52 protein-coding genes and 1 pseudogene (1 of these 53 running past the window's edge) are annotated in these 57,671 nt (G+C 44.8%); 20 read left to right on the top strand and 33 right to left on the bottom strand.

The genetic code is table 11. The features are described 5' to 3' along the window. On the top strand, positions 1-11 hold the 3' portion of the coding sequence (locus J2T20_RS16845) for an aldo/keto reductase (RefSeq protein WP_307590293.1). 970 nt of this gene lie to the left of the window's left edge; only the last 11 of its 981 coding nucleotides appear in the window; the start codon falls outside the window, past its left edge; its stop codon occupies positions 9-11. Positions 12-82: 71 nt separating this feature from the next. On the opposite strand, the gene J2T20_RS16840 is transcribed toward J2T20_RS16845, so the two are convergent. From J2T20_RS16840 to ilvB, 8 genes are all read right to left on the bottom strand, one after another. Next, positions 83-1,174, bottom strand: coding sequence for a DUF4097 family beta strand repeat-containing protein (locus J2T20_RS16840; RefSeq protein WP_307590291.1), 1,092 nt, complete (start codon positions 1,172-1,174; stop codon positions 83-85). A 16-nt stretch (positions 1,175-1,190) separates the two neighbouring features. After that, the gene (locus J2T20_RS16835; RefSeq protein ID WP_307590290.1) at positions 1,191-1,688 is read right to left on the bottom strand and encodes a hypothetical protein; all 498 of its coding nucleotides are present in this window, start codon (positions 1,686-1,688) and stop codon (positions 1,191-1,193) included. Positions 1,689-1,713: 25 nt separating this feature from the next. After that, a complete protein-coding gene (locus J2T20_RS16830) occupies positions 1,714-2,178 on the bottom strand; it encodes an anti-sigma factor (RefSeq protein WP_307590288.1) in 465 nt (154 codons plus the stop codon). Continuing rightward, positions 2,175-2,756 carry an RNA polymerase sigma factor gene (locus tag J2T20_RS16825; RefSeq protein ID WP_307590286.1) on the bottom strand — a complete coding sequence of 194 codons (582 nt, stop codon included), beginning with the start codon at positions 2,754-2,756 and terminating at the stop codon, positions 2,175-2,177. The genes J2T20_RS16830 and J2T20_RS16825 overlap by 4 nt, the downstream gene beginning before the upstream one ends. 178 nt (positions 2,757-2,934) lie before the next feature. Next, on the bottom strand, positions 2,935-4,476 hold the full coding sequence (locus J2T20_RS16820; RefSeq protein ID WP_307590284.1) for a 2-isopropylmalate synthase: 1,542 nt from the start codon (positions 4,474-4,476) through the stop codon (positions 2,935-2,937). Positions 4,477-4,598: 122 nt separating this feature from the next. Next, positions 4,599-5,591 carry a ketol-acid reductoisomerase gene (ilvC, locus tag J2T20_RS16815; RefSeq protein WP_036649356.1) on the bottom strand — a complete coding sequence of 331 codons (993 nt, stop codon included), beginning with the start codon at positions 5,589-5,591 and terminating at the stop codon, positions 4,599-4,601. A 177-nt stretch (positions 5,592-5,768) separates the two neighbouring features. Next, positions 5,769-6,254, bottom strand: a complete 486-nt coding sequence (gene ilvN / locus J2T20_RS16810) for an acetolactate synthase small subunit (RefSeq protein ID WP_307590352.1) — start codon at positions 6,252-6,254, stop codon at positions 5,769-5,771. Further along, on the bottom strand, positions 6,251-7,999 hold the full coding sequence (gene ilvB, locus J2T20_RS16805) for a biosynthetic-type acetolactate synthase large subunit (protein WP_307590281.1): 1,749 nt from the start codon (positions 7,997-7,999) through the stop codon (positions 6,251-6,253). Before ilvB ends, ilvN begins: the two co-directional genes overlap by 4 nt. Before the next feature lie 608 nt (positions 8,000-8,607). Here ilvB and J2T20_RS16800 point away from each other — a divergent pair. Further along, positions 8,608-9,054, top strand: coding sequence for a GNAT family N-acetyltransferase (locus J2T20_RS16800; protein WP_307590279.1), 447 nt, complete (start codon positions 8,608-8,610; stop codon positions 9,052-9,054). A gap of 12 nt (positions 9,055-9,066) precedes the next feature. On the opposite strand, the gene J2T20_RS16795 is transcribed toward J2T20_RS16800, so the two are convergent. From J2T20_RS16795 to J2T20_RS16775, 5 genes are all read right to left on the bottom strand, one after another. Beyond that, positions 9,067-9,414 carry a hypothetical protein gene (locus tag J2T20_RS16795; protein WP_307590277.1) on the bottom strand — a complete coding sequence of 116 codons (348 nt, stop codon included), beginning with the start codon at positions 9,412-9,414 and terminating at the stop codon, positions 9,067-9,069. 229 nt (positions 9,415-9,643) lie between these two features. After that, complete coding sequence (locus J2T20_RS16790) at positions 9,644-10,603, bottom strand: ABC transporter permease (RefSeq protein ID WP_307590275.1); 960 nt, start codon at positions 10,601-10,603, stop codon at positions 9,644-9,646. Further along, positions 10,604-11,677: an ABC transporter permease gene (locus tag J2T20_RS16785; protein WP_307590273.1), complete on the bottom strand. Its 1,074-nt coding sequence runs from the start codon at positions 11,675-11,677 to the stop codon at positions 10,604-10,606. Then, the gene (locus tag J2T20_RS16780) at positions 11,664-13,208 is read right to left on the bottom strand and encodes an ABC transporter ATP-binding protein (RefSeq protein ID WP_307590350.1); all 1,545 of its coding nucleotides are present in this window, start codon (positions 13,206-13,208) and stop codon (positions 11,664-11,666) included. The genes J2T20_RS16785 and J2T20_RS16780 overlap by 14 nt, the downstream gene beginning before the upstream one ends. Before the next feature lie 185 nt (positions 13,209-13,393). Continuing rightward, the gene (locus J2T20_RS16775; RefSeq protein ID WP_307590271.1) at positions 13,394-14,434 is read right to left on the bottom strand and encodes a BMP family lipoprotein; all 1,041 of its coding nucleotides are present in this window, start codon (positions 14,432-14,434) and stop codon (positions 13,394-13,396) included. A gap of 308 nt (positions 14,435-14,742) precedes the next feature. On the opposite strand from J2T20_RS16775, the gene J2T20_RS16770 reads away from it, so the two are divergent. Next, positions 14,743-15,303 carry an acyl-CoA thioesterase gene (locus J2T20_RS16770; protein WP_307590269.1) on the top strand — a complete coding sequence of 187 codons (561 nt, stop codon included), beginning with the start codon at positions 14,743-14,745 and terminating at the stop codon, positions 15,301-15,303. Between the two features lie 91 nt (positions 15,304-15,394). Here the strand turns inward: J2T20_RS16770 and rplT are convergent, their stop codons facing one another. From rplT to J2T20_RS16750, 4 genes are all read right to left on the bottom strand, one after another. After that, positions 15,395-15,754, bottom strand: coding sequence for a 50S ribosomal protein L20 (rplT, locus tag J2T20_RS16765; protein ID WP_036649386.1), 360 nt, complete (start codon positions 15,752-15,754; stop codon positions 15,395-15,397). 31 nt (positions 15,755-15,785) lie between these two features. Next, a complete protein-coding gene (gene rpmI, locus J2T20_RS16760; protein WP_036649388.1) occupies positions 15,786-15,986 on the bottom strand; it encodes a 50S ribosomal protein L35 in 201 nt (66 codons plus the stop codon). Between the two features lie 59 nt (positions 15,987-16,045). Beyond that, entirely contained in the window at positions 16,046-16,543 is a 498-nt protein-coding gene (gene infC, locus J2T20_RS16755) for a translation initiation factor IF-3 (protein WP_307590256.1), read from the bottom strand. A 315-nt stretch (positions 16,544-16,858) separates the two neighbouring features. After that, a complete protein-coding gene (locus J2T20_RS16750; RefSeq protein ID WP_307590254.1) occupies positions 16,859-18,097 on the bottom strand; it encodes a glycosyltransferase family 2 protein in 1,239 nt (412 codons plus the stop codon). 407 nt (positions 18,098-18,504) lie between these two features. On the opposite strand from J2T20_RS16750, the gene J2T20_RS16745 reads away from it, so the two are divergent. Continuing rightward, positions 18,505-19,032: a phosphatase PAP2 family protein gene (locus tag J2T20_RS16745; RefSeq protein ID WP_307590252.1), complete on the top strand. Its 528-nt coding sequence runs from the start codon at positions 18,505-18,507 to the stop codon at positions 19,030-19,032. Between the two features lie 135 nt (positions 19,033-19,167). On the opposite strand, the gene trmB is transcribed toward J2T20_RS16745, so the two are convergent. Further along, positions 19,168-19,881: a tRNA (guanosine(46)-N7)-methyltransferase TrmB gene (gene trmB, locus J2T20_RS16740; protein ID WP_307590251.1), complete on the bottom strand. Its 714-nt coding sequence runs from the start codon at positions 19,879-19,881 to the stop codon at positions 19,168-19,170. Between the two features lie 193 nt (positions 19,882-20,074). Then, a complete protein-coding gene (locus J2T20_RS16735; RefSeq protein ID WP_307590249.1) occupies positions 20,075-20,251 on the bottom strand; it encodes a hypothetical protein in 177 nt (58 codons plus the stop codon). 241 nt (positions 20,252-20,492) lie between these two features. Between J2T20_RS16735 and J2T20_RS16730 the strand changes: the two genes are divergently transcribed. The 6 genes from J2T20_RS16730 to J2T20_RS16705 all read left to right on the top strand — a co-directional run bounded on the left by J2T20_RS16730 (position 20,493) and on the right by J2T20_RS16705 (position 25,707). Continuing rightward, the gene (locus J2T20_RS16730; protein WP_307590247.1) at positions 20,493-21,449 is read left to right on the top strand and encodes a TIGR01212 family radical SAM protein; all 957 of its coding nucleotides are present in this window, start codon (positions 20,493-20,495) and stop codon (positions 21,447-21,449) included. Beyond that, positions 21,449-22,045 (top strand): class I SAM-dependent methyltransferase, encoded by a 597-nt coding sequence (locus tag J2T20_RS16725; protein WP_307590245.1) that lies wholly within the window; start codon positions 21,449-21,451, stop codon positions 22,043-22,045. Before J2T20_RS16730 ends, J2T20_RS16725 begins: the two co-directional genes overlap by 1 nt. A gap of 349 nt (positions 22,046-22,394) precedes the next feature. After that, positions 22,395-23,363, top strand: a complete 969-nt coding sequence (locus J2T20_RS16720) for a type I phosphomannose isomerase catalytic subunit (protein ID WP_307590243.1) — start codon at positions 22,395-22,397, stop codon at positions 23,361-23,363. A gap of 68 nt (positions 23,364-23,431) precedes the next feature. Beyond that, positions 23,432-24,394: an alpha/beta fold hydrolase gene (locus tag J2T20_RS16715; RefSeq protein WP_307590241.1), complete on the top strand. Its 963-nt coding sequence runs from the start codon at positions 23,432-23,434 to the stop codon at positions 24,392-24,394. A gap of 183 nt (positions 24,395-24,577) precedes the next feature. Further along, complete coding sequence (locus J2T20_RS16710; protein WP_276203419.1) at positions 24,578-24,661, top strand: putative holin-like toxin; 84 nt, start codon at positions 24,578-24,580, stop codon at positions 24,659-24,661. A gap of 194 nt (positions 24,662-24,855) precedes the next feature. Further along, positions 24,856-25,707: a class I SAM-dependent methyltransferase gene (locus tag J2T20_RS16705; protein WP_307590239.1), complete on the top strand. Its 852-nt coding sequence runs from the start codon at positions 24,856-24,858 to the stop codon at positions 25,705-25,707. Between the two features lie 406 nt (positions 25,708-26,113). On the opposite strand, the gene J2T20_RS16700 is transcribed toward J2T20_RS16705, so the two are convergent. Genes J2T20_RS16700 through recQ form a run of 3 tightly spaced genes read right to left on the bottom strand, consistent with a single transcriptional unit; the run spans position 26,114 to position 31,009 of the window. Next, on the bottom strand, positions 26,114-27,202 hold the full coding sequence (locus J2T20_RS16700; protein WP_307590237.1) for a nucleotidyltransferase family protein: 1,089 nt from the start codon (positions 27,200-27,202) through the stop codon (positions 26,114-26,116). 30 nt (positions 27,203-27,232) lie between these two features. Next, complete coding sequence (locus J2T20_RS16695) at positions 27,233-29,158, bottom strand: B12-binding domain-containing radical SAM protein (RefSeq protein WP_307590235.1); 1,926 nt, start codon at positions 29,156-29,158, stop codon at positions 27,233-27,235. A 15-nt stretch (positions 29,159-29,173) separates the two neighbouring features. Then, the gene (recQ, locus tag J2T20_RS16690; protein ID WP_307590234.1) at positions 29,174-31,009 is read right to left on the bottom strand and encodes a DNA helicase RecQ; all 1,836 of its coding nucleotides are present in this window, start codon (positions 31,007-31,009) and stop codon (positions 29,174-29,176) included. Positions 31,010-31,251: 242 nt separating this feature from the next. On the opposite strand from recQ, the gene J2T20_RS16685 reads away from it, so the two are divergent. The 3 genes from J2T20_RS16685 (at position 31,252) to J2T20_RS16675 (ending at position 33,326) form a co-directional block, all read left to right on the top strand. Further along, positions 31,252-31,926, top strand: a complete 675-nt coding sequence (locus tag J2T20_RS16685; protein WP_307590232.1) for a spore germination protein — start codon at positions 31,252-31,254, stop codon at positions 31,924-31,926. Positions 31,927-32,027: 101 nt separating this feature from the next. Then, positions 32,028-32,216, top strand: coding sequence for a CLC_0170 family protein (locus tag J2T20_RS16680; protein WP_307590230.1), 189 nt, complete (start codon positions 32,028-32,030; stop codon positions 32,214-32,216). 90 nt (positions 32,217-32,306) lie between these two features. After that, the gene (locus tag J2T20_RS16675) at positions 32,307-33,326 is read left to right on the top strand and encodes an RluA family pseudouridine synthase (protein ID WP_307590228.1); all 1,020 of its coding nucleotides are present in this window, start codon (positions 32,307-32,309) and stop codon (positions 33,324-33,326) included. An 82-nt stretch (positions 33,327-33,408) separates the two neighbouring features. On the opposite strand, the gene J2T20_RS16670 is transcribed toward J2T20_RS16675, so the two are convergent. After that, the gene (locus J2T20_RS16670) at positions 33,409-39,318 is read right to left on the bottom strand and encodes a GH32 C-terminal domain-containing protein (protein WP_307590226.1); all 5,910 of its coding nucleotides are present in this window, start codon (positions 39,316-39,318) and stop codon (positions 33,409-33,411) included. Positions 39,319-39,578: 260 nt separating this feature from the next. Between J2T20_RS16670 and J2T20_RS16665 the strand changes: the two genes are divergently transcribed. Further along, entirely contained in the window at positions 39,579-39,701 is a 123-nt protein-coding gene (locus J2T20_RS16665) for a hypothetical protein (RefSeq protein WP_307590358.1), read from the top strand. A gap of 41 nt (positions 39,702-39,742) precedes the next feature. Here the strand turns inward: J2T20_RS16665 and J2T20_RS16660 are convergent. The 8 genes and pseudogenes from J2T20_RS16660 to J2T20_RS16625 all read right to left on the bottom strand — a co-directional run. After that, positions 39,743-39,793 (bottom strand): annotated as a pseudogene (locus J2T20_RS16660) (hypothetical protein); the annotation flags it as partial. Positions 39,794-39,868: 75 nt separating this feature from the next. Continuing rightward, complete coding sequence (locus J2T20_RS16655) at positions 39,869-40,114, bottom strand: hypothetical protein (RefSeq protein ID WP_036649429.1); 246 nt, start codon at positions 40,112-40,114, stop codon at positions 39,869-39,871. Between the two features lie 126 nt (positions 40,115-40,240). Beyond that, positions 40,241-41,248 (bottom strand): LacI family DNA-binding transcriptional regulator, encoded by a 1,008-nt coding sequence (locus J2T20_RS16650; RefSeq protein WP_307590223.1) that lies wholly within the window; start codon positions 41,246-41,248, stop codon positions 40,241-40,243. Between the two features lie 70 nt (positions 41,249-41,318). Then, positions 41,319-43,376, bottom strand: a complete 2,058-nt coding sequence (locus tag J2T20_RS16645) for a methyl-accepting chemotaxis protein (RefSeq protein ID WP_307590221.1) — start codon at positions 43,374-43,376, stop codon at positions 41,319-41,321. A 140-nt stretch (positions 43,377-43,516) separates the two neighbouring features. Continuing rightward, entirely contained in the window at positions 43,517-44,515 is a 999-nt protein-coding gene (locus J2T20_RS16640; protein ID WP_307590219.1) for a LacI family DNA-binding transcriptional regulator, read from the bottom strand. 112 nt (positions 44,516-44,627) lie between these two features. Beyond that, the gene (locus J2T20_RS16635) at positions 44,628-45,599 is read right to left on the bottom strand and encodes an ABC transporter permease (RefSeq protein WP_307590217.1); all 972 of its coding nucleotides are present in this window, start codon (positions 45,597-45,599) and stop codon (positions 44,628-44,630) included. Next, positions 45,596-47,158, bottom strand: coding sequence for a sugar ABC transporter ATP-binding protein (locus J2T20_RS16630; protein ID WP_307590215.1), 1,563 nt, complete (start codon positions 47,156-47,158; stop codon positions 45,596-45,598). The genes J2T20_RS16635 and J2T20_RS16630 overlap by 4 nt, the downstream gene beginning before the upstream one ends. A gap of 103 nt (positions 47,159-47,261) precedes the next feature. Then, positions 47,262-48,269, bottom strand: coding sequence for an ABC transporter substrate-binding protein (locus J2T20_RS16625; RefSeq protein ID WP_307590213.1), 1,008 nt, complete (start codon positions 48,267-48,269; stop codon positions 47,262-47,264). 658 nt (positions 48,270-48,927) lie between these two features. On the opposite strand from J2T20_RS16625, the gene J2T20_RS16620 reads away from it, so the two are divergent. The 4 genes from J2T20_RS16620 to J2T20_RS16605 all read left to right on the top strand — a co-directional run bounded on the left by J2T20_RS16620 (position 48,928) and on the right by J2T20_RS16605 (position 52,666). Continuing rightward, complete coding sequence (locus J2T20_RS16620; protein ID WP_307590211.1) at positions 48,928-49,443, top strand: hypothetical protein; 516 nt, start codon at positions 48,928-48,930, stop codon at positions 49,441-49,443. A gap of 47 nt (positions 49,444-49,490) precedes the next feature. Then, positions 49,491-49,889 carry a hypothetical protein gene (locus J2T20_RS16615; RefSeq protein ID WP_307590209.1) on the top strand — a complete coding sequence of 133 codons (399 nt, stop codon included), beginning with the start codon at positions 49,491-49,493 and terminating at the stop codon, positions 49,887-49,889. A gap of 51 nt (positions 49,890-49,940) precedes the next feature. After that, positions 49,941-50,510 carry a dihydroxyacetone kinase transcriptional activator DhaS gene (gene dhaS / locus J2T20_RS16610; protein WP_307590208.1) on the top strand — a complete coding sequence of 190 codons (570 nt, stop codon included), beginning with the start codon at positions 49,941-49,943 and terminating at the stop codon, positions 50,508-50,510. A gap of 575 nt (positions 50,511-51,085) precedes the next feature. Continuing rightward, positions 51,086-52,666 (top strand): oleate hydratase, encoded by a 1,581-nt coding sequence (locus J2T20_RS16605; protein ID WP_307590206.1) that lies wholly within the window; start codon positions 51,086-51,088, stop codon positions 52,664-52,666. A gap of 71 nt (positions 52,667-52,737) precedes the next feature. Here the strand turns inward: J2T20_RS16605 and J2T20_RS16600 are convergent, their stop codons facing one another. Next, positions 52,738-53,460: a DsbA family oxidoreductase gene (locus J2T20_RS16600; protein ID WP_307590205.1), complete on the bottom strand. Its 723-nt coding sequence runs from the start codon at positions 53,458-53,460 to the stop codon at positions 52,738-52,740. Between the two features lie 187 nt (positions 53,461-53,647). Between J2T20_RS16600 and J2T20_RS16595 the strand changes: the two genes are divergently transcribed. Beyond that, entirely contained in the window at positions 53,648-54,823 is a 1,176-nt protein-coding gene (locus J2T20_RS16595) for an MFS transporter (RefSeq protein ID WP_307590204.1), read from the top strand. Between the two features lie 428 nt (positions 54,824-55,251). On the opposite strand, the gene J2T20_RS16590 is transcribed toward J2T20_RS16595, so the two are convergent. Beyond that, positions 55,252-56,568, bottom strand: a complete 1,317-nt coding sequence (locus tag J2T20_RS16590) for a glycosyltransferase family 4 protein (protein WP_307590202.1) — start codon at positions 56,566-56,568, stop codon at positions 55,252-55,254. A 382-nt stretch (positions 56,569-56,950) separates the two neighbouring features. Between J2T20_RS16590 and J2T20_RS16585 the strand changes: the two genes are divergently transcribed. Further along, the coding region (locus J2T20_RS16585) for an RRXRR domain-containing protein (RefSeq protein ID WP_307590201.1) at positions 56,951-57,671 on the top strand (721 nt) is incomplete at its 3' end.

Below are 57,671 nucleotides of genomic sequence, written 5' to 3'. Positions count from 1 at the left end.
ACGCCTGGTAAGATCGCCACTATAATAATCAAAGGGATATCCTAGTGCCTTTTAATGGCCTGGGATATCCCTTTTCTTTTAGTTATTCCATTACATCCACTGTCACACTACCGTTGCTGGTAGATAAGTCAACCTTATGAGATCCGTCACCCAGGGCAGCTGTTCCATGATTATCCCCGTCACGATCCCAAGGCACATTGCCTTTTAGTGATCCATTGCTTGTATCCCCAGTAATCGTTGCATTTACGCCTGAAGGCAAATCCAGCTGGATCTTTCCATTGCTTGAAGTGCATTTCCAGTCGCCGGTTATATCTGAATTAATCATTATTTTGCCATTGCTGCTCTTTGCAGTAAGCGAACCTTCGATATGATCTAGCGAGATTGCTCCGTTGGAGCTGACCAGTTCAACTTTACCTTGTATATTTTTGGCAGTCAGAGAACCGTTGCTGGAATGTGCTTGAACATCACCCACTATATCATGAAGATCCATAGTTCCATTTGACGTTTCTGCGATTAAGCCCGACTCAAGCTCCATAGCTTCGATTGAGCCGTCGCTTGTGTCAATTTCCACGGCCAGATTCTGAGGAATATTAACGTTCAGATAAGGATTTTTAGAATTGAAGCCAAATTGAATGAGATTGAACCATTCCGTCTTTTCGTCCAGTTTCAACACCAAAGTATCTCCTTCTGTCGTTACTAGCCACTTCTTCTCAAGCGCACTTAATGCTTCACTCTCAGAATCTCCTGGAACGAGCAGACTTCCTTCATAATCCAATAAACTCCCCGTTACACCATTTATTTTCACCTTACCATTAGGAATAGATATCTTTACTGCCTTGATTTCGGATTTCACCTCTATGGCCCCATTAAGCGGAGTGAGCTTCATATTGCCAAACAGAGTATTAAACGAACCCCCAGACAATGCCGATTGTCCTGCACTTGCTCCTATTAACAGAATGATAAGAAGGATAGCCCAGCCGCTTACACGGCTTTTGACTTCTGAACGAATCATAAGACGGCCCAGCATTTCCAGACCTAAGGCTATAAGCAATACCGGCCATAAATAGCCAAGCGCTGCATAGGTTAGCTCACCATACTGAACAAGTCCAATAATAACTCCCAAAGCAATACAACCTATAGCTGCTGTTAAACTGCCGATTTTCCATCTCCCCATGTTACTTCCAACTCCCTTAAGCCCTTGTATTGTTTTTCAGCATCCGCAGACCGTAGCCGATAAGTCCGACTGACAACAGAATGGTGCCGATATTAATTTCAGTAAGAATGCTCCATAATGTCGGAAATGCTGTAATGATCAGAAGCAACACTCCGGCAACTACACAAGCACCACCTACCCAGGCTGGGTCGACATCATCCTGGGGGAAACCCGGGAGCGAATGCATATCGAATGTCCAGGGAGCGCCAAAGCTATCGGGATGGAACATCAGCCGCTCATGCTCTGCTATTGATATTTTCATCCAGGTGGCCTTTTGCAAAGCATCAAATAATTGATAGAACCATAAAGCAGCTAAAGCGAATGGAAAGACTGTCGGCATTGACGGGATAAAGATAATACAGACGAAAGCTCCGATCATAAACTGCAGGCCTAATTTCTTGAATCCCAGATACATATGGCCGAGTCCCGGTACCATAGCCAGCATAAATGTAAGCCAGCGCTTCTTCTTAATCATGAAATACCCTCCTAATAATATCTAATTATTTATTTATGGGTGGATTGGCCTGTGGACCGAACAAAGCGGTAACGGAGTTCGACATGTGACCATTAATTTCGGTAATCTGATAGGCCAACCCCTCAAACACACCGAACTGAAATAATAAAAAGGTCAGACATGCAGCCACGCTATAATGCATCCACGAGGTCCGTGGTGTATAACGACGTCTTGAAGTAGTTGGAACAGGAACCCGCTGAATGCGCTCGGCTTCGATAAGTTCAATCTTAGCCATAACCGCACCTGTTAGATCAGGGATATCCAGGTCTACCTGCAACCCCATGTTCCCCTCCATCTCTCTCCAGAGTGCAGCCATATCACGAGCTACCTCCAGACTTTGTACGCAAGCAGGACAGGTATCTATATGAAGACGAATGCTTCGTTCTCTCTCGAGGGACAACAAGCCATCCAGATAATGAGGCATCCATTCTTTGATCTGTTCACAATTCATCGCCATTCCTCCCCACTCTTACGCATCATTTGTCTGGCACGATATAACTGTGACTCCACAGTTTTGACAGAAACACCTTTTTGCTCTGCAATTTCCTGATAGGAATGACGCTGAAAATAATACAGCTGTACGACCGACCGGTACGGTTCCGCAAGACTGTTAAGATTCTCATCCAGTTCAGCCGACGCTTCTTTACGAAGGGCTGCATGCTCTGGGGTTTGCGACGTAATCCAATCATTCTCGGTATAAGTGGCCGTACTTCGGTGACGCCATTCCCTGTCATTGGCCCGTTTCCAGTCCAGACAGGTACGATAAGCGATCCTATATAGCCAGGTAGAGAAGGAAGATTGCCCCCTGAAGGAGGGGAGTGCTTTATAGGCTTTTATAAAAACCTCCTGGGCCATGTCTTTGGCTGACTCGGCTTCTCCTGTAATCTTTAAGCATACTCTATAAACCAAGCCCTGATAACGTGTCACCAAATGCCCAAAGGCTTCATGTTGACCATTAAGCACGGCAGAAATCCACTCCGCCTCTTCCAGTTTTCTCCCCTCCTCCAGCTTCTTTAAGTTAGACGACACTCATTCTGATATCCCTGCAACTAATTGCAAATTATTATAAATATTAAGGCTCTAGGCCTATTATTTATATCCTACAACAAAAAATGATAAAAAAAATATAACCATTATCTGATCAAAAAAACCGTTCCTCAGCAAAATTCACTGTGGAACGGTTTTAATTTTGTCGAATTAAGAAAGGTTATAAACTGGCATGATCACGCTTCGTGAACGTCCGCCGTTTTTCCAAAAGTTTATTAAGTGCATTAAGATAGGCTCTGGCACTCGCTTCGAGAATATCTGTGCTTAAACCTCGGCCCTGCGCGGCTACATCACCCTGCGTGAGAACAACATGAACTTCACCCTGTGCGTCTTTGCCTCGGCTTACGGATTTGATGGAATAGTCACCCAGGGTAACTTCCTCTCCTGTTGCCCTATCAATAGCATTATATATAGCATCAACAGATCCGTTACCCTCTGCTACAGCAGTGATAAGCTGTTCATCGGGACCGCTAATAATAACCTTTGCATTAGGAGTAGCTTCATTGCCGTAAGTGACGTAAATCGTCTTAAGACTAAAAATTTCCGGTGTATCAATCAATTTCTCTTCAATTAACGCAAGGATATCCTCATCAGATACCTCTTTCTTCTTATCCGCCAAATCCTTGAACTTGGCAAAGGTTGTATTCAGCTCCGCTTCCGGAAGATCATATCCCAGATCGTTCAGCTTATCCCTAAAAGCATGGCGGCCCGAATGTTTGCCTAGAACCAGCTTGCTCTCCTTAAGTCCAATTGTTTCCGGCGTCATGATTTCGTAGGTTGTTTTCTCCTTCAACATCCCATCCTGATGGATACCGGATTCATGGGCAAATGCATTGGCACCAACGATTGCCTTGTTCCCTGGAACTACCATACCCGTCAACTTACTAACGAGACGGCTGGTACGGGAAATTTCCGAGAGCATCAGGGAGGTCTTCGCACCAAAAAATTCGCTGCGTGTTTCCAGAGCCATAGCTATCTCTTCAATGGCTGTGTTACCAGCTCTTTCACCGATTCCGTTGATGGTTCCTTCGATCTGATCCGCTCCGTTCTGAATCGCAGCGAGCGTGTTAGCCGTTGCCATCCCTAGATCATTATGACAGTGGGCACTAAGCTGGACTCGTTCAATATCAGGCACATTTTCCTTAAGGTATTTGAAGATCGCTCCGTATTCTGAAGGATTCAAATAGCCTACAGTATCCGGGATATTGACCACATTCGCACCTTCACGAATCGCCATCCCAACCACCTCAGCCATAAAATCAAGTTCCGTACGACCCGCATCTTCCAAAGAAAACTCAAGCTTGGAAAAATGCTTTTTGGCATAGCGTATGGCTGATTGGGCCGTTTCCAGCACCTCAGCCTTACTCATACGCAGCTTGTGCAAGCGATGAATGGGCGAGGTGGCCAGAAAAATATGAATGCAAGGGTCTTGAGCTCCCTGCAGAGCCTCTTTAACAGCATCAATGTCACTCTCGCGTGAACGGGAGAGACCAATGACTGTTACGTTCTTGACGGCTCTCGCCACTGCATTTACAGCAGCCAGATCACCTGGTGAGGCTGCAGGAAATCCTGCCTCCATGCGGTCAATCCCCAGTTTCTCCAACTGGTAGGCAATCTCTACTTTCTCACGCGTATTCAAATTCACACCCGGCGACTGCTCTCCGTCACGAAGCGTCGTATCGAAAACATATATTTTCCGCATGCTAGGCACCCCCCAAATAGAAATAGTAACAGTATACAAAACCTTCAAATGCGGCTCGCAAAGTGTACGGCCGCATCGAAGTATTACATTATATGTCCTTAAGCTTACTTAAGTATTTAAGATTATTTCTTGATCCAGTGCATCATTTCACGCAGCTGAGCTCCAACAACCTCTACAGGGTGATTAGCTTCATTGCGACGGGTAGCGGTCAGGAATGCACGGCCTGATTGGTTCTCCAAGATGAAATCACGGGCGAATTTACCTTGTTGAATATCGGTAAGTACAGCTTTCATTGCTTTTTTCGTATCAGCAGTTACGATACGTGGGCCTGTTACATAGTCACCGTATTCAGCTGTGTTACTGATGGAATCGCGCATAGATGCCAATCCACCTTCGTAGATCATGTCAACGATCAGCTTCAACTCATGCAGACATTCAAAGTAGGCCATTTCAGGAGCATACCCTGCTTCTGTCAATGTTTCAAAACCTGCTTTAATCAGTTCAGACACACCGCCACACAATACAGCTTGCTCACCGAACAGGTCGGTTTCTGTTTCTTCACGGAATGAAGTCTCAATCACTCCTGCACGAGTACATCCGATACCTTTTGCATAGGCTAAGCCCACTTCTTTTGCTTTGCCAGTTGCATCTTGCTCAATAGCAATGAGTCCAGGAACGCCGAAGCCTTCTACATAAGTACGACGAACCATGTGACCTGGTGATTTTGGAGCTACAAGCAATACATCCGCATCTTTAGGAGCAACAATTTGTCCAAAGTGTACGTTAAAACCGTGGGAGAACATCAGAGCCGCACCTTTTTTGAGGTTCGGTTCGATATCATTTTTATATACAGATGCCTGTGTTTCATCCGGCAAGAGAATTTGTACTACATCCGCACGTGATACGGCTTCTGCTACTGGAAGTACTTCAAACCCGTCATTCTGAGCGGTTTCGAAAGACTTACCTTCACGCAAACCGATAACAACCTGCAAACCGCTGTCACGTAGATTTTGAGCTTGGGCATGGCCTTGGCTGCCGTAACCGATTACCGCAATTGTCTTGCCTTTCAATACGCTAAGTTCTGCATCCTGTTCATAGTACGTTGTCACTGCCATTGTCAAAATCCTCCTTTTATTTGGGACCCATCTAAAGAGCGGGTACTTCAAGAGAGCTGGCTGCTGATTTTGAATAAAAGCTACTCTTCAAGCTCCCGCTCTTTAGCGGGAGTACCGTGCACGATCAAATATTAACGCCTAAAAGCATCAATCCGTTAAAGCCATAAAATATAGTGTTTATGCATTGCCGCGAATCATCGCTGTAACTCCTGTACGTGAGAGTTCCTTAATGCCGTAAGGCTTCATCAACTCAATCATTGCATCAATCTTTGTTGTTTCTCCTACCACTTGAACCAGCATGCTGGTACTACCAATATCAACAACAGAAGCCCGGAACGTTTCAACTACACCCATAATTTCTGGACGTTCCGCAGGCTCGGACTTCACTTTTATAAGTGCAAGTTCACGAGCAACCATTGGTTTGGAGCCTAAATCAACCACCTTAATGACATCAATCAGCTTGTAAAGTTGTTTCTCTATTTGTTCCAGTGTATTCTGGTCCCCAAGAGTCACTATGACCATCCTGGACAGCCCAACCTCTTCAGACTGTCCAACAGTGATGCTCTCAATATTAAACCCCCGGCGTCCAAACAAGCCAGACACCCGTTGCAATACACCTGGCTGGTCATTTACTAGAACGGCAATCGTGTGTTTCATCACTATTCTTCATCCCCCATCAGCATTTGATCAATGGTTGCACCTTGTACGACCATCGGGTAGACGTTCTCGTTCTTAGGTACAACGAATTCTACCAATACTGGACCTGGTGTTTCCAGCGCTTCCTTCCACGCTGCACTTGCTTCTTCCTTATTCGTTGCCCGTAGGCCCTTTACCCCGTAAGCTTCGGCGAGCTTAACAAAATCAGGGCTGCCTGCCAAGTCTGTATAGCTGTAACGCTTGTTATAAATAAGGGTTTGCCACTGCCGTACCATACCGAGTACTTCGTTGTTAATAACAACTATTTTAACCGGAATGTTGTTAATTGCACAAATGGCCAGTTCTTGGGAACACATTTGCATCCCACCATCACCATTAATGGATACTACTAACCGTTCAGGATAGGCCATCTGTGCTCCGATCGCTGCCGGGAATCCAAAGCCCATCGTACCCAGGCCTCCAGAGGTAATCCATGAACGCGGATGATTAAATTTGTAATATTGTGCAGCCCACATTTGGTGCTGCCCTACATCCGTTGTGACAATGGCCTCACCCTTAGTAGTTTGATTAATCATTTCAATAACCCATTGGGGCTTAAGCTCCAACTCCGAATCATTATACCGCAGGGGTTTGTCCAGCTTCCACTGAGCAATTTGTGTTCTCCATGCATCTGCCTTAGCTGTACGACTCACGTCAGGATTCAGCATTTCCAGTACTGTCTTTACATCTCCAACAATTGGAATATTAGGCTTTACATTCTTGCCAATCTCAGCCGGATCAATGTCGATATGAACGATCTTTGCTTTCGGGGCAAAACCATTAAGTTTGCCGGTAACACGGTCATCAAACCGGGCACCGATATTAATTAGCAAGTCACACTCTTGAATAGCATTATTGGCGGTATATGTTCCGTGCATGCCCGGCATACCCATCCACAGATCATCGGCACTTGGGATAGCGCCAAGACCCAGCAAAGTTGTTGTGATCGGAATCTCAGTCCGCTTCACGAATTCATACATAGCTTCATGTGCCCCGGAGTAGATAACCCCGCCACCTGCAATGATCACTGGACGTTCCGCAGCCGCAATCGCGCGAACCAGTTTCTCAAGCTGCAGCTTATTCGGAACCGTCCGAGGATTATAACCACGAAGATTAACAGAATTCACAGGAGTGAACAATGTCATCGCTGCAGATACATCTTTTGGAATATCGATAAGCACTGGACCCTTACGACCTGTATTAGCAATATGGAAAGCTTCATGAATGACACGGGGTAGATCCTCTACATCTCGAACAAGATAGCTATGCTTAGTAATCGGCATTGTTATTCCCGTAATATCTGCTTCCTGAAAAGCATCTGTTCCAATCAAGCTGGAGAAAACATTTCCTGTGATCACCACAAGAGGTACAGAATCCATAAATGCTGTAGCGATTCCCGTTACCAAGTTTGTCGCCCCAGGGCCTGAGGTCGCTATACAGACACCCGCTTTGCCGCTTGCTCTCGCGTAACCATCAGCCGCATGAATAGCACCTTGCTCATGGCGTGTAAGTATGTGTTTGAATTCTTTGAAGTTGTGCAAAGCATCATAGATATAAAGTACAGCTCCACCCGGATAACCGAATACAGTATCCACACCTTCCAGTACAAGACTGCGAAGTAAAATTTCCGATCCGGAAATGACCTCAGGCTTCTTCCATCTCTCCCGTAGCTCTTCAGCCGACTGTACTTCTTCTGGTATTTGTGCGCTCATCAGTATTCCTCCTCCGATATTTAACATTCATTATGCAAATGACGGACCGTCTACGTAACAACAATTAGGTAAGAGACCACTTGATCTTCCTTCTTGGCAACAAAAAAACCTTCCGCCTCTCACGCACAGTAATAGCGCGTGAGGGACGAAAGGTTGAGCTTCCGTGGTACCACCCATGTTTGCATTACATCTCACGATGTAACGCCTTATCAGGTATACAAAAATCCATCGATGTAGGCAGGGCCCAAATCTCTGTAACCTGAAGTCCGTAACGCGGACCAAACGATTCCCCCTAATAATTCCACCCCCGTATCCAGTGGACCTTTCAGGAAAACAGCTCCGAGGTGAGCTCGTATATAAGGGATTTTGGTGGAGGTTGCAGCAGATCCTCTCACTCTCTGAACAAAAGAGCCCTTAAAACTTCGTCCTCATCATTGCCGATGCATGTATACTCGATAAAATGTTTAGACACATTATATGATTCCTCACACGGTTAGTCAATACCCATCTTTTCGTTAATGATTTATTGTCCTTCTTATTTCATGGGTGGAACGCTCATACCCCCTGCCGTCATATGATGTACAACAACGCGTGTGAGGGGGCGCTTTATGATTCGTTACCGTAGACCCAAGCAGGATGATACCGTGATTATTGGGTTAATTGAAACCCAGCTTGTACCCTTATCACATATGCCTGAAAGCGTACTAAATCAGATAAAAAAGGAAATGCCACGACGACTGGCACACGGAGTAACCCTGGTGGCTTGTCCTGATTACGATAGCGACCCTGTAGGGTTCGTTCATTACATGCTACACGGGGATTTACTGTACATCGATATGCTGGCCATAGCACCCAACGCCCAGCGCAAACGTTGGGGAAATATGCTGATGGACCGTGCAGAGCGATTTGCACTTTCTCGTGGGTGCAAGAGGGCCAAGGTAGCCGTAGACGCCGGAAATGCCGTGGGTCTTTCCTTTTATCAAAAGATGGATTACAGCATAGCACGCTATCTGACACAAAGCTTTTGTTATGAGTTAGAAAAACAGCTTTCGTAAGAGGATATACGCTTAAAAAAATCCAAGAGGCGGTACCCCACCATATCCTCCGTTATACCCATATCCACCGCCTACTCCGTAGCCGCCTCCACCATAGCCGTATCCACTGCCATAAGGAGCCCCGCCGTATCCATAGCCGCCATAATTGTATGGAGCTGTACCGACAGCCAACAGATCAAACAAGACCAAAGGAATAAGAGCCTTTGTTTGTACTTTTTTGCCGGATACCCGCTGTACAATAAGACGGTTCCCGGAGATTCGGAGCAGCTTACCCGAAATCTTGGTACCATCTTTTTTTAATGCTACAATATTTTTCCCTATAAGCTTCATGACCTGCTTCTTCGTTACCGGTTGTGTCATTATATCCCTCCTCAAAAGTTTGCACAAAGGTTTTATTCAGTTAACCCCTTGTAATAAAATGGACTAATCCGACTTTAACCGTCTTCGAAACAATGTATTCGCCAAATCCCTTGTTCGCCTGTACCTCAGCCCGTTCCAACTCAATAAGGTCATTATAGATATAGCTGAATGCAAAAAAACGCATCCCCGGATAAACGGAAATGCGTTAAAAAATCGAATAATATAGAGTTTATCGTTTGCCTGGATCATAAGGCTGACCCAAAGCTTTTGGTGCAGAGGAACGGCCCACAGCGCTTACCAACACAATAATTGTCAACACATACGGAATCATGAAAATGAATTCCTGAGGGATATTCTTCGACCACTCAAACAATTGAACATAGTTACGAATGGCTTGCGAGAATCCAAAGAATACAGCTGCGCCAAAGGCACCTACAGGATTCCATTTACCAAAAATCATCGCAGCTATAGCAATAAAGCCTTGACCGGAGATAGTGTTGTGAGCAAAGGTACTTGTAGTTGTAAGTGTAATAGTCGCTCCACCAATACCAGCCAGCATTCCACTCAGAATTACACCAATATATCTCATTTTGTTCACATTAACGCCTAGCGTATCCGCAGCACTCGGGTGTTCACCGACAGCACGAAGACGCAGACCGAACGGAGTCTTGAACAGAACAAAATAAATGACGATTACCAACACAATAGCCAGATAAGTTGTGGGATAGGAACTGAATATTCCCTCCCCAATAATTGGGATATCAGAAAGCAGAGGCACTTTATATTTACTGAAGCCTGCCAGGAGCGGGGTTTCACCCGAGCCCTCAAACAAGAGCTTTACCATGTAAAGAGTACTACCGGCGGCTAAAAAGTTAATAACCGTACCGCTAATCGTCTGATCGGCCTTAAATGTAATAGAGGCTACAGCATGTATTAGTGATCCTAGAGCGCCAACAACAATAGCGCATATAACACCTACCCAAGGAGCCCAAGCCCCAAACCCTGCATCCTGTGCGTAGTATCCACCTACTGCAGCAGCAAAAGCACCAAACATCATCAAGCCTTCAAGTCCAATATTCACTACACCGGAGCGTTCTGAGAAGATGCCGCCAAGTGCGGCAAAAATGAGCGCTGTGGAAAATACAAGTGTCGTATTTAGCAATTGACCTAGCAGCGTCAGCACATCCATCTATAACACCTTCTCTTTCTTACGCTTGAAGTAAAAGGGTTTAAGGACCCATCGTACAATTCCCTGTGCAGCAATAAAGAATATAATCGATCCAATAACTATCCGGATCAGTTCAGGAGGAACATCCGCCCCGAAGCTCATACCCGCAGAGCCATAAGTTAATGTACCGTAAAGAATTGCGGCTAGAATAACGCCAAGCGGATGTGTTAATCCAAGCAATGCGACCGCAATACCATCAAAGCCATACCCTGGTGATGCGGCAAAAATGGATTGGTAATGGAATACTCCAAGCACCTCTCCTGCACCTGCTAAGCCGGCAAATACACCACTGATAAACATAGCCTTAATAACATTACGTCCTACGTTCATCCCAGCATACTCAGCAGCATGTGGATTCAGGCCAACAGCACGCATTTCGTAACCTTGTTTCGACTTCCATAAGAAAATATAGAAGAAGGTTGCTGCCCCCAAAGCAATGAAAGTTCCCCAGTGCAATCGGGCGTTATCAAATAGAGAATTCAGAAAGGTCATAGACAACGAAGCTGGAATATCCTCAGAGCGATTCTGGCCCGGAAGCAGCAAAAACGTTCTAACAATATAATTGGACAAGAACAATGCTATCCAGTTCAACATGATCGTTGTAATAACTTCATTAATCCCCCGCTTGGCTTTCAAATAGCCTGCTATTCCGGCATAAAGCCCGCCAAATAGCCCCGCAGCTATAACAGAAAGCGGAACAACGATGAACATTGGCAGACCAGCGAACTTGATCCCTATCACACTTGCCGCTGTCATTCCTATAATTACTTGGCCGTCAGCACCAATATTAAATAAACCTGAACGGAACGCAAAAGCAACTGCCAAACCTGTTAGCATCAACGGAGTCATTTCACGAATGGCTTCACCGAAGTCATATGGACTACCGAAGACCCGTTGAAACAATGCAGAATACGCTTCAATAGGGTTATAGCCGCCGACGATCATAACTATAGCTCCAACCAGGAAGCCCAACAGAATGGCGACAAGAGGTACGATATAGACATCTGTCGCAAATATTTTTTTAAACCTTTGCATTTGCGTTACCTCCCCGCTTCAAGCTGCCTGCCATCATTAGCCCAAGCTCCTGATCATTCGTATCCTGAGGGAATACCTCGCCAACAATTTGTCCTTCGTAAATAACAGCTATTCTATCGGATACATTCATAATTTCATCCAACTCGAACGAAATCAGAAGTACGGCCTTGCCTTGGTCCCGCTGAGCAATCAATTGCTTCTGAACGAATTCGATCGCTCCTACATCAAGTCCGCGTGTAGGCTGCGCAGCTATCAGCAAGGTTGGATTTTTGTCTATTTCCCGAGCAATAATCGCTTTTTGCTGATTACCGCCGGACAAGGAACGCGCCATGTTCTCAATAGATGGCGTACGTACATCGAACTGTTTGACCAAATCTTCAGCATGCTTATTAATAATTTCCTTATCTAAGAAGCCGTTTTTGTTATACGGACTCTTATAATAAGTTTCCAACACCATATTCTCGCTTACAGTGAAATCAAGCACAAGACCATGTTTATGGCGGTCTTCAGGAATATGAGATACGTTCATTTCAATAACTTCACGCGGGGAAAGGTTGGCAATTTCTTTCCCGGTCATCGTAATGGAACCGGAATCAATTTTGCGCAGACCTGTGATCGCTTGAAGTAACTCACTCTGTCCATTTCCATCTACACCGGCAATCCCTAGGATCTCTCCAGCTTTGACTTCGAAACTGAGTCCGTTCAAAACGGAGATCCCATCTTTATTCTTGCTATTCACATCATTCAACTTGAGGACAGCTTGTCCAACATGCGGAGCCTGTTTATCCACTTTGAATGTCACACCGCGACCGACCATCTTTTCAGCCAGCTCGTTCGGATTTGTGTTGGAGGTTTGCACAGTATCAATTACTTTACCACGGCGGATAATGGTAACCCGATCGGATATTTGCATAATCTCTTTAAGTTTATGTGTGATCAAAATAATGGATTTACCCTCTGCAACCAGCCGCTTCATAATGGCCATCAGCTCAATAATTTCTTGCGGCGTAAGAACGGCGGTGGGTTCGTCGAATATGAGAATATCCGCTCCTCGATACAGTGTCTTCATAATTTCTACACGTTGCTGCATGCCTACAGAGATATCATGGATTTTGGCATTCGGATCCACTTGAAGGCCATACTGCTCGGATAGCTTGCGAACCTGTTCTGAAGCGGATTTGTAGTCGATTTTAAGACCTTTCTTCGGTTCCATCCCAAGGACAATATTTTCAGTAACCGTAAACGGCTCTACAAGCTTGAAATGCTGGTGAACCATACCTATACCAAGTTCAATAGCCTTATTTGGGTTATCAATTATAACTGGTTTCCCATCGATTTCGATGCTACCTTCATCGGGCTGGTAGAGACCGAATACAATATTCATCAAGGTCGACTTGCCCGCTCCGTTTTCACCAAGCAGTGCATGAATCTCCCCCTTCTCCAATGTCAGACTTATGGAGTCGTTGGCGATAATACCGGGAAAGCGCTTTGTGATTTGCTTCAACTCTACGACTGGAGCCGCAGCACTCATGGAATCACCCTCATCACAGAATAAAATACTGGCAATACTGCTCCGGAAGTTGGTCTCCTTATTCGGGAGATTACTTCGCAAAGTTGTGTTGTATCTCTAAGATACACTAATAAACGTTAACAAGGAACAAGGCCAGCTAGTATCCGGCCTTGTTCCTTGTTCAAATACAAAGAGTTATGGCAAAATTACTCGGCAGGAACAGTAATTGTTCCATCGATAATTTGTTTTTTGAACTCTTCAACTTTAGCCAGAATTTCTGCACTGACATTAGCCTTAGAAGTTTCAGGGAGACCTACTCCGTTATCTTTCAATCCAAGAACGGTTACTGCGCCGCCTTTGAACGTGCCATCGATTACTTGTTGGGAAACCATTTTAACAGCTTCGTCAACACGTTTAACCATGGAAGTCAAAGTTACTTCGTCACCAAACTCAAGAGATTGGTCTTTATCAACGCCGATAACCCATACTTTTTCTCCACCGGCTTTGTTACGGGAAGTAGCTTCATTAAACACACCGTTGCCAGTTGCGCCAGCAGCAGGGAAAATGATGTCATTACCAGCATCGTACAAAGTAGTAGCCATGGATTTACCGATATCCGGTTTGTCATAAGCGCCTGCATAAGTATTGGTTACTTTAGCGTCAGGATTAACTGCTTTGACTCCGGCTGTGAAGCCCACTTCAAAACGTTTAATAACTGGGCTTTCCATACCACCGATAAAGGCTACCTTGTTAGTTTTAGTAGTAAGACCTGCAACAACGCCAACCAAGAAAGATCCTTCATTCTCGGAGAAAGTAACGGACTGAACGTTAGGAGCGTCCACTACACTGTCGATGATTGCCAAGTTAGCATCTGGGTTCTGTTTAGCCACAGTACCAAGAGCATCTCCAAGATCAAAACCGATAGCCCAAGTTAGGTTGTAGCCATCTTTAATGAATTGGTTAAGGTTTGGCTGATAATCAGCATTGGACTTACTTTGCAAATATTTAACTTCAATACCCGCCTCTTTCTTAAGAGCTTCCAGTGCTTCCCAAGCAGATTGGTTAAAGGATTTGTCATTTACACCGCCTACGTCAGTTACCATACCGATCTTAACATCGGATTTAGCAGCATTTGTTGGTGCATTAGTAGCCGCCGCGTTTTCATTAGCATTGTTCTTGCCGCAACCAGCTAGAATGACTGTCATTGCAAGCAGCATAACGAGCGATAGTTTGAAAGCTTTTTTCATCGAATGTGTTCCCCCTTAAGAAATTGGATGTCTTCTGTCTTTGCATGGACATTCCATTGTACAAATTATAACTGCAAAAAACCTTAAAATCCAGTCAATTAATGACCTCTGGTCAATAATAATTTGAGGATTGGTGTAAGAAAACGCTTTCTATGACACCATATGTGATAATAGTTTTCAGCCTATGTGATGGAATCTCTAAAACGTTGTTCTTTTTAAACCATCCAATACAAAAATAGTATTGCACAAGGATGTATTTTCTATTAGTATGAATCTTTATAATTGCACCCGAAAGGAAGTTAGATCAAATGAAGGAAGATAAAGATATATCCGAGACTCCCGCATTTAAATACTGCCGTGAATCACGTGTGTTCAAAACCGGTCGTGTATTCCCGAATGATGTCAATAACCATAAGACTCTCTTTGGCGGAAAACTTATGAGCGGCATAGATGAAGTAGCCTCCATATCAGCCATGCGCCATTGTCGGGCTAATGTAGTTACAGCATCAGCGGACTCCGTTGACTTCCTGCTGCCGATCAGACCTACAGACTCAGTCTGCTTCGAATCCTTCGTAACCTGGACTGGACGCACCAGTATAGAGGTGTTTGTAAAAGTCATATCAGAACATTTATACACAGGGGAACGTGCTGTAGCAGCCACATCCTTCCTCACCTTTGTTGCAGTCGGTGAAGATGGGATTCCAATGCCAGTTCCAAACATCATCCCGGAAACTGTGGAAGAAAAGCTTATGAATCAGTCGGCCGAAGAACGTGCAGAGTTGCGGAAAGTAAGACGGGCCATGAGTAAAAAACTCGCCTCACAGTTGAATACTTCGAAATACTGGGAACAGAATAGCCCGATACAGTAATTAAATTTCAATAATGACTAAATTAGCGACAAAAAAAAGCACCGCTTGCGGGTTACCCGTATAGCGGTGCTTTTCGATTATATCATTGTACTTACGCGTTGATTTTCTCTTTGGCTACTACAGCCAGGGAGTTGAATGCGTTAAGATCATTTACAGCCAGATCAGCCAGCATTTTACGGTTAACTTCTACTCCAGCCAATTTCAGGCCGTATACAAGTTTGCTGTAAGACAAGCCGTTCAAACGTGCTGCTGCATTGATACGAACGATCCACAGTCTGCGGAAGTTACGTTTTGTTTGACGACGGTCACGGTAAGCGTAAACCATCGATTTCATTACTTGCTCTTTAGCAGTTTTAAAAATGCGGTGCTTTGAACCGAAATAACCCTTTGCCAACTTCAATACTTTTTTATGTCTACGACGAACTACAAATCCGCCTTTAACTCTTGCCATATTAATAAACCTCCCAAAAATGTGTGATTAACTATTTCAAGTTAGCTAGACCTTGTCTCAAACGTCTTACATCCCCAGGGGCCATTACTGGATTACCATTCAGAACACGCTTAGCGCGTTTCGATTTGTGGGACAGCAAGTGGTTCTTGTGAGCTTTGTAACGTGTTACTTTGCCAGTTCCGGTAATCTTGAAGCGGCCTTTCAGGCTGCTATGTGTTTTCATTTTAGGCATGGTGTTTGTTTCCTCCTTGAATATTATGCGGCGTCATTTTGCATCGCAAGTGACTCCAATTATTGTTGTTTAGGAGCCAAAATCATAATCATGCTGCGACCTTCCAGCTTAGGCTGGCGCTCAACAACAGTTATATCGGCAACTTCATTCTTTACACGCTCCAAAATCTTCTGGCCGATACTCGCATGTGTAATCTCACGTCCGCGGAAACGTACGGAGCACTTCACTTTATCGCCTTCACCCAGAAACTTGAGAACATTGCGGAATTTAGTCTGATAATCATGTTCCTCAATGTTAGCACGGAACCAGACTTCCTTAATGTCAACGATCTTCTGGTTCTTCCGAGCTTCCTTTTCTTTCTTCTGCGTTTCATAACGGAACTTGCCGTAATCCATGATGCGGCATACCGGCGGTTTCGCCTGTGGTGCTACGTTGACTAAATCAAGATTAAGATCAATCGCCATCTGCAACGCCTCGCGGATCGGTGTGATTCCGATTTGTTCCCCTTCTGCACCAACCAACCGAACCTCTTTGGCCCGAATTTCATCATTGATCATATGTTCCTTACTGATAACTCTCCACCTCCGGAATCTACTTAACCATTTACTCATTGTACATTTTGATTGCGGTGATCCCAAAAAACTAAAAAGGGATGCCGGCTAACGCCCGACATCCCTGTTTGATCAACGTTCATGAATTATAACATCCATAAATCATTGAGATCAAAACCAGCCGGCAAAAGAGCCAGTCAGGTGAGAAGCCGGTGCTTCTTCTTGCAATCTCTATGTTTTTCATACTTGAATAATATACAACATTCCCCAAAGGGATGTCAACAATTATTAAATATTTTTTTGAAAATAGTATTCATGTCCTTAAACCTGCTTGCTCTGCACTTCTTCTAATCGTACCACGCGAGTATGCTTGGTATGGCTCCATTGTTTGTTATTCTGAGTGAAGAACGCGTAGAACGTAATGGGATACCAGGAGATTAGGTAGATCGGGAAGAGCAGCAAATACGCATAGACCTTCTTGAACTTGACCTTCTCAAGAATCATAGCAATGAAGAAGGTGAACAAGTTAGCAACAACAGCTGCATAGCTAAGCCATAATGGCAAATGACCATATATATTCGCAATATTAGGTCCATCAAAGAACGAAATATCAACGAACATTACCGCGGTCATCAGGAAGGTTAGCAGCACAATATAGACATTCGCGCCATAGATAGCCAAATCAAACTTCGTAAGGCTCCGCTCTTTAATACTCTGCCATAACAAAGGGAAGAAATAACGTCGTGCCACCGTAAAATGCCCCTGCATCCAGCGAAGCCGCTGTCTGGAAGACGCCTTGAACGTTAACGGCTTTTCGTCAAACACCTTTGCATCATAATTGAATTTTGGATAGACACCCTTCGATGCACTTCGCATCGTGAATTCTAAGTCCTCTACAAGGCTCGTTGCACCCCAGCCTATTTCCTTCAAGAGATTAGTCTCGAAGCACATTCCGGTTCCGCCCAGGAAGTTCGCCATATTCAAATTATGACGGGAAAGCTGCCACAAGCGGTTGATATACCAATACGAAACCCCATAGGCTGCAGTAATCCAGGAATCCTCCGGATTCTTCGTATCAATGTATCCTTGAATAACCCGAGCACCTGAACAGAGATCATTATTCATCTCCAAAAGAAATTCAGTATGTGCAAGATTGTCGGCGTCAAACATTACAATTGCATCGTACTCACGAGGCATGCTCCATAATTCTTTAAGCATCCACTCGATGGCGAATCCTTTACCTCTTTGGTTCGGATTGGTACGGACACAAGCGTTCATGCCATGTTCTTTTACAATTCGGGCTGTGCCGTCTGTACAATTATCACAAATCACAAATACATCATACAATTCTTTGGGATAATTGAGTTGTTTCATGTTCTCCATTAATGCTCCAACAACTTGTTCTTCATTGTGCGCTGCTACGAGCACCGCAAACGACTTCTCGGGCGCGAATCTCACCTTATTCTTCTTCTTGTGCAATCCGAATATCGAGAATGTAAATTGGTAAAGCGCAATTGCCGCCAAGATCACTTGGAGCGATACAAACAATGCATCTGTCATGACCTCTTGATGCCCCCTTTTTTACTCTATTGTTTCTTTTTCTCTCTGTCTGTTTGAACGTAACGTCTGACCCTTTTGTTGCATTCTTGAAAAGCAGATCCTTGAACCTTTTGTTAACCTTAGCGTTTTCCCGTATTTATATTTATATCGCGCATCTGTTCTTCTTTCGATTCAGCCTTCCGAAAGTTCCCAGTTTTCTCTGTTACCTTTTAAACGCGTTCGGGCCGCTTGAATCATTGTAATGCGTAAGTGTGTTCGAAGTCAAAACTGTCAATTTTCGTGCAAAGCTGAGCTTTTTCTTGAAATAGGGTATCTGAAAAAAGTATGATAAAGACAGCTTCATGCTAAAGAACGGATAGCCACATTAACGCCTAATACTGGCGGCCGGACTAGCGGAGGGATCAGCTATGAGACATTTATTGATGAAATTACACTCCTGGGAGCGACATCTCTTCCAATGGATAAACGGGCGTTTACACAACCGTTATCTAAACTTCTGGTTATTTTATTTAACTCATTTGGCCGGTGCTACTAGTACCATCTTAATCAACATTATGGTATGGGCCTTTGCCCCGGAGCCTTGGAAGACAACCGCAATTCAAGCTTTTACTGCGCTCGCTATCAGCCACATACCTGTACAGATTGTGAAGAGGATGTATCCGCGTATCCGTCCTTACCTTGCGCTTCCCGGTACTAATACTTTCCATAATCCACTTAAGGATCATTCATTTCCTTCAGGCCATACAACCGCCATATTTGCTTTTTTAGTTCCTTATATGGTGTTAATGCCGGTTCTTACAATCATTCTGCTGCCGCTATCTTGCATTATCGGCTTTTCCCGTATATATCTAGGGCTTCATTACCCCTCGGATGTCATTGTGGGTGCGGCTATTGGTACTACAATCGCCTTTAGTACCATTGCTCTATGGGTCTAAAGAAACAATTTAATATCTTAACACGCTTGCCTTACTTAGGCTGTTTTATACGTCAATACCGATTAACGATATTCAACAAAAAGCAAGGGCCCTTATTTGCTAAGGAGCCCCTTGCTTTTTTGTATGGCTTTTACTTTAAAGTCTGTATTTCTCCATACGTATTGCTTGGTACCGTTCCATCGCTTCCGCTCCAACAATCGCTTCACAACGGTGAATGTTAACGCCGCGTCCTGTGAATTTAGTCTCATATTCAGTCATTACATGCTCCTCATTAATACCATCTGCATGCAGATCTAATGAGATGTTTTTCATCTGAAGTCCGAAATCAGCAAAAGCATTTAAAGAAAACTCAAAAAGACTGCGCGAATCCGTCTTTAGATGAATCTCACCGAGCGGCCCGAGCAATCCGCGGTATTTGTCGAGAAACCGCGGATGTGTCAGACGGCGTCGGGCGTGTTTTCCCTTTGGCCATGGATCGCTAAAATTAAGGTAAATCCGCTCCAATTCTCCCGGCTCAAATACTTCTTCCGCATAATTAATGTTAGCAAGCGCCAACTTAAGATTCGGGGGTGTCTCATGTCCCGCAGGTTCCCATACCGCTCTTGCTTTCTCACCGGCACGACGCACCAATTCGTCATACATATCCACACCGATAAAGTTAATGTCGGGATATTTGAAGCTCATCTGACTTATAAACTGTCCCTTGCCCATTCCAAACTCTACATGAATCGGATGATCATTACCGAATAAAGCCGACCATTGTCCCTTATGACTACGAGGGTCTAGAATGACCAGATCGGTCTGTCCTTCCAGACTTTCGCGTATTCCTTTTCTTCCGCGTAAACGCATGCTTACTCCTCCGCTATCTCTTAGGCTATAACTATCACTTGCAATATTGTGCCGAACTTACTCCCAAAAGTAAAGCAATAACGTAAAAAAAGAAAAAGGAATTCTCTGGCCCGCTCAAAGCGAGGAGTCAGAAAATTCCTTACGTTGTTGTATTTGGAATTAGGGTCCGTTTCATTTTCAGGTTGTCAGTCCACTATTTTGCGTCCGAGTTAAAGTCAAATGTCTTTTCGAACGCGTTGCGAATTTTACGCTGTGCTTCTGACTTGATCTTAGGGTTGCCGTTAAATTCTACACCTGTAAGCGCCAGGGCTTCATCTGGAGTCAACCGTACATCAACAGAACCTTCTGCATATACCGTTTGAGAATTCATCGTTATCACCTCTCGGTTATTATTATGGACCGGACGACACGTAAATATGAATCCTATAATGAATTTATTGAGCAGCATCAACTGTTTTTACAAGTTAAATATAACATAGTATGTAAGCATTTACAAGAAAACAATACATATTTTGGGGCCTATTTTCAGTGTAATTTAGGGTGGAAATGTTACTTTCAGCGCTTATTTTTGATACAATAGATTGGATTATCTAAAACTAAAGGAGCAACCCATGTCTAACCTTCAACAAACTACCGTATCCCCGCTGTGGGGAGATAAACGATTTCATACCTGGAATTACGAAATGCATGAACAATTTAACAACAAAGTATTTAAGGTTATGCTCGATGCCGGCTTTACCTGTCCGAATCGCGATGGCTCTGTTGCAAAGGGCGGATGTACCTTTTGCAGTGCGCGCGGTTCAGGAGATTTCGCCGGAAGTCGTCGGGATGACCTCGTTACCCAGTTCAACAATGTGCGTGACAGACAGCATATTAAATGGCCAAATGCACAATACATTGGATATTTCCAAGCATATACCAACACCTATGCTCCCGTAGAGGAACTGAGGGAATATTTCGAAATTATTTTGCAGCAGCCCGGAGTAGTAGGTTTATCTATCGCCACACGCCCAGATTGCCTACCTGATGATGTCGTAGAATACTTGGCGGAATTAAATCAACGTACCTATCTATGGATAGAGATGGGTCTTCAGACGATCCACAACTCCACTTCCGAGCTCATCAACCGTGCACATGATACAGCCTGTTATGAGGAAGCCGTTCAGAAGCTTCGTCGCCATAACATTCGGGTATGTACTCATATCATTCATGGTTTGCCGCAGGAAACGCACGAAATGATGCTTGATACCGTATCCGCTGTAGCCGGTATGGATGTCCAAGGCATCAAGATTCACCTCCTTCATCTAATGCGTAAAACACCGATGGTGAAGCAGTACGAAGCCGGACTCCTGCGCTTTCTGGAAAAGGACGAGTATGTGAAGTTAATCGTAGATTCTCTGGAACTGCTTCCACCCGAAATGATTGTACACCGCCTCACCGGGGATGCTCCGAGAGATTTGCTTATCGGACCTATGTGGAGCCTGAAGAAATGGGAAGTTCTGAATGCCATCGATGATGAATTGAAAGCACGGGACAGTTGGCAGGGTAAGTATTGGAGGAAAAACTGATGGGCTTTATGTCCGTTCTCAGTTTTGCCCATAAATTAATCACTGAACGGTTGGCACCGGGTGATCGGGCTATAGACGCTACAGTGGGGACTGGTGCTGATACACTTTTTCTAGCTAAGGCCCTGGGTCCACGCGGTGAGGTGTACGGTTTCGACATTCAATCTGCCGCGTTAGACCTTGCCAGGGATAGACTGCAGCAGGCGGTTGTTGAATCAAGTGGAGGTATCGCTCCCGTAACACTGCTGCTGGAGAGTCACGCTGCTATGGCCGAAAGTGTTCCACCAACCTGGCGCGGAACAGTGGGAGCTGTTATGTTCAATCTGGGCTATCTTCCTTCTGGAGAAGCCGATAAGAGCATTATTACCCAAACAGACAGCTCCATTGCGGCGCTTGAAGCGTCTCTTCAGTTGCTACGTCCGGGTGGGATTGTTACTGCAGTGCTCTACCCCGGCCATGAAGGCGGTGATCTTGAAGCTGCTGCGGTAGAATCTTGGGCAGCTGAAGTTCCAACATATGTAGCCCAAAGTATTATTTATTGTCAACTGCAGCGCTCCTCCTCTCCCTATGTGATTGCATTAGAGAAAAAAAAGAGTTGAACACTCATGACTCAGCTGAGTTTACTTCTTTATAATGACTAGATAAACTGAACAAAAGAAAATAACAAAAAGCGAAAAGTAACGAAAGAGAAATTTGGAACTGTAGGAGCGGTAGCGACCGCCCGAAAGCTTTCCGTAGGAAAGCTCGCTTCGAAAGCATAAGCTGTATCCGGATTTCAACCGCTAAAAGCGGGTTAATCAAAGAAAGTCTTACGACAACAGCGGCCGAAAGTCCAAATCTTCACTGTAGTTACGCCTGAGCCTTAAGTTAATATCTTAAGTTCATCTTATATAGATAGGGAAAAGCTAGAATATCTTTGAATCTTAAATTCGAAAGGAAGATGTAATCATGACACAACCTTATCCATTAAAGTTTCAACCGGAGTTTAAAGAACGCGTATGGGGAGGCCGTGCGCTGGAAAGATTCGGCTTTGACCTGCCAGAAGGCCATATTGGAGAAGGCTGGTCCATTGCAGATCATCCGAACGGAGTTTCTTCCGTTGTAAATGGAGATTTGGCGGGTCTTGGACTCGATGAAATCCGCGAGCAATATGGACCTGAATGGTTCGGCAGCAAAGGGAGTTCGGACACCGGCGGAAGATTTCCACTGCTGATCAAACTTCTGGATTGCAATGACAACCTATCCATTCAAGTACACCCTACAGATGATTATGAAGGATTGCCTAAGGGTGAACTGGGTAAAACTGAAATGTGGTACGTACTTGATGCCAAACCGGATGCCAAAATTATTTACGGTCTGAAGGAAGGTGTAGACCGTGAGACACTGCGGGCCGCACTGGAAAACGGTACCGTAATGGATACCCTTCAAGAGGTATCTGTATCCGCAGGAGACTCATTCTACATCCCGGCCGGTACAGTTCACGCCCTTTGTGCCGGTGTCGTTGTAGCAGAAATTCAACAGAACTCGGATACTACATACCGTATTTACGATTATGACCGGCCGGGTCTTGACGGCAAGCCGCGTGAACTCCATGTAGAGGATTCGCTCAACGTCACAGCTTACGAAGGTGCAGGCGCTACATCCATGAAGACAGACGGCGTAGTGCCTGGTGAATGGCTGCAGCTTGCGGCTTCTCCTTATTTTATCGTGGAAAAGGGACTTGTGAACGGAGAATGGAATTTATCTTCTGCTCCTGATAGCTTCAGCATTCTAGTGGTATGTGAAGGCAGCGGGTTCTTGAATTGGGATGGCGGTTCTCAGCCTTACTCAGCAGGTGAATGTTATCTGCTGCCTGCTAATCTGGGCGAATACGCACTCGAAGGGCAATCTACGGTGCTTCGCTCATATTTGCCGTAAGCTTCTCTTTGTTGTCGATATGCTATCCTAGCAGTCTTGCCCTACCATGATCCTGAGGAGGAAAGGCTATGCTTGAAAATAGCTTTATAATGACCGATCCTATCGGTGTCAACATATATGTGTATGAATGGTTGCCCGAACCAGGCTCTATAATCAGAGGAATTCTACAAATTTCCCATGGTATGTGTGAAACCGCGGCGCGGTATGCCAACTTTGCAGAAGTGCTGACAAAAGCAGGTTACGCCGTTTATGCCAATGACCACCGGGGCCATGGCAAAACAGCCGGAAAGGTCGATGTATTAGGTGACGCTGGCGACAATGGATTTTACTGGATGAGGCGAAATCTAATTCAGTTAGCCGGAGTAGCCCTTGCCAAGCATGAAGGTGTACCCATCTTTTTATTTTCACACAGCATGGGTTCCTTTCTGGCCCAAAAGCTGATGTGTGAGGAGGATAGCGATGTATACGCCGGCTATATCCTCAGTGGCACGAATGGTCCACGCAAGATGCTGAGTGTGGGCGAAAACCTGGCCAAGGTCCTCATGAAGCTTCAGGGAGAGCGTCATCGTAGCGTGTTGCTTAACAGTGTAGTGTTCAGCAGCTACAACCACTCTTTCTCACCGGTAAGAACCGCCTTTGATTGGTTGAGCAGCAACCCCGATGAGGTAGATCAGTACATTTCCGATCCTTTTTGCGGAGCTATTTGTACTACCCGCTTTTTTCGTGACTTCTTCGGGCTCCTTCGTGAAATCCATAGACCTGATTCTCTATGCAAGCTGTCTAAGGATAAACCTATTTATCTTTTTTCCGGCGACAAAGATCCCGTCGGCATGAGTGGAAAAGGTATATTACGTCTGGTGGAGATCTACCGCGAGCAGGGTGTAAAGAATTTGGAGTATCATCTATATCCGAACGGACGTCATGAAATGCTGCACGAGGTCAATCGGGATCAAGTAACTTCTGACATCCTGGATTGGTTAATCCGCCATCTTCCTTCAGGTGCTATGTTGTTACAATCCGATACGAAATAAAGGTTATATCAAAAAAAACAAGACAGGTCTTCTCCGTTTTTTCCGGAAGGCCTGTCTTTTCTTTTTTCCGCTACAAATCTACTGTTCATCCATTTTTTAACATCAAAAATATGCTATGATTTTATTGTACAACACTGCATATAGGATGCACTCAGTCCCTTATCTAAAAGGGAGGTGATAGAAATGGAGGTGAAGGATGCTATTACTTTGATGCTTATGTTTGGTATGTTTATATTGACGCTTCTGGCCTATATGAAAAAAAAATAGACCGCCCCGGCAAGGTAACGGTCTATCCTAACCACTATTCACAAGCGGCTGACTGCTCTTAGAGCAGTTGTTGTACTGAAGGAGTCGTCTTAGCCGCGGCTCCTGATTCATATTTATTAAAGCATACTTCATTTTATTACATAAAATCAGTTTATGGCAAATCATATAGTGAGTACGAATGGAGGTTATTAGAGATGGAAACTGAAAAGGATAAGGATCAAATTCTGGAATACTACAACTCAGGGAAAGAAATAGATCGGCTGCTCCGGGGAATCGGTGTTATTGAATGGGAGCGAAGTCGCCAAATCATCTCCCGGTATCTCCCGAAGGAGAAAACGATCATTTATGATATCGGCGGCGGAACAGGTGTTTATTCCAGATGGTTGGCCGAATTAGGTCATGAAGTCCATATGTTCGAGCTCTCCCCTTCAAACGTTCAATACGCATGTGAGTTGCAAGCAACAGGCCAAATTCCATCTATACACCGTATCGAAGTAGCCGATGCACGCAGCATAGCAAGACCGGATGATAGCGCAGACCTAATATTACTTATGGGTCCCCTCTATCACCTACCAGAGGAGAACGAACGGATAGCAGCATTACAAGAAGCACTAAGGGTCTTGAAGCCCGGTGGAATCGTAATTGTTGCCGCCATTTCCCGATTCAGTTCTACCCTGTGGGGTTTGTCCGTATTCGGCCAACAGAACAACTTCATTGATGATCATGTGTTCATGGAGATGCTAGAAGGTGAACTGAATGAAGGCCAGCATATCCGACCTGATCAATTCCCGAACTTCATCTCGCGTTCATTCTTTCATCTTCCAGAGGAGTTAAAGAGTGAAATCGGAGCCGCAGGATTGACTCATATACAAACTGTCGCTGTCGAGGGGCCTGTCTGGATTGTACCCGCTTTTGCAGAAAAGTGGGAAGATACTCACAGTAGGGAAACATTACTAAAAATAAGCTCCCTCGTTGAAAACCAAGAGAGCTTACTGGGAATGAGTCCGCATATGCTGGCTGTCGCTATTAAGAATACGAACGCGTAGAGAAACTTATCAACTGCCGAGTAGTACTGTGACCAACTCACAGGGAGACTAATGGTCTACTCATAGGTCAACTCACACTGTCTTCTAACAAACCAATTCACTGCCCACTGCTCACTGCTCACTGCTCACTGCTCACTGCTTAGCGTTGCACTCAGAGAGTCTTATTTGTATTTAAATGTACTTTTTACAACTAAAACCTCTTATTTGGACCAGAACGACATCTTAAGTGTACTTTCTGCAACTATTTTTGTTAAATATAGCGATAATGTCCTCTCAGCTGCTTTTTAGTTGCACAAACTGCAATTAAAGCTCAGCCTACTCCAATCAAAGTGTAAATAAGTGTATAAAGTACAATTATGTTGTCCGGTTACGTATATCGTTCGCAGAATTAATGGCTTTAACTCTATTACCAGGAAACGGTCTGCAGCTCCGGCCATTTCCCACTCCATTTCTGAGTCTTGCTGTAATAGATGCCCTCGTCAATAAGCTCCTTATTCGGCCTGACGATTAGCCCGAATAAATCTTCCAGACCATAAGGCGCGTAAATCTGCCAGCTATTATCCGAATTCAATCTGGCTCCGAGACAAGTCGCCGTAGTAGGCCAGGAATTAATGGCATCCTCAAGTGAAGTATAAGGCTCTAGTTCAATCCCGAACTTGTCCTGATACCATAGATGAACACGAGCCTGATTCTTAATATCTACGGGGAATGGAAGATGCGAAAAAAGATTTTTAGCCCGTTCCACTACATCATTCTCAGCAGCGTAACTCAAATCATTGTCATCGAAATAAATAATATCGATGTCGGATATCCCATAATTCAAAGGACGGCCCGTAAGTTCGTTCCATACCGTCTGTACGAGACAGCCTGCCCCAATGTAATAGGGAAGCGGATCCAGTGATTGCGCGGAAGTGAATAAAGAGTTCAACATCGGACTCTGAGACAAGGTATGAATCAGTCTTAGCGGTAACTCACCCTCTTGAGGTGCTATAGCAGTTGGGCTTCTAAGCAAATCATATTGAAGTATCTTCTGTACACCCTTTTTCCCCATTCGGCGTAACCCGTTATCACAAAACCCAGTATGAGAATAGAGTCTATCCGCGGCAGTATTCTTCTCATTCACAGCTAACACCACCTCATGAACAGATGGAAAATGTGACCTCATAAATTCCGGCAGTCGGAGAATTGCTGCCTTGGCATACCCTTTTCCCTGGCTGACGCAATTAATTAAGAATGCACGGAGAAGCATGGCGTGGGAGTAAGGACCGTAAAAATCAGCTATGCCTTCTCCGGTATGAAGGATAAAGAAGCCTACCGCCATGTCTTCGTGCACAATAACAACTGCATACTTGTTAATGTCATTGATAGCAGACTCCAATGTCTCGGAAGGTAATCCGGTAAATTCCGCCTGCTCTGCCGGAAGCTGAAAGGCCATCAGACTTTCTTTATATTTCTCTTCATATAGAAATAGCGAAATCCCTTGCTGCTGCCCCACATTCAGGCCCCTTCCCTGTTAGCGTCCAAGTTACATCGGCAGTGTATAATAATGGGCCCGCTGGCTATCATCCTGCTGATACATCACGATGAGCAAGGTACTTCCGCCATCTGCAGATGACACTTCAGCGACTGCAGTAGTTGCGCTGTCTATCGTCACAGTTGAACTTGCTATGATTCCATCGGATGCGTTGCCTTTAACCGAGGAGCTAGTGTCTAAGCTATTTAGTACTTCAGCACTCCCGTGCTCTCCAGATGCAAGCACATCTTCGAGCGGGGCATCGGCGCGCAAGCCGCTGATAGATTCCAATACCTTGGATAACTGGAAGGGCAGCACTTCAAGTACGGTATGCTTATGGAGATCTCGTTCATTAAGTCCAGCCTCAGCCAGACGGCTTGATATGCGGCCCGGATTACTGGCAATGTCCTTCATATAGGAAGCGTACTCCGACTTATTCAGAGTGAAATCCCACCATATTTTACGCGGCTTATACTTGTGTCCAAGGAAATAATCCAGCTTCATCAGCCCGGTGATCACATCCATCGATTCCGTCCCGCGATCCACCAGAAAGGACTGCAAGCGGGTGAAAAGATCCTCCAATTGATGTCCAATCTTCTGCCAGCCGCGCTGCTCCCAGTAATCACCGAACTCTTGGAAGAAGTCAAACGGCGATACAAAGACATGTCGGATTAAATACTTAACCGTATGATCTAACCGGTGGCTGTTCCAGTATTTCTCCAGCACATCCTCCAGTCTTTTCAAGCGAATAATATCCGAGAACGGCATCACATGACTGCTTAGAATTTCGTAAGGCGCGTGCTCCATATACGTATAATCATACTTTGCCGCCTGAGCACGAAGCCCGGTACCGCGGAGCATTTTGAGGAACCCGAGCTGCAACTCTTCCGGTTCCATGACAAACACATCATTAAACGTTTTACGGAAGGTGCTGTAATCCTCCATCGGCAGTCCGGCAATCAAATCTAGATGCTGATCAATATTGCCGCTTGCCTTAATCTTCATGACTGTCCGGGACAGCTTTGTGAAGTTCTGCCGGCGTTTGACCAGCTCATTGGTCTCATCATTGGTAGATTGCACGCCAATCTCAAATCTGAACACCCCGGGAGGGGCATTCTCAGACAGGAAGTCCAACACCTCAGGCCTCATAATATCTGCTGTAATTTCAAATTGAAATACGCAGCCCTGATGGTTATCAATTAGAAATTGGAACATTTCCATCGCATAGCTGCGGTTGATATTGAAGGTACGGTCCAGAAATTTAATGACCTTTGCGCCATTCTCAATCAAGTACAGCAAATCGGATTTTACCCGCTCAATATCGTAATAACGTACGCCGACCTCAATACTCGATAAACAGAACTGGCAATTGAACGGGCAGCCCCGGCTGGTCTCAAAATAAACAATCCGTTTACTAAGGTCAGGCAGATCGTCAGCAAAGCGATGCGGTGTAGGCAGAGTATTAAGGTCTGTCTTAGGCCGCGGCGGGTTGACAATCAGTTCCTCTCCCTTGCGGTATGCGGCTCCATATACAAAATGAAATTTACCCTCATCCCGCAATTCCTGCAGCAGATGATGGAAAGTCTCCTCTCCGTCACCGTTAACCACAAAATCTATACCCACTTGACGTTCCATCCAATATAGCGGTTCATAGGAAACTTCAGGCCCGCCCAGAACAATCTTGACTTCGGGCATAACTTGCTTGAGGATGCCGACCAGCTTGACCGTCTCCTCGATATTCCATATATAACAGGAAAAACCGATTACATCCGGCTGTTTCTGGAACAAATCAGACACGATATTCATCAAGGGATCTTTGATAGTGTACTCTGCCAAAAGAATATCGCTGAATTCATGCTCGCTGTAAGCCTTTAGCAGGCGAATCGCCAGCGAGGTGTGGATATATTTGGCGTTTAATGTAGCCAGGATGATTCTCATGCTCTATGACCTTCTTTACATTTCATTTTGAAAAAAATCCAGGAATTCTTTGCCGTACTTCCGGTATTTCACTTCCCCAACACCCTTTACTCTCAGCATTTCCGCTTCGGTCTGCGGGCAAACCACACTCATCTCACGCAGTGTTGCATCATTAAAGATAATATAGGACGGCACATGTTCGCGGCCTGCAAGCTCGCGACGAATCAGGCGCAACTGCTCGAATACCGTTTCGTTAACGGCTGACGGAGATAGATCTCGCGATCCGCGGCTACGTTCACGGGTGGCTCCACCACTAGTACGCGAAGGACGGGCCACACGCTGCAGAACCTGACGCTGACCACGCAGCACCTCAGCAGCAGGAAGCTGTAATCTAACGACCGGATATTGTCCTTCAGACAGCGCTAAGTATCCTTCCGAAATTAGAACGTTTATACTCTCTGTAATTTCCTTTTCGGTTCTTCCGGACATTGCACCATGAGTCGGCAGTGTCTCGAAGCCATACTGTACAACCTTCTGATTACGCGAACCTTTCAACACGGATGATACCAGAGCTACGCCGAATCGCTCACGCATGCGATGGATACAGGAGAATATTTTTTGCGCATCAAGGGTCATATCAATCAATTCACGCTCATCTGTACAAGAACTGCAAATGCCGCATGACTTGTCCATATGTTCTTCACCAAAGTAATCCAACTGCGCACTGCGCAAACAGCGGGTAGTATAGCAATAATCAATCATCTGCTGAAGCTTGCGGTATTCATTGTGCTTGCGATCGGCGTCCTGTGGATTCTGCTCGATCAAGAACTTTTGAGTCATAATATCCTGGGCACTGAACAGTAGAATACACTGACTCGGCTCTCCATCCCGTCCGGCCCGGCCCGCTTCCTGAACATAAGCCTCCATGTTCTTTGGCATATTATAGTGAATGACGTAACGTACATTAGATTTATCGATTCCCATACCGAAAGCATTGGTCGCCACCATAACACGGATATCATCATACAAGAAGCCCTCTTGGCTGTCCGCCCGCTCCTGATCACTCATGCCCGCATGATATCGCCCCGCCGCAATTCCTGTATTCTGCAACCTTTGGTACAAATCATCGACTTCTTTACGAGTAGCCGCATATACAATTCCGGGTTGGTGCGAATGAGTAGCTGTGTAGTCCAGAACGAACTCGCGCTTATTCTCGCCACGCAAAACCGACATCGCCAGATTATCCCGGCCAAGTCCGGTCATGAATACCCCCGGATCACGTAAACGCAGCAGTCGAACCATATCCTCCATAACCTCTGGAGTGGCTGTTGCAGTAAACGCCGCCAAAATTGGGCGGACCGGTAATTGTTCTACGAACGGAGACACGGACAGATAACTGGTACGGAAGTCATGACCCCACTGGGAGACGCAATGGGCTTCATCCACGGCTACGCAAGAAATGGACAATCCAGCCATCTCCAGGCGAAACCAATCCAGCTCCAGCCGCTCGGGTGCCACATAAAGCAGCTTCAGCTCGCCTCGACGGGCCGCTCGAATCCTCTCATTCACTTCTTTACCGCTGAGTGTACTGTTAATGAAAGCAGCAGGGATTCCAGCTGTTGTAAGTGCGTCCACCTGATCCTTCATCAGAGAAATCAGCGGTGAAATGACTAGCGTCAAACCCGGTAGCAATAGCGCGGGAACTTGATAACATATGGACTTTCCGCCCCCTGTTGGCATTATACCCAGCGTATCGCGGCCCTCCAGCAAATTCTCGACAATCTTTTTCTGCCCTTCCCGAAAGTCGGGATAGCCATAATATTTCTGCAGCTCAGCCTGCGCTTGTTCTATTGTAGGTGCTTGAATCTTCATAACGATCATAACTCCTAAAGTTTTGTTGACATATGCTTCGTTAGGAAACGCTCCGCAACAAAACTAGATTCTGAAGCATGTACACATGTTTCTATCTTTAGTTTACCGGGCAACGAGGTAATGAGCAACCGCCGAACGGCTGAATCCTGTTCCTATATTTCATAAAATTACATAAAAAGGGCTGCTCTGAGCCACACTTTATAGTGATCTACCTATCTGTAATCTGAAGGGAAGATGTGCCCATGCCGGAATGGAAAGAAAAGTATAACTCCTATTTGAAAAAGGCAGACCTTCCTCCCTCATCGCATTTTACTGACAATAGCAGCTTGAGTGACAAACTTCAGAACAATTTGGATACGCTTTTCAAAACTCTTGGAGATAATGGTGATTTGGTAATACGAGACTTCACACTCTTTGGGGTACACAGAGCCGCCTTGGTATTCTTTTCAACTTTAGTTAACCTAGAGACGATTCAAGAACATATTCTCAAGCCTTTAATGGCTAAACCGGCGGATCCTTCAGATATCCCGGATAAAATTGAGGAGATGAATTCTTTTATCTGGTCAAAGGTAGTCCATGTCACCAAAGGAAAAGTAACCGGTGAATTCGCTTCTTTGTCCTCCGATATAGTTAAAGGTCAGCTGATCCTACTTATAGATGGGTTGAATCAAGCCCTAACTTTTGATATGCGTAAGATCGATCAACGCGGCGTGGAACCGCCAATGACGGAGCAGGTGATACGAGGATCACGGGAAGGTTATGTAGAAAAGCTGGAGAATAACCTTTCGCTGCTGCGATACCGGCTTCAGACACCCGATTTCAAAATTGAAATCAGCCCTATCGGAACCCGTACGAAGTCCCGAGTCGCAGTATGCTCATATCCACAGCAAAAAAGATTGGGAAGAGATGTACGGTAATATAGCAGTGGATGTGGAGGTAAATATGGAGATTCGTACTGTGGGGCTTAAGGCACGCTAATGGTTTCGTGAAGATAACGAGGTTGATCGGAGGTAGATTTATGTTCCATAGCTTTAAATATTTAGCTATCGCTTTCTTCGCATCCGGGCTCCTGCTGCTTATGATTGACAGTAAAATTTATAATGTCAGCGGATTTTTACGTGAGAAGAAAACCGCTTCTATTATGGGTTGGGTTCATCTGGGCCTCTGTCTATTGAATATGATCTTTCTACATTTCTTCACAAAATAAAGACCAGAGGGTGTACGCCCGGTCCATAGTATTTCTTCACAGCGCATGGTATATTGAGGAGTACACTATCAGAGGACGGAGAATGCAGTCATGAATACCAGACGAAATCCTAAAGAAACATCCAAACGAGCTTCTAAACCAACTTCAACTTCTAAATCACAGCCTAAATTGAATACAAGAAACAATAATAAACCCAACAAATTTAACGACAAAGCTAAAGCGCCGGCAACAGTTAAAAGCTATCCCGTAACAGAACCCGCTGAGCTTCTGCCTTTTTTGCTCACCCATATTGCTAACCGCGGGCGGAATTCCATTAAATCGCTGCTATCCCGGGGACAAATTGCTGTGAACGGAAAGTCCGTAACACAGCATAATTACCAGCTGCATCCCGGTCAGACTGTCACTTTGGATATGGAAAAAACGGTACAAGCCGAAGAAATGATTGGACTCCAAATTGTGCATGAGGATGAAGATCTGATCGTCATTCAAAAAGATGCAGGGCTTCTGTCTATTGCCACATCTGAAGAAAATGATTTAACGGCTTATCGTCAGCTTATGGATCATGTACGCCTCAGCAATCCCAAGAACCGGATTTTTGTTGTTCACCGGTTGGACCGTGATACATCGGGTATCATGATGTTTGCCAAAAGCGAACGAATTCAGCAGACACTGCAAAACACATGGAAAGATACAGTAAAGTCTCGCTCCTACGTTGCCCTTGTGGAAGGCGCAGTGAAAAAACCGGAAGGCACAATTACCTCCTGGTTGAAAGAAACCTCTACGCTCAAAATGTATTCCAGCCCGCATGAAGGGGATGGGCTTCATGCCGTAACCCATTACAAGCTAATTCAGTCCAATCGTCACTTCTCCTTGCTGGAGGTTCAACTGGAAACCGGACGCAAGAATCAGATCCGCGTGCATATGGCCGATATTGGACATCCGATTGCAGGAGATAAGAAATACGGCGCAGAGACCAAGACTGTAGGACGGCTTGGGCTGCATGCCCGCGTGCTCTCCTTTATTCATCCGACCTCCGGTGAACTGTTGACCTTTGAAAGTGCCATTCCGAAGACATTTTTGAAATATACAGCACCTGCTCCAACGAACTAACCCATAAAATCTATACTCCAAGAAAGGAGTGCTCCCCTGTAGAAAACTTCAGGGCGAGCACTCCTTTTGTTGTTTAGTAGTTCTATCGCTGTGACTCCCAAATGCGGTATATAACAACTGCCGCTTCAGCCCGCGTGGTTGTGCCTACCGGGTTCAGCTTGTTGCCGTCTCCCTTGATTACACCATTTCGGACAAGTATCTTAACAGCATCAGCGGCATAGACCGAAATCTGGTTAGCATCCGTAAACTCACTTAGATTTGTTTTCCCAACCGGGTCCGCTATGCCAGCTGCCCTCAGTGCTCTTGCCGTCATAACAAACATATCCTGTCTGCTAATATAATCGTCGGGACGGAGCATTCCGTTGGACCCCAATACGATTCCCATGGCCTCACCGATACCAGCTGCGTCATAATAATAGTCGCTTGCGCTGACATCCTTAAAGTGGGGAGCTTCGCTCGACTTCAGTTCAAGCACTCTGGTAAGAAGGAGCAGGAAATCTCCGCGCGTAAGAAGGTCTGACGGGTTAAACGACTCGGTAGACGTTCCGTTTATCACACCTCTTGAAGCCAATGTTTCTATTTCTTTTAGCGCCCAAGCATGATGATTTAAGTCACCGAATGTTTTTGTATTCAAAGCTAATGCAAAAACACCTGTATGATCAGTTGTAAATATAACTTTGGCGCTTTCTTCATCATAACGGCTGCTCATAACGGCCACCGCTTCACCTTTTGAAGTGACTTCGAACGCAATGATCTGATGGGCAAAAGCAAGTTCTTCCTTTATTGCCTTATCATTCACTTCAACTTTAATAGGAGTTTCAGAATAAGCCGAGGAAATCACTTTTCCTGCCTGTGTGATACTTAGGTCTATGATGGGACGGATTCCAACCAGACCCATTATACTTCCAGCTCCAGAGGGAAGTTTCCCCTCTTTGACCGTAAATTCAACCTCGTCCGTTCCGATCACTTCCGTTGATTTCAACAGATTCCCAGGTATTGTTACCTTCGCTTCCGGAGTAACGACTACCCAGTTTACATCTGCTTTCGCAAATGATAGATATGAAGCCGGCAGTTGCAATACAACTTCTTTTACACCTGCTGTAGCATTTAGAGTTACGAGGATTTCCCTTTTGCCGTTAATATTCTGAGCAGCCAGCTCTATCGCTTTATCGAGAATATCTTTGGTCAAGACCACTGTTACCTTTCCGGATTCGGACGGCGGCCCCGGGATATTAAGGGTTACTATTCCGTTTATAACAGTTATAGATGCCGCTGGGGTAACCAATGTCCCCCCTCCACTACTCACAGGTTCAGTTCCGATCGGCGCTGAGTTTACTGTAATATTTGCTTTCGAAGTGTATCCTCCATAGACGGCTTCAATTACAGTCATACCTGCTTTATGGGCGGACACTATCCCGTGTGCATTCACCGAAGCAATTGACGGATCGGTTGACCGGAAAGTCGACAGATGGGTGACATCAACCATAGGTGCACCTTTTTCATATACGGCTTCTGTTACGGAAACGGCGTTTACTTTTGTCTGATGGCTTCCCCCGGCAGTCAAACTGTACTTTCTGCTGTCTACTCTGATTTTGGTATAATTCTCGTTTCTCCAGATGCTGTTCATCTTATTAATTTGCAGAGATTTAAGCAAAGTGTCTCCGCCGACACTGTACACCTCAAGCCCGTTGCTGGATGGATCCGGAAAAATAAGGTCTGTAATTACGGCCTTTCCGTTATTTCCGAACACTTCCACAGAGGACCAGTCTACAAAAATACGCATTTTGATTTTCCCGTTTTCCAGAGACAATGGAGCTTCGTGTCTGGCTGAAAAATCGGTGTGGAATGTGACGTTTCCGGACTTGGTACGATCGACGAACAGCTTTTGCGTTAAGGTACTATAGCCGATTACCGTTTCTTCATTACCTGATGAACGAGCTTTGAAGCCAAATTCCGTTGTTGCTGCATCCGGCTCAAATTCGGCAATAATCTCAAGCTGATTACCGTATACAGCGCTTGTTACATTAACTTCAGGCGTAATCACCGAATCTGTAAGTTTCATGATCGGCTCTGAAATCTGTGAAAGCTCCGCTACCGGGGTTTGCACAAGCCGAATCCCTTCGGAATACGTCTTCAGTTCCAGCTCACGTGGGATTGACATGGCGCTGCGCCAGCCTTCTGTTGGCGTATTCCCGGCATACCTCCAGTTACTCATCCAGCCTAGCCAGAGAGTGCGTCCATCTTCAATCCCGCTCCAGGAAACACCGGCATAATAATCGCCTCCAAAATCAACCCACTTCAGGTCGGCAGCCGAGTTGACCGGTTGATCCGGCGTAAACGTCGTTCCGTCAAACTCTCCAATGAAGTACATCATGCCCGACCCGCCGCCAGGAGGTTCAGGATCAGTGGCATTTACACCATTCCGATCGCCTACACTAAGGAGCAGTACCCACTTTTTGTTGTTAGGGTCACCATCGATTGCAATTTGAATTAAATCTGGACACTCATATACACCCCGGTGTGAACCTATGGCGTCGGTACCGAACGAGCTGGCATAAGTCCACTCCTTCAGGTTAGGCGATGTGTAAAATTCCACTCTATCTTTGACAGCCAGTGTCATGATCCACTTCGATGTCTCTGCGTGCCACATTACTTTTGGATCACGGAAATCAGCCGACTCTGAAGGTAGCAGTACCGGGTTACCCTCATACTTGGACCATGTTCTTCCTTTGTCCTTACTATAAGCAATACTTTGGACCTGATCCTTACCAGGGACGGTATTATTACCCGCTGCAGTATAGATAGCCACCAAACCAGAGCCCTCTTCATTAAAGAAGCCAGATGTGTTATTCCAATCCACCACGGCGCTGCCCGAGAATATCATCCCGTCTTCATCCGGCTCCATAGCGATTGGAAGCTGCTCCCAATGCACGAGGTCCTTACTGACGGCATGCCCCCAGTGCATCGGTCCCCATTGTGCTGAATAAGGATGGTATTGATAGAACAAATGATATTCTTCTTGGTAATACACCATACCGTTCGGATCGTTCATCCAATTCTGCTCCGGAGTATAATGATATTGCGATCGATATTTTTCTGTATACAGCACTTGGGGTGTATCCAGTTGGAAATCGTCGACGCTGATATAACCGAACGGAGTGTTATCGTTGTTCTCATCCACAATCGCGAGATAGACTTCCTCGCCTACGTACGCAGACGCATCCCAGGTCACTTCCCTGAATTCATCCGAGTTCGATCCGGTAGCCTTAAGCAACGATGTATGATCGGAAGCTCTGATGAGCGCTACATATAGGCGATCTAAGTCCGTACCTCCTCCAATCAGGAAGCTGATCTTACCTTTTCCGTTCAGTTCAAAATTTCTCGATTGAAGGGAACCGATAAGACGGGGATCACCGGATGTTTTCCCGGAGAGGTGATATTCCCCTTCTTGTCCGAGCCCTGAAATACTCTTCACCGCATCACGAAAAGCATCTCCATCAACTATCCACCCTGAAGCATCGCCTGTTTCGAACCCTGAGTTCAGTATTCCTTCAAAAGAATTTACAGTTCTAAACCCGTCAATATTGAGGTGACCGTAACCGCCAGTAGCATTGTCAACTACTCTGAAATAAAGTTCCTCGCCGATATAAGGTGTTGCATCCCATGAAATTTTGGCATACTTCTCATCTTCGCCGCCAGTCGCGGAGAAGAGAACTTCCCCAGTCCGGTCTCTTATTAGCTCCACTTTCAACTTATCGGGCTTATTACCCCCACCCATAAGGAAAGTAATTCTTCCGTCTCCCTCTAAATCTTTAGTACCAGCCAATATGAAATGCGTCGATTCCATAATCCCGGTTCTGTCATCTCCACCGCCCTGGAATCCCCAGAGATGATAGACCCCATCCTGCTTGAACGGCTTGGTCCCATGGTAATCGCCCGTCGATGTTACAGCCCCGTCAAAGGCGTTGCCTTCAACCACTTTCCAGCCGCGAATATCGCCGCTCTCAAAGCTGGGATTCAGAATTTGTTCAGAGACATAATAGTTAAAATCATCTACATTAATTAGACCTTTGTCGGACTGATCCACCACTTCAAAATAAACCTGCTCATTCACATAAGCTCCAGCATCCCAATTCACATTGGTAAAGGAGCCTGAGTCTGTTTTTGCTGAAGCTCTGAACAGCTCCTTTTCATCCGCTGCGCGAATCAGAGCAACATAAAGCTTAGAAGAGTCGTCACCAGCACCTACTATTTTGAAATTCACTTTCCCTTCACCAGACAAGCGGAAGGTTCCAGAAGTAAGTGAGCCTTGCTCAGCTGTATTTCCCTGAACATAATAATTCCGCTGGTACCCGGAGGGGCTTCCGGTTTCCCCTTTTACTACCGAGAAGGCATTGCCTTCTACTGTCCATCCACTAAAGTCGCTTGTCTCAAAGTCCTCATTAGGCATCGTATAAGAGACTGGCTCAGAGATTAAAACATGGAAGTCGTCCGCATTGATATGACCGGTCCCGGTATCGGCTATACGGATAAATACCTTTTTACCCACATAGGCTTTGGCATCCCAGACTACTCGTTTATAGCTTCCTGTGTTGCTGCCTGTAGCTTGAAACAAACTTTCCCCATCATCCGCATTTACCAGTTCAACATATTGCTTACTTACGTCTTCACTACCGCTGATCAGGAAATTGACTTCCCCCGCTCCACCAAGCCTGAAAGAAGCTGATGTTAAGGTACCTGTCTCGTCCTCATCTATCCCCCCCGTGAACAGGTGGAATGTGCCTAATTGCCCGAACGGAAGCTTCGGATCGCCGTATTCGGCCGTGTCGGTAACTGCGTCTTTAAACGCATTTCCTTCCACGGTCCATCCCGTTAAATCACCCGTTTCAAATCCAGGGTTCTCAATATTGTTCAAAACCACATTGTACACATTGAAATCATCCACATTGACGTGATTCCAACCCCCTGCTGCTACATCATCCACCACAAGTAAGTACATTTCCTTTCCCAAATGGGCTGAGGCGTCCCATGCGACACGTGAATAACCCTCGGAATCAGCAAACCCCTTATTGCTGGTGCGCATGATTTCGCTATCATCAGACGTTTCAGCCGTACCTTTAGTCTCCATTAAGGCTACGAATTGTGAAGCTAGATTGCCTCCGCCCATTAGAAAATTAATTTCTCCCGTTCCCCCCAGCTCAAAAGTGGAGGATTTCAAAGTAGACTTAAGCATATCATCCCCCCACAGATGAAAATGCCCATGCTTATTGATCGGATCTCGGTGCCAGTAATTCACTTCCCATTTCACCCGAGAGCTCATATCATCTCCGCTTACTTGAGTCCAACCGGTTAAGTCACCTGTCTCAAAGTCAGGATTAACGATTTCATGATTCGTGACATTCACATGGAAATCGTCAACATTGAGATGACCGTCACCGGTATCTACCACCTTGAGGTAGAGTTCTTCTCCAATATGGGTTGAAGCATCCCAGATTACTCTATGATAGGTTTCGATATTCTCAGTTAGTTCAGGGCCAGTAACTTTATACAAAGGTAACTCTTCTCCGTCCGAGGCTCGGACGAGCGACACATACAGATTATCTATGTCATTATTACCGCCTATCAGGAAATTGATTTCTCCTGTACCTCCAAGCGTAAAGGTTGACGAACGCATCGATCCGATCCTGGCTCCCCGTTCTTCGACCCCCGCTTTCCCCCATACATGATATTTCCCAATTTGATGGAACGCCAATTGATCTCCATAAGACTTATCAGAAGTAACAGCACCCGTGAAGGCATCGCCGGTTACTTCCCAACCTGACAAAACACCGCTTTCAAAACCCGGATTTACAATATCAAAACTAATAGATGAATCGGTTTCAGCTCCATACACAGTAGCCTCTGAGCCTGTAAAACCAAATGAATTCATGAAAATCAGAATAACTGCGAACAAAGATGCATACTCTTTTTTTGTTCTCCGCTTTAGAATCATATTTTCCCCTCTCCGTTCTTTTTTTGATAAAAACTACGTAATCGATTACGTAATCATTAACACTATAAGAGCACCACCCCCTTGGAGAACTGCTGCTTAGAGAATCGGCTTTTCCGCCTTAGAATGAACGGTTTCAGTTATAAGATAACGCTTTCATGGAGATGCGGATCAATGCGTATTTGTTCCTTCTCGACCTCTATTGATTCTTCAATATTGGTGCTTAACAGCAAATGGTAGCCGTGTTGCCGGAGCTTGCTCTGATGCCAGATGCAACATTAGCAAAAAAGAAATTGGAGGTGTCCGATGGCAAAGCAGGAATGATCAATCCAACAGTATTATATATTTGGCTTCTCAAGCTCCTTGCTGCAGAATTGGGCTTATAGTCCAATTCTGCAGCAAGGAATACTCTCATCTTCTTCTCTTTAGAAACGAATCGTGTTTGGTTGACGACATGGGAGACAGTAGCCGTTGACACTCCTGCCAACCTCTGTGACCTTCTTAATTTCTGCAGCCATTAATCCGTCACCTCCATTCACTTAAAGTTCTGCCGTCAATCTCTTTCTCTATCCTGCATGATAAAACGGAACAATAAATCTACATCTTCTGGCTCATGGGCAATCAGCTCAATATTCTCGATATCCGCTTCTTTAAACATTTTGCTTAGGGCAAGATATTGAGACAGTTTAGATTTTAAATTCAGACGATCTCCTTCAGTAGTGATTAACTCCACCACCCCTTTGCATTTATCCAACACCGAGAAGAAACCTTCCACATCTTGAATCTTATAAATTTTCATATATAATTCGCTCCTCCATCTTGTTAATCGATTACGTAATCGATTGTATTATATTTAAATAAAAAAGCGATATCACAACAAGTGTAGATCGCTTTTCAATTCTTTGTTCCTAAGGCATCCTTGATATTAAAAAGAACCCCGAACTATTAACTCTGCAGGCAATCGGTAATCTTCAAACGGCTTATCCGGATGCTGTATCCTGCTAATCATTACTTCCGCTGACTTTCTTCCCAGCTCAAACGATTGCTGTTGGATGACAGATATGGGTGGGTCCATGACTTCTGTCCATTCATAGTCATCATACACAATCACTCCTAGTTGATCTGGAACCCTCAGACCTGCGTCACGGATATACGTGATGACTCCTTTTCCCATGATATTATTGGCTACAAAGAGTGCATCTACAGCCTGTTCAGTAGTCAATTTACGGGTGTATTCATAGCCGTTCTCCTGAGTTCCTTCGCCTATCCATACGAGAGATTCATCGAACTTAATTCCACTGTCCATTAAGGCCGTTTTATAGCCTTCCATCCGTTCATCCACGGAAGTTAACCCTAGTTCGCTAGTGATATAGCCTATCTTCTTATAGCCTTTGTCCACCAGTGCCTTAATGCCCTGGTACGTTCCCTCTGAACTATCTGAGACGATACAATCGCCAAACCTAATTTCACTTTTAGGTTTACGGTCTACGAATACAATAGGATAATCGGCGCTGACACCCTCCTTCTTATATAAGGGAGTCCCCTCCGTCGGTGCAATAATTAACCCGTCGATATTTTGGGTGTTAAACATCTTTATGCAACGCATTTCTTCTTCGTGATTTTCTTGAGAATTGCTGAGCAATAAATGATAACCTGCAGATTTGAGAATGCTTTCAATCCCATTCGCAATGGACATAAAAAAATGGTTAGAGTTATCATTATTTCGGATCGGTACAATCAGCCCTATAATGCCGGATTTTTTGTTCCGTAAGGAACGAGCCACGGGGTTAGGGGTATAATTCAGTTCATCCATCGCCTGTTTAACCTTTAGTACCACTTCTTGAGACACATATCTCGTTTGATTGATCACATGAGATACAGTCGCAGTGGAAACACCGGCATGTTGTGCAACATCTTTAATTCGAGCAGCCATATTAAGAACCTCATCTTAGAGTGTTTTTTATTAACATACTTCTTGATATCAGAACTGTCAATAAAACGCACTATAACCTGAATATTTCGACCGTTTCCCTTAATTCCCCGGCTAGCGTGGTTAGAATTGCCGCACTTGAGGAGATCTCCTGCATGGATGCCATTTGTTCTTCGGTTGCCGCCGATACGGAAGTTGAGCGATCAGCGGAATCTGCTGAAATCTCTGTAATCTTCTCAATCATTTCTATCAGATTTTCCATATCCGAATGGATGAAGCCGATATCATCTCCAACCGCACCGGTATCCTCCGTAATCTCCGTAACAGCCGACACGATGACGTCAAAGGACAATCCGGCAGACTCCGTTTTTTCTTTGCAGAAATGAACAGCTTTCGTGCTACTCTCCATGATTACTACGGCATTCTTCATTTCGCTTTGAACTTCACGAATCAAATTCTGAATTTCCAGGCCTGCTTCCGAAGAATTCTCAGCCAAGCCGCGGATTTCCTGTGCCACTACAGCAAAAGCTTTGCCATTTGAACCTGATTGGGAGGCGATAATTCCGGCATTTAACGCCAGTATTGTAGTTCGCTGCGAAATTTGGGAGACAAGATTTACAATCTTGTTAATTTCTGAAGATTTTGCGCTTAACAATTCGATAATTCGTACAGATTCTTCAGTTTTACTGTGAACATCCTGAATAAGATGTACGGCCTCCTGAATTTCTTCATTCCCTGACTGTGCTTGCTTCAATGTATGCCGTATTAATGATGAAGCAGAAACCATCTTATCTGACATCACTTTCAGCCTTTCGTGGGTGTCCTGTATCTTAACGTTTGCTTCATTCATCTGATTGACCTGAACACCGCTGCCAACGGATACCTCCTGAATTTGGCAAGAGATCTCTTCAGCCGCTTTTGCCGTTTGTTCTGTACTCAGCATTAACTGAACGGACGTATCCGCAACCTGATCGGAGCTGCTGTACACTTTTCTTAAGACTACGTTTAACTGATGTACCATTCCATTCAACTGCTCAGACATGTTGCCTAATTCATCCGCTGAACCAATATCGATTGTATTAGTGAAATCCCCATGGGCCATACTCTCGGCAAATCGGTTTACCTTTTTGATTTGGCCCGTAAGATAACTGGAGAATACATAGATAAGGATAACTACAAAGAGCATAGCCCCTGCAATAATCAGGATAGATTTCACCAGCAGGTCATTTAGTGGCGCAAACAGTTCGGACTCCGGAATAACCATAGCCAACTTCCATGAGGTTTCTGGTACTTCCTGATAATAAACACGATAATTATATCCATTGTCCTCATAAAAAGTTGACCCCGATGCATTGTCTAATATCCTCTTTCCCGCCTGTGAAAGGCTCGCATTGGAATCATTAGCAACATTTGCTGTCAGCACCTTCTTCTTGTCTTTATCAAACAGATAAGTACCCTTTTTATCAACTAGAAGTGCCCGGCCAGTTGTACCTGCTTTTATATTTGAAACAATGCTTTGTAAATGATCAAAGTTGATATTTGCTGTAACAACCCCTTTGAGTGTTCCATCAAAGTGGTAAAAGGGGGCAGCTGTTGTTAATATGGTCGACTTAGAATTCTCATCATAATAGGGATCGGTCCACACTATTGTATCCGCTGTATCCATGGCGATTTTATACCATGACTGGTTGGGATAATTGTAGGATTCTGTATTATAATCTTCTGAATATAAAATCTGACCGTTAAACCGATAGGCGTAGGAACCGAAAAATTTCAAATAATCTTTATATTGATAAGGTTCGTACCATACCCCGATGCCAAACGTTTCTTCATTAGTAGATAAATACTTTCCAATAAGCGAATACATCTTATCTTTAGACATGACATCCCCGGCGGATTCAACAGTACGCGCCAAAGTCTGGGGCAGCTTCATATGGGAAACCAGCTTCGTCTGCATCTCCTGAATAGTAGAATTCAAGAGATATTGCATTTTGGTCTCGATCTCTTTGTTTATCAACTGTTTGGAGTTCTGGTAAGTAAACCAGGAGAGGACGGTCATGGTTAATAGCAGCATCGGTAAAGTAAACATCAGAATTTTTAGCCGGAGTGATTTAATCTGGAATATCTTCATATGGGTTACTCCTTGAAATCTACTTATAAGGCATGACATAATATTAAATGTATAATGTGACCATTATGCGGAATCAACCAAGGGTGAATCTGAACGACATCTATTTAGCCGTAGGTCGTCCGGATTCGCTTCTTTATCGTTCAAAAAGAACCTCGTACAACTAATTCCGCCTCCAACAAATGTCCCTGGCATTTGGATCCAGACCGTTTTATACGTTTAAGCATAATTTCCGCCGCTTTTCTCCCCACTTCGCTGGAAGGCTGACGGATAACTGATAGGGGTGGATGAACTATTCCTGTCCATTCATAATCATCAAATCCAATTAGTGCTATGTCGCCGGGAATATCATAATGGTTCTCCTTCAAATATTTTACGGCTCCAAGACTCATAGCGTTATTAGCTACGAAGACTGCCGTTATGGCTTCTTGTCCGATTAGTTCCTTGGTCATCTCATACCCCGAGGCCCTGTTCAAGTCGCCTATCCGAATATACTCCTCATTGAACCCAATGCCATAGTCCTCTAAAGCCTTTCGGTATCCATTAAACCGGTCTTTACTTGTAGGAATATCCATCCTTCCTGCAATAAATCCTATCTTACGGTGTCCCTTTTTAATTAAGGCTGAAACTCCGTTGTACGCACTTTTCATTCCATCTACCAAAATCCAGTCTCCTGTTACCCCCTCAGGTCTTCGGTCAAAGAATACAATAGGGTAATTACCAAATAGACTACAATTGTCACGGGTGATTCCGGAGGTAGGGGCAATTATCAGACCGTCAATGCGCTGCGTATTAAACATTTTTATCCGCTCAATCTCCTCGATTGGATCTTCATGCGAATTGCTTAATAATAAATGATAGCCATTTTTACGCAGAACATCTTCAATTCCATTAGCTACAGAAATAAAAAAGTTGTTAGAATTGTCGTTAGCCTTAATCGGTACAATTAATCCGATTGTATTTGATTTCCGGCTTCGGAGAGACCTCGCCACCATGTTAGGGATATATTGGAGCCGTTTCATGGCTTCCTCAACTTTCAGTTTCACTTCATCCGACACAAATTTGGTATCGTTAATTACATGTGAAACTGTAGCTGTTGAAACCCCTGCTTCCTTAGCGACGTCTTTGATTCTGATTGTCATCCTTCTCCCAACCCCCTTATTTCACCTTTGAGTCCTTCCTAGTTAGATAAGAGATATCCCTGCCAAATCAACCTCAAGATGAACTGACAGGGATACACTTAAAACGGGTGGACTAATTGCGAAGCTTATCCAAGAGTACAGCAATTACAATGACAAGCCCTTTTACAATCATTTGCCAATAAAAATCAACATTCAGCAGCGTTAGACCGTTACTTAAAACAGCCATAATCAATACGCCGATAATCGTTCCCTGAATTCGTCCTACCCCACCTACAAAGCTCGTTCCTCCCAAAATAACAGCCGCAATGGCATCCAGCTCAAAGCTCACGCCGGCATTCGGTTGACCGGAGATGACGCGACCAGCCATTACCACACCAGCGATACCGGCCATCAGACCACTAATGGAATATACGTTAATCAATGTCTTCTCCACTTTAATACCGGTTAAGCGGGCGGCTTCTTCATTACCGCCAATAGCGTAAACGTGGCGACCGAACATCGTGTATTTTAATACAAAGAACATAATGACATAAACGACCATCATAATGTAGATGGGTGTCGGGATACCAAGAATGGAACCTGCACCGAAAAAAATGAAAAACTTATTCTTTAGCACCAAAGGCAAACCACCGCTTATAACAAAAGCGATCCCCCGGAGATATGTCATGCTGCCAAGAGTAACGACAAAAGCAGGCAGCTTCGTAACCGCTGTAAAATACCCGTTAATTACACCGGCCAGGTAACCTGTCCCTATTCCAGCAAGCATCGCTAGCAAAGGAGGGAAGCCCGCATTAGACAACATTACGGAAATAACACCAGATAATGCAAGGGTAGAACCAACCGATAGGTCAATCCCTCCGGTGAGAATAACTACGGTCATCCCTGCAGCGAGTATCGCCGTAATGGAGGATTGCTTTAGGATATTCAGTACGTTATTAACCTCTGTAAAATAAGGAGCGAATATAGCCATGATGATACAGAGTAATATCAGGATAATCAGCATGCCAAGCTGATTCCAGACCGGCAGAACCTTCTGCTTCAACGATACGGAATTACCCGATGAGAGTTGTGTATTTGGATTCATTTTTTTATCTCCCCTGTTGCAAAATACATTATTTTTTCCTGGGTTGCTTCTTCTTTGGACAGTTCTGCCTTCAGCTTCCCTTCATGCATTACGAGAATTCGATCGCTTACTCCAAGGATCTCAGGGAGCTCCGAAGAAACCATCAGCACCGCTAGTCCTTTTTCCGCTAACTCGCATATGATTTTATGAATCTCAGTTTTCGCCCCTACATCCACTCCACGTGTAGGCTCATCCAGCAGCAATACCTTCGGGCCGATGGATAACCAGCGGGCAATAACGATCTTCTGCTGATTTCCTCCGCTAAGGCCCATTACGTTCTGTTCAGTGGAGGCTGCGCGGACACCCAGATCCTTCATATACTTGTCGATCTCAGCGTTCATGCTCGCATATTGAAGAACTCCGCCTTTGCGGTAAAGATGCATCTGGTTCATAATCATGTTCTCTTTGACAGAAAGATTGGGGAATAAACCTTGTTCCTTTCTACTCTCCGGTACGTGTGCAATGCCATGCTTCATCGCTTCAATTGGCGACTTTATGTTCACCGGCTTACCGTTCAGCTTGATTACTCCGCTTGTCATTTTACTGATACCGAATATGGCTCTGATTAGCTCCGTCCGTCCTGCACCAACTAAACCTGCCAATCCAACAATCTCTCCTGGATAGATTTTCAGGGAGATGTTCTTGACAATCCCCTTATCGCATACATCGATGAGTTCTAGAACAGGTTCTCCCTGTGGAGTGACCGGCGGGGAGAATTTCTTCTGGAAAAGGTCGTTTAAATCTCTACCGACCATTTGCTTAACAAGCTGTTCGGGATTGGTTTCTGCAATCGGGTGACTGGAAATCCATTGACCGTCACGGAGAATCGTACACCGGTCTGAAATCTTGAAAATTTCATCCATCCGGTGAGAGATATAGACGATAGCTACACCTTTTTCTCTTAGATCGTTAATGATGACAAATAACTTGTCGATTTCTTTATCGGTCAATGAAGCTGTGGGCTCATCCATAATCAATACTTCAGAATTAAATGACAGTGCCCTGGCAATCTCTACAATTTGCTGCTGGGCAACACTCAGTTCCGATACTCTGAGCTTTGGATTTAAATCAGAACCAATCGATTCCAGGACTATTTTCGTTTTTTTGAAAATCTCATCCCATTGCACAAGGCCCAGTTTATTCTTGGGAAACTTGGTTCCCATAAGAATGTTTTCGCCGATCGTCAGATTCGGTGACAAGCTTATTTCTTGATGAATGACGCTGATCCCTTTCCCTCTTGCTTCTAGGGGGTTGTGCCAAACCATTTCTTCACCTTTATAAATGATCCTGCCGGAGTCCGGGCGATAAATGCCTGCCATAATTTTCATTAGAGTTGATTTTCCAGCGCCGTTCTCACCCATTAAGGCATGGACTTCGCCTTTGTGCAGCTCCAGATTAATATTGCGGAGTACCTGTACACCTGAAAAGGATTTATGAATAGCTTCCATGCTTAGGATGATTTCTTTCGAACGGTCTTCTTTGGACGTCCGATATAATTGTGAATCTACTGCAGAAGACACAGTCAATTCCTCCTTCACTCCCATATGGCCTCAATTTTTGAATTTGGATCTATACAGGTAAAGCAGGTGGTGCCCTAAGTAAGGACACCACCGGAACTACCTTTTACCAGCCTCTGTAAGAATCCACGTTGTCTTGGGTAATCAGTTCTACCGGAATCAGGATTTGCTGTTCTACTTTTTCACCATCAAGAATTTTGATGCCGATTTCTACCGCTTTCAGAACCATTTCATTAGGGAACTGGGCAGATGTTGCTGCGAAGGCTTTCTTTTCTTTCAGTGCATCAACAGCTTCAGGTGCACCGTCAACACCTACGATAAAGAACTCATCGCCTCGTCCTGCTTGTTCTGCGGCAATTTTTACGCCCACACCTTCAGGGTCATTAATAGCGAATACTGCGTTGATTTCCTTATTCGCTTGAAGAATGTTCTCCATAACGCTTAGAGCCTTCTCACGGTTTCCTTCTCCGTTTTGCTTGGAAATTACTTTAATATCGGGGAAAGCTTTAATTCCTTCTTCAAATCCTTTAATTCGGTCTGTTACAGCGGATACCGGGGGACCGTCAATAATAACAATATTGCCTTTTCCTCCAAGACGATCAGCAAGGTACTGTGCTGCCAGTGTTCCGGCCATCACATTATCAGACATAACGACGGAATCAATTCCACCATCAGCAGAACCGTCCACACAAATTACGGGGATGCCGGCAGTTTTGGCTTGTTGAACGGCTGCAGCGATGCCTTTGGAATCAAAAGGACTCAGAAGAATCAGGTCTACTTTTTTGGTAATGAAGTCTTCAATTTGCGCCGTTTGCTTAGCGAGATCCTGATCAGCACTTACAGTTATAACTTCAGCGTTATATTTGGTTGCTACTTCTTGAGCACCTTTGGACATTGCCACAAAGAACGGATTGCTTAGTGACGGCACAGTCAAACCTATTTTGAGCTTCTTCGCTTCCTTATCCGGTTCCGCAGTTGCAGCTGTATCCGTTGTATTCGCCGCTTTATTCTCTCCTTTATTGTTCGAAGCTGTATTATTATTTGAGGAACAAGCGGACAGCACAACTAGAAGAAACACAGAAATTAGGATCATTAAGGACTTAGTATTTTTCAATGGAATACCTCCAATAATTTTTATAAAAGCGTTTTCATTTCATTCAAAATATGTGACGCTTTGCAGTTGAAATCAACCATGAGTGAATCTGGACGATATCTATTTAGCCGTAGACCGTCGAATTCGCTCCTTATAAGACACCTCCCCTTTTAAAATTTCCGATGCCCCCTGAATCTCCTATCACTTTAATCTTCCTGACCACCCCCTTAAAGTAATAATTCCAGTAGAAGCGCTTACATTAAGCCGTTATAAACGAAAGTTAATATTATCCAGAGAATATTAACTTTGACTCTTTATGCTCATTTATGACTACTATATATCATTTAATCGATTACCTAATTATAGTCTGAATTATAATCTGCTTTTTTTGCACTGTCAATTAAAAAAAATGAGCAAAAACATTCAAATTTAAGTTTCTTCGAAAATAACTAGATAATCCAACTTTGTAAAATGGTTCAATAAAGTATTTCTTCTAAGCACCTTATACAGGAGCCTCCAAAAAAGGCATCACCTGCTCCTTTTGTATCGATGGCCGTAACTTCAAAACCAGGAACAACAACAGACTCCGCCTCTTGATGCAGCAAGCCCATGCTTTGAAACATTATCAATGCTTTTAGCGTCATGATACAATATAAAGAAACAAAAGAAGGTGCCCGTCGTGTTCCACCCCACAGTCTTCGAAAATGTTAAGTATGCTTTTGAAAATCAGATCTATGATTTGGACAATCTGGATGGGGTTATAGAAGTTACAGATCGCGCAGATCTGCTAGATTTGGCCCTGATGTCCAGGGAATTCAGGGTTTCCTTTCGATTGAAGGATAGCGAAAAAGTAACCGCCCAAGTTGTACTATTTTCCTCTATAAAAGATTTGGGAGATGAGATCCTGGAAGTTCCCGGAGCTTCTCCCGGCTGCATGCTGCTGCTTAGATTTTATATGGAAGTCGAAGATGAAAGTGATCAATGCGAGGACATTCAAAATACACTGTTCGCCATTTGGGGCCCGGATTTACAGCCGGTTCAGACCTTGAGCTTTATCTACGAGCAGGAACAAGAGACCTGTAATAATACCATTGAACTTAAGTTCAAACGCCAGATTAATGAAGATCAGATGGAGGATATTCCCGAGCTGCTAAAGCATATGATTCAGAGTGCAGAAGAGCTGGAAACCCTCTAGTCCTGGATTAGACAGCATGATACCTTTGAGATCGGGGTGGGTCAAAAATGAACATTATGCCTCCTGTAAAAAGCAAAAGCTGGTTCATATGGTTTGGAGTTTATGGACTGGTGCTGTGGATGCTGCTGAGTCTCTATCGATTTGCTTTTCTGGGTCAGAGTATGGACATCATTATAGTGCTTCGCTTTGCACTCTTTGCCTTTGTTGTCTCCGGTATCCTTAACGGTTTCGGATGGCTGGGTGCGCGCTACTTGTGGCTGCTCTCCACTGCTGGCATTACGCTCGGGATGATATTAATGTATGCGTACACTTCAAGGGATCTACAGGGCTGGGAGGATCTCGCCGGGTTTCTGACCTTTGTCGTATTTATGGTTGGAGGATTTGCAATCGGTCTGGTAGTCGAAGGGATTAATTTGATTATGAAGCGGCAGCGCAGGAACCCGTAGTTGTGACCTACCCTTAAGCATTAAAATTCTGCTCTTAAAGGTGTTGTTACCGTGTCCAATTCCTTCCTAACCAAAAATGCGCTCGCCCATTCGTTAAAAAGCCTTATGGAACATACACCGCTCAATAAGATTTCCGTCAAACATCTGGTGGATGATTGCGGATTGAACAGGCAAACCTTTTATTATCATTTTCAGGATATATTCGATCTTCTTGGCTGGATTTATAAGACTGAAGCGGTCGAAAGCATCGCCCAATATCGGAGCTACAATACGTGGACGGATGGATTTTACCGTATCTTCTGCTATATCGAAAGAAATAAAGCCTTCTGCTGCAACACTTTGGATTCCCTGGGGCGAAACCATCTGGACGCTTACCTGTACGAAGTGACGAATGACCTCATTATGGGTGTCATTAATGAACTGGCCTCGGGACTTGAGGTGAGGGGCGAAGATAAACGGTTTATTGCGAACTTTTATACGCTGGCATTCACCGGCCTCATGATCCAGTGGATGAGAAACGGTATGAAGGATGAACCGAAACTGATCATTACGAAGCTAAGCGGACTGATTGAAGGAAACTTCCTAAAGGCCTTGCACACATACGAGAAACGACCGTCGTAACCTTTGGGTTCGGCGGTTTTTTTATTGCTTATCAGTTGAATATGCCGGGTTGGGTTGGGTTGACCAATTTACAGGGAAAAAATCCCTCTAATTGAGCATTAGCGTCTTTTAAAAATGAATTAGAGGGATTTTTTCCGTCTAATGTTGAGATACACAAGGATATATGCCCCATTTGAGCGGATACGGCAGGATTAGTAGGAATTTTTCCCTCTAAATGTTCAAACATTGGTCTTAATCCAAAATTAGAGGGGTTTTTTCCCACTAAATTAAATGCTCACGCGCGCAAAGTTTAAGGAGTAGAGTTCCGACAAGTTTAAGTTCTCAAAGTTCGGGAGCGCTGTTATTTCGATTACACGTTCACAAAATTATCCGCGCACACTTAATTCGAGTCCACATGCTCAATGTCGGACATGAGAGCTCTCCCATGGTATGCACATTTTGTCTAAAAGCTAGACACTTTCCCCCAAGTGACCAAAAACCTTACACTCCTGCGGTTTTGATTATACCCGCTGCGTCAGCCTTGTATTACATTAGGTTCATGAAATAGCAATCAGTAACCTTTGGAGGCGACAATCGTGAAAAAAGAGTACGGTAATCAACAGGTTTATTTTGTCGGCGGCGGAATTGCATCACTTGCGGGTGCAGCATACCTCGTCAGAGACTGTGACTTTCCGGGACAGAACATTCACATTATTGAAGAAATGAAAATTCTCGGTGGCAGCAACGACGGTGCAGGCGATGTCGAGGAAGGTTATGTCATTCGAGGCGGGCGGATGCTTAATGATGAAGCCTATGAAAATTTATGGGAGCTGCTCCTGACCATTCCTTCAATCGATCATCCGGGGATGTCCGTTAGAGAAGAAATTATAGCCTTTGATACCGCCAATCCAACACATTCCAACGCCCGGCTCGTAAACAGCAAGGGTGAGGTCGAAGATGTTCTGTCCATGGGCTTCGATATGGCTGACCGGATGGCATTGGGGAAGCTGATCCTTACTCCTGAAGATAAAATGGGCAAAGCGCGGATTAACGACTGGTTCGCACCGCACTTTTTCGAGACCAATTTCTGGTATATGTGGGCAACTACCTTCGCTTTCCAGCCTTGGCACAGCGCTGTTGAATTCAAAAGATATATGATTCGCTTCATTCATGAATTCCCAAGAATACAAACCCTTGAAGGAGTAACCCGAACTCAATACAACCAATATGATTCCATCATTCTGCCGATGCACAAGTATCTTGAACCCTTCGGCGTAGACTTCACTCTAAAATGCACAGTAACGGACCTCGAGTTTAAAGACGGCGACGGCATTACAGTGACTAAGATGAACGTACTGCGGGAAGACGTAGAAGATGTAATCCATGTGAACGAGGGCGATCTCGTAATCGTCACGAACGGTTCCATGACTGAGAGTTCCAGCCTCGGCTCCATGACTTCCGCCCCACAATTGAACGGCAAGGGAAGCTCATGGAAGCTATGGGAGAACATCGCTGCTAAAAAGCCGGGTCTCGGCAATCCTTCCTCCTTCGACGACCATGTAGACGGATCGAAATGGGAATCTTTTACCGTAACCTTCCAGGATTCCAAATTCTTCGATCTGATGGAGAAGTTCTCGCGCAACCGTGCCGGAACCGGCGCTTTGGTTACTTTCAAGGATTCCAGCTGGTTCATGTCTATCGTAGTGGCTTTCCAGCCGCATTTCCGCAATCAACCGGAGCATGTGAAAGTGTTCTGGGGTTATGGACTGTATCCGGATAAGGTCGGCGATTTTGTGAAGAAAAGAATGTGTGATTGTACCGGGGAAGAAATTATGGAAGAGCTGATCGGGCATCTCCATTTTGAGGAGCATAAGGACGAAATCATGGCTTCCGCCAACTGTATTCCTTGTATGATGCCATATATCACCTCCCAATTCATGCCTAGATTGAACAGTGACAGACCGAAGGTGGTTCCTGAAGGCTCGACAAATTTGGCGTTCGTTGGGCAGTATTGCGAAATCCCGGATGATGTAGTCTTTACTGAGGAGTACTCCGTGCGGGCAGCCAGAATTGCGATATATACACTGCTTGGCATCAACCGGCCGATTGAACCGATCAACCAGTATCAGTTCGATGTAAGAACGTTGTTCACGAGCTTTGTAACTTCTTTTAGATAACAGAACCTATGTTAAAAAAGGCGAAAGCATGAGGAGTCCTCTGCTTCGCCTTTTTCATAACAATTAAACCGTTAAATGCCGCAAGAGCCGTCCGAGCAGCCGTCCTCGGAAGAAGCTTTTGAAGAATCAGTCCCTACTAGCTGCAAACCTGGAGCCTTCTGCTCCTCCGCCCATACGGTATCTAGAACCTCCGTGAATACAGGACCGGGTTGTGCACCCGAGATCGCATACTTATTATTAATTACAAAGAACGGCACACCAGTGACTCCCAGACGCTGCCCCTCCTCAATATCTCCGTTTACTTGATCGGCATAAGCATCTGATTCTAGCATATCGAGCGTTTCTTGCTCATTCAAACCGATTTCACCAGCCAACTGTGCCAGTACAGACCGATCCCCAAGATTCACCGAATCCGTAAAGTAGGCACGCAGCAGTCGCTCCGTCATTTCTGCACCTTTCCCCTGCTTACTTGCATAGTGGGTCAACCGGTGGCCGTCAAAGGTGTTGGTGGACACAATGCTGTCGAATCGAAAATCCAAACCGACACCTCTAGCCTGCTCCGCCAGCTGTTCATTCATCGCTTTGGCTTTATCACGGGTCATTCCGTACTTAGCCGCAAGCATATCATGAATATCCGGGTTACCATGTACCTTTGCCGATGGATCTAATTGAAAGCTGCGAAAAACAACTTCCACCTGATCACGATGCGGGAACTGGCTTAATGCATTCTCAAGTCTTCTTTTACCTATATAACAGAACGGACAGGCATAATCGGACCAAATATCTATTTTCATGTAGTTAGCCTCCTATTATTCAATTACTAAATATTCGTCACTTACTATTATATAGTTAAATGATCAAAATTACAAATTTCATTTTCTCTAAATATTTCAAGTTTTGGATGTTGATCTTTCTCTCTATATGCTGTAGTTTAGGCAAGTAACGTATAGATACTATTGCTGTATACAGGGAGAGATATTCATGGAGGTCCAATCACAAGAGAAGCATAAAAACTGGCCAATCGTACTGCTGCTTCTGCTTATGTACGTTATTGTGGCGATGAGCGACAACTTTAAGGGCATTTTTGTTCCACTGTTTAAAGAGGATTTTGGTGTCAGCAATACGCAGATCGGTTATGTTCTCACAGCATGCCTGTTTATGTATGCCCTTTTTCAATATATCGGCGGGATTTTAATTGAAAGATTCGGCTACAAAAAAATCATCTCACTCGGCATCATTATTGCTATGGGTGCATTAGTTCTGCTGGTGACCTGTAAATCCTTTTGGGTTCTAGTCATAGGCTTATCGATCCTAAACTCAGGAATCGCTATGTTCAATGTTGGGGTAAATACTTTGGGACCCGTTATGACAGTGGCTTCAACGGCTGTACTTATGAATTTCGTTAATTTCTCCTATGGAACCGCGAACACAACGATGCAGCAAGTCACGGGAAGTCTTTTGAAAAAAGGGGTTCAGTGGCAGACGTTTTACCTTATTATGCTATTCTGCTGTGTGGCCCTGTTCATTTACTTGCTGCTGCTGCGGATTCCTTATAAGCCGCAAACCGGCGGAGGCAGCTTTAAAAAAAGGGAGTTGTTTCACAACAAGCTGCTGTACTTATATATCGCGGCCATCGGCTTTTATGTAGCTGCAGAATATGGCATCGGCAACTGGTTCGTCAATTATATGAGTGAAGAATTCTCTTTGGATGCGGAGCGCAGGGCGCTTTATATGACCTTGTTTTTTGGCCTGATGACCTTTGGAAGAATCTTCGGTGGCTTTATTGCCGACAAATTGGGCTATTTCCGCAGCGTTCTTATTTATGGGTCCATTGCTTCGGTTCTGTGTATTATCGGGATTTCGTTGGGAAAAAGCGGATTGATTCTATTCGCCGCTTCCGGCTTGTTCTTCTCCCTGATCTATCCAACCCTCATGAGTACAATCCGCGGAACCTTTAAGGAAGGCGCCTCCTATGTGACCGGGCTAATTCTGATGTGCGGCACACTGATTGCCATGGCGGTGAATCTGTTGATCGGCATCGCCAATGACAGCATTGGTGTATACTACTCCTTTTATATTGTAGCCGTCTGTTTGATACTTAGTACCTTAGCCGTGTTGCCAATACGAAAGTGGGCCGTGCTCACTTCTTCCGAATAATTTACTAAATTAAATTCAAACCGCTTCTCTCGATGTGGACGCTCCGCGAACGGACCGTTGTTACAATCGCTGTGCTCTCCAGATTTTTTATCATTCCCCTTAGCGGTGAAAATCCGGACACAGCTTATGCTTTCGAAGCTAGTTTTCCTTTGGAAAACTTTCGGGCGACCGCTGCCGCTTTTCCACAATCGTTCCGTCCTCTCCGCTGCTTTGAGCAGAAAAAGTTTTTACAATCCTTCAAAGACCCAAGGATAACTTTCCACTTAAATCTACCTGTAAAAAAGCTAAAGGTCACGGCAAGTAACCTAGTGGAGCAGGCCGCTAGGGATCAAAAACGAAAACTAGCCAGTCTCCAATGCCCGGAGACTGGCTAGTTTTTTAGCTTCTTTTACAGCTTTAAAGTGCAAAAGATTGTCTCATTCGTATATCTACTTTCGAGACAGCCCCTCTAATAAGGGAAGTTTCGGAATTACAATGCTCTCTGATACGCCGCTTATGGGCCACCATCTCATCGCAGCCTCACGGCCTACGCTTTCCTTAAACAATTCAATTAATTTGGTGCTCGTAATCTCTTCCGAATAGTTCAAGCGGACAATTTCTTGAGCGTTCTCCCCCATGGCTTCACGACTCTTGTCATCCTCCAACAGCTTCTGCAAAGAGGCCGCAAGGCCAAGCGGATCAAGATTTTCCACTAACAGTCCATTCACTCCGTCTTGAACCAGACCTCTTACACCCATAACATTAAATGCCACCGTTGGAAGTCCGCATGCGCTGGCCTCTAGAATAACCAAAGGCAATCCTTCATAACGTGATGGGAGTACGAATAATTCGGAGGCATTATAATAGTTGGCAAGTATCTCCTTGTCTCGTATGGATCCCAGCAAAATGACTCTATCCTCCAACCCCTTTTGTACGATCAACTCTTTTAAGCTCTGCTCATCAGGCCCGCTGCCGGCGATTAATATTTTCAGTCGAGGGAATTCCTTCAGCTGTTCTGCCGCCTCCACCAACAGGGAATGGCCTTTCTGATGCTCAAACAAACGGCCCACGGTGATGATATATCGGGTTTCCGGGTCGAGTCCCAGTGCAGCCTGGGCTTTTTTCTTATCCCTTAAGTAAAAGATTGCTGAATTCACGAAGTTTGGTACAAGCTTTATCCGTTCAGCCATATTCGGAAATTGTGCAACCATATTGCGGTGCTCATCCTCATTAAGTGTGGTTAGGAAAGAAGCCTTATGCAGCGTACGCTTTTTGATAGGCATAATCCATTTATGAATACTGCCTCCGTGATAGGCGGCAATGATCGGTATATTCAGCTGTTTGGCAGTAAGTGCTAGCCTTTCAAATCGGCCGGAAGCATATTCCTGAGCGTAAATCAGGTCAATTCCATCTTCCCTCAAAATATCAACCAGACTACTCTGTATCGTGGACACATACTGCGAGACATACTTGCCGATGGGTGTCCGATGTGAAAAGGGAATGGCGCAATAAGCCTTATAAGGCTTGCTCACCGGTATAAATTTAATCGTACAATCCACCACCCCATGCCGGTAGGTCCGAACTTGGCCACCCTTCTGCGTAAAATTGTAAATCGTCGTACGGATTCCGCTCTTGTTCAAGAGCCGTGCATAATCAAAGGAAAAATCGTTGTGATAGGAACTTACATACTCTTCCTCACTCAGACCTAATCCTTTAACGAAGAAATCTTCAAAGTAATTGGTGTGCATAAAAATGCCAATGTGCATACGGACCCTCCTTTTCCCAGATGGGATGGATTTTTGGATATTTGTATTCATTATAAACGCTGGATTAGTGATTAAAAGTAAACGAAAGTGGTATATACGTCCTACTTTTGAGGGAGTAAAATTGAGGAAAGACCATAAACCTGTATGTCAACTACCCACCACTTAAACGGTAAAACGTTATGAAGTGGGGGCTTGAAAAAGCCCTAGCTGTCTAGCCTTAGCTTTAAGCTACGTTGGGCATGTCAATACGGCTTGGTGTAATTCTCTAGCACCTTTGTCGTTCAGGCGCTGTAACAGTTCTGTTGGGTCGGAACGGTCAACCTGAGGCACGAAGCATGTCAAACATTGGCGAAGGGAAACAAACTCTAAGGAGGGACGAAACATGCGTGTATTCGTCAAAAACAAAAGAGGAGAGGCACTCATGCCCTGCTCGGTAAGAAAAGCTAGGCTTTTACTTAAGCAACAAAAAGCAAGAATTGTCGGTTATCAACCGTTTGCGATTCAATTGACTATAGCCACAGGCGAGACTGTTCAAGAACTTCACGTCGGTGTCGATACAGGCGTAAAACACCTCGGCATCGCTGTCATCAGCGAAGATAAAATCTTCGCTCACGGCGAAATTGAATTCCGTCAAGATGTTAGTTCGCTGCTCGAAACTCGCAAAACGTATCGCCGAAGCCGTAGAAATCGAAACACGCGCTACAGACGCTGCAAATACAAATTTAATACCAAACGTGTTTTTGATAAGAAAAAGAAAAAGTGGATAAAACCCTCCATTTCGCTCACGTCCAAACGTCCAGAAGGCTGGTTACCGCCTTCGCTTGAAAACCGCATCCAGCATACCTTTCGGTGGGTGGACACCTTTACGAAGCTGTTACCACATCCAAAGCTTCAACTTGAAGTCGGGAAATTTGATGTGCAGAAAATGATGAATCCTTTGATCCAAGGCAAAGAATATCAAGAAGGAGAAACCTTCAGCTACCACGAGGTTCGCTATTACGTGTTTGCTCGGGACCACTATACGTGCCAAGTCTGCAAAAAGAAAAACAAAATCCTAAACACCCACCATATCATCTACCGTTCGCATAAAGGCAGCGATCGCG

It is taken from the genome of Paenibacillus wynnii, from assembly GCF_030812855.1.
Taxonomy (GTDB): Bacteria; Bacillota; Bacilli; order Paenibacillales; family Paenibacillaceae; genus Paenibacillus_AQ; species Paenibacillus_AQ wynnii_A.
The sequence above is the reverse complement of the archived record's forward strand: the minus strand, read 5'-3'. Positions and strand labels throughout refer to the sequence as shown.

Coding starts and splice junctions, on each gene's coding strand:
- J2T20_RS16600 (WP_307590205.1), bottom strand. CDS start 53,460: ATGAAAATAGATATTTGGTCCGATTATGCCTGTCCGTTCTGTTATATA.
- trmB (WP_307590251.1), bottom strand. CDS start 19,881: ATGCGTTTACGCGGAAGAAAAGGAATACGCGAAAGTCTGGAAGGACAG.
- infC (WP_307590256.1), bottom strand. CDS start 16,543: ATGATCAATGATGAAATTCGGGCCAAAGAGGTTCGGTTGGTTGGTGCA.
- J2T20_RS16725 (WP_307590245.1), top strand. CDS start 21,449: ATGGGCTTTATGTCCGTTCTCAGTTTTGCCCATAAATTAATCACTGAA.
- J2T20_RS16640 (WP_307590219.1), bottom strand. CDS start 44,515: ATGACAATCAGAATCAAAGACGTCGCTAAGGAAGCAGGGGTTTCAACA.
- J2T20_RS16830 (WP_307590288.1), bottom strand. CDS start 2,178: ATGAATTGTGAACAGATCAAAGAATGGATGCCTCATTATCTGGATGGC.
- J2T20_RS16730 (WP_307590247.1), top strand. CDS start 20,493: ATGTCTAACCTTCAACAAACTACCGTATCCCCGCTGTGGGGAGATAAA.
- J2T20_RS16710 (WP_276203419.1), top strand. CDS start 24,578: ATGGAGGTGAAGGATGCTATTACTTTGATGCTTATGTTTGGTATGTTT.
- J2T20_RS16675 (WP_307590228.1), top strand. CDS start 32,307: ATGAATACCAGACGAAATCCTAAAGAAACATCCAAACGAGCTTCTAAA.
- J2T20_RS16705 (WP_307590239.1), top strand. CDS start 24,856: ATGGAAACTGAAAAGGATAAGGATCAAATTCTGGAATACTACAACTCA.
- J2T20_RS16665 (WP_307590358.1), top strand. CDS start 39,579: ATGCCAGATGCAACATTAGCAAAAAAGAAATTGGAGGTGTCCGATGGC.
- J2T20_RS16590 (WP_307590202.1), bottom strand. CDS start 56,568: ATGCACATTGGCATTTTTATGCACACCAATTACTTTGAAGATTTCTTC.
- J2T20_RS16670 (WP_307590226.1), bottom strand. CDS start 39,318: ATGATTCTAAAGCGGAGAACAAAAAAAGAGTATGCATCTTTGTTCGCA.
- J2T20_RS16820 (WP_307590284.1), bottom strand. CDS start 4,476: ATGCGGAAAATATATGTTTTCGATACGACGCTTCGTGACGGAGAGCAG.
- J2T20_RS16800 (WP_307590279.1), top strand. CDS start 8,608: ATGATTCGTTACCGTAGACCCAAGCAGGATGATACCGTGATTATTGGG.
- J2T20_RS16795 (WP_307590277.1), bottom strand. CDS start 9,414: ATGACACAACCGGTAACGAAGAAGCAGGTCATGAAGCTTATAGGGAAA.
- J2T20_RS16745 (WP_307590252.1), top strand. CDS start 18,505: ATGAGACATTTATTGATGAAATTACACTCCTGGGAGCGACATCTCTTC.
- J2T20_RS16790 (WP_307590275.1), bottom strand. CDS start 10,603: ATGGATGTGCTGACGCTGCTAGGTCAATTGCTAAATACGACACTTGTA.
- J2T20_RS16785 (WP_307590273.1), bottom strand. CDS start 11,677: ATGCAAAGGTTTAAAAAAATATTTGCGACAGATGTCTATATCGTACCT.
- J2T20_RS16840 (WP_307590291.1), bottom strand. CDS start 1,174: ATGGGGAGATGGAAAATCGGCAGTTTAACAGCAGCTATAGGTTGTATT.
- rplT (WP_036649386.1), bottom strand. CDS start 15,754: ATGGCAAGAGTTAAAGGCGGATTTGTAGTTCGTCGTAGACATAAAAAA.
- J2T20_RS16650 (WP_307590223.1), bottom strand. CDS start 41,248: ATGGCTGCTCGAATTAAAGATGTTGCACAACATGCCGGTGTTTCCACT.
- J2T20_RS16655 (WP_036649429.1), bottom strand. CDS start 40,114: ATGAAAATTTATAAGATTCAAGATGTGGAAGGTTTCTTCTCGGTGTTG.
- J2T20_RS16685 (WP_307590232.1), top strand. CDS start 31,252: ATGCCGGAATGGAAAGAAAAGTATAACTCCTATTTGAAAAAGGCAGAC.
- rpmI (WP_036649388.1), bottom strand. CDS start 15,986: ATGCCTAAAATGAAAACACATAGCAGCCTGAAAGGCCGCTTCAAGATT.
- J2T20_RS16720 (WP_307590243.1), top strand. CDS start 22,395: ATGACACAACCTTATCCATTAAAGTTTCAACCGGAGTTTAAAGAACGC.
- J2T20_RS16595 (WP_307590204.1), top strand. CDS start 53,648: ATGGAGGTCCAATCACAAGAGAAGCATAAAAACTGGCCAATCGTACTG.
- ilvC (WP_036649356.1), bottom strand. CDS start 5,591: ATGGCAGTGACAACGTACTATGAACAGGATGCAGAACTTAGCGTATTG.
- J2T20_RS16770 (WP_307590269.1), top strand. CDS start 14,743: ATGAAGGAAGATAAAGATATATCCGAGACTCCCGCATTTAAATACTGC.
- J2T20_RS16715 (WP_307590241.1), top strand. CDS start 23,432: ATGCTTGAAAATAGCTTTATAATGACCGATCCTATCGGTGTCAACATA.
- J2T20_RS16735 (WP_307590249.1), bottom strand. CDS start 20,251: ATGAATTCTCAAACGGTATATGCAGAAGGTTCTGTTGATGTACGGTTG.
- J2T20_RS16780 (WP_307590350.1), bottom strand. CDS start 13,208: ATGAGTGCTGCGGCTCCAGTCGTAGAGTTGAAGCAAATCACAAAGCGC.
- J2T20_RS16695 (WP_307590235.1), bottom strand. CDS start 29,158: ATGAGAATCATCCTGGCTACATTAAACGCCAAATATATCCACACCTCG.
- recQ (WP_307590234.1), bottom strand. CDS start 31,009: ATGAAGATTCAAGCACCTACAATAGAACAAGCGCAGGCTGAGCTGCAG.
- J2T20_RS16835 (WP_307590290.1), bottom strand. CDS start 1,688: ATGATTAAGAAGAAGCGCTGGCTTACATTTATGCTGGCTATGGTACCG.
- J2T20_RS16615 (WP_307590209.1), top strand. CDS start 49,491: ATGAACATTATGCCTCCTGTAAAAAGCAAAAGCTGGTTCATATGGTTT.
- J2T20_RS16645 (WP_307590221.1), bottom strand. CDS start 43,376: ATGAAGATATTCCAGATTAAATCACTCCGGCTAAAAATTCTGATGTTT.
- J2T20_RS16680 (WP_307590230.1), top strand. CDS start 32,028: ATGTTCCATAGCTTTAAATATTTAGCTATCGCTTTCTTCGCATCCGGG.
- J2T20_RS16750 (WP_307590254.1), bottom strand. CDS start 18,097: ATGACAGATGCATTGTTTGTATCGCTCCAAGTGATCTTGGCGGCAATT.
- J2T20_RS16635 (WP_307590217.1), bottom strand. CDS start 45,599: ATGAATCCAAATACACAACTCTCATCGGGTAATTCCGTATCGTTGAAG.
- J2T20_RS16775 (WP_307590271.1), bottom strand. CDS start 14,434: ATGAAAAAAGCTTTCAAACTATCGCTCGTTATGCTGCTTGCAATGACA.
- ilvB (WP_307590281.1), bottom strand. CDS start 7,999: ATGAGCGCACAAATACCAGAAGAAGTACAGTCGGCTGAAGAGCTACGG.